Source organism: Planktothrix pseudagardhii, from assembly GCF_904830925.1.
GTDB classification, from domain to species: domain Bacteria; phylum Cyanobacteriota; class Cyanobacteriia; order Cyanobacteriales; family Microcoleaceae; genus Planktothrix; species Planktothrix tepida.
Genome location: NZ_LR882967.1, coordinates 4,094,672 through 4,152,342, shown reverse-complemented (window position 1 = coordinate 4,152,342; position 57,671 = coordinate 4,094,672). Strand labels below are relative to the sequence as shown.

General features: G+C 37.3%; 53 protein-coding genes (2 of these 53 running past the window's edge). 30 read left to right on the top strand and 23 right to left on the bottom strand.

The features are described from left to right. Positions 1–582: the 5' portion of a tyrosine-type recombinase/integrase gene (locus tag NMK36_RS17660; protein ID WP_186440368.1), read on the bottom strand. The gene continues 459 nt to the left of window position 1, outside the view; 582 of the gene's 1,041 nt are visible here — the first part of the coding sequence; the start codon lies at positions 580–582; its stop codon lies beyond the left edge, outside the window. Positions 583–846: 264 nt separating this feature from the next. Here NMK36_RS17660 and NMK36_RS17655 point away from each other — a divergent pair, with 264 nt between their 5' ends. Further along, on the top strand, positions 847–1,572 hold the full coding sequence (locus NMK36_RS17655; RefSeq protein WP_072719582.1) for a Bax inhibitor-1/YccA family protein: 726 nt from the start codon (positions 847–849) through the stop codon (positions 1,570–1,572). Between the two features lie 82 nt (positions 1,573–1,654). Here the strand turns inward: NMK36_RS17655 and NMK36_RS17650 are convergent, their stop codons facing one another. Beyond that, complete coding sequence (locus tag NMK36_RS17650) at positions 1,655–2,767, bottom strand: IS630 family transposase (RefSeq protein WP_254172743.1); 1,113 nt, start codon at positions 2,765–2,767, stop codon at positions 1,655–1,657. A gap of 493 nt (positions 2,768–3,260) precedes the next feature. On the opposite strand from NMK36_RS17650, the gene NMK36_RS17645 reads away from it, so the two are divergent. Beyond that, complete coding sequence (locus tag NMK36_RS17645) at positions 3,261–6,173, top strand: calcium-binding protein (protein ID WP_254174299.1); 2,913 nt, start codon at positions 3,261–3,263, stop codon at positions 6,171–6,173. Between the two features lie 100 nt (positions 6,174–6,273). Here NMK36_RS17645 and NMK36_RS17640 read toward each other — a convergent pair whose 3' ends face one another. Further along, positions 6,274–6,756, bottom strand: a complete 483-nt coding sequence (locus NMK36_RS17640; RefSeq protein ID WP_254174298.1) for an orange carotenoid protein N-terminal domain-containing protein — start codon at positions 6,754–6,756, stop codon at positions 6,274–6,276. A 578-nt stretch (positions 6,757–7,334) separates the two neighbouring features. Here NMK36_RS17640 and NMK36_RS17635 point away from each other — a divergent pair. Next, complete coding sequence (locus NMK36_RS17635) at positions 7,335–8,003, top strand: GAF domain-containing protein (protein ID WP_254174297.1); 669 nt, start codon at positions 7,335–7,337, stop codon at positions 8,001–8,003. Between the two features lie 12 nt (positions 8,004–8,015). Here the strand turns inward: NMK36_RS17635 and NMK36_RS17630 are convergent, their stop codons facing one another. Then, entirely contained in the window at positions 8,016–9,128 is a 1,113-nt protein-coding gene (locus NMK36_RS17630; RefSeq protein WP_254172743.1) for an IS630 family transposase, read from the bottom strand. 22 nt (positions 9,129–9,150) lie between these two features. On the opposite strand from NMK36_RS17630, the gene NMK36_RS17625 reads away from it, so the two are divergent. Next, the gene (locus tag NMK36_RS17625; protein ID WP_254174296.1) at positions 9,151–10,506 is read left to right on the top strand and encodes a diguanylate cyclase domain-containing protein; all 1,356 of its coding nucleotides are present in this window, start codon (positions 9,151–9,153) and stop codon (positions 10,504–10,506) included. 112 nt (positions 10,507–10,618) lie between these two features. On the opposite strand, the gene NMK36_RS17620 is transcribed toward NMK36_RS17625, so the two are convergent. After that, a complete protein-coding gene (locus NMK36_RS17620; protein ID WP_072719578.1) occupies positions 10,619–10,972 on the bottom strand; it encodes an STAS domain-containing protein in 354 nt (117 codons plus the stop codon). Between the two features lie 493 nt (positions 10,973–11,465). Here NMK36_RS17620 and NMK36_RS17615 point away from each other — a divergent pair, with 493 nt between their 5' ends. Beyond that, positions 11,466–12,086, top strand: coding sequence for a DedA family protein (locus NMK36_RS17615; RefSeq protein ID WP_072719577.1), 621 nt, complete (start codon positions 11,466–11,468; stop codon positions 12,084–12,086). A gap of 81 nt (positions 12,087–12,167) precedes the next feature. Here the strand turns inward: NMK36_RS17615 and NMK36_RS17610 are convergent, their stop codons facing one another. After that, the gene (locus NMK36_RS17610; RefSeq protein WP_254174295.1) at positions 12,168–13,769 is read right to left on the bottom strand and encodes a diguanylate cyclase domain-containing protein; all 1,602 of its coding nucleotides are present in this window, start codon (positions 13,767–13,769) and stop codon (positions 12,168–12,170) included. 368 nt (positions 13,770–14,137) lie between these two features. Here NMK36_RS17610 and NMK36_RS17605 point away from each other — a divergent pair, with 368 nt between their 5' ends. Then, on the top strand, positions 14,138–16,135 hold the full coding sequence (locus NMK36_RS17605; protein WP_254174294.1) for a CHASE2 domain-containing protein: 1,998 nt from the start codon (positions 14,138–14,140) through the stop codon (positions 16,133–16,135). Between the two features lie 84 nt (positions 16,136–16,219). Here the strand turns inward: NMK36_RS17605 and lysS are convergent, their stop codons facing one another. Next, positions 16,220–17,782 carry a lysine--tRNA ligase gene (gene lysS, locus NMK36_RS17600; RefSeq protein ID WP_254174293.1) on the bottom strand — a complete coding sequence of 521 codons (1,563 nt, stop codon included), beginning with the start codon at positions 17,780–17,782 and terminating at the stop codon, positions 16,220–16,222. Between the two features lie 259 nt (positions 17,783–18,041). On the opposite strand from lysS, the gene NMK36_RS17595 reads away from it, so the two are divergent. Continuing rightward, positions 18,042–19,175 carry a Rid family detoxifying hydrolase gene (locus NMK36_RS17595; RefSeq protein ID WP_254174292.1) on the top strand — a complete coding sequence of 378 codons (1,134 nt, stop codon included), beginning with the start codon at positions 18,042–18,044 and terminating at the stop codon, positions 19,173–19,175. A gap of 63 nt (positions 19,176–19,238) precedes the next feature. Here NMK36_RS17595 and NMK36_RS17590 read toward each other — a convergent pair whose 3' ends face one another. Together NMK36_RS17590 and NMK36_RS17585 are read right to left on the bottom strand one after the other, a co-directional pair. Next, positions 19,239–19,691, bottom strand: coding sequence for a COG3650 family protein (locus NMK36_RS17590; protein ID WP_254174291.1), 453 nt, complete (start codon positions 19,689–19,691; stop codon positions 19,239–19,241). Between the two features lie 101 nt (positions 19,692–19,792). Continuing rightward, the gene (locus NMK36_RS17585) at positions 19,793–21,178 is read right to left on the bottom strand and encodes an MFS transporter (protein ID WP_254174290.1); all 1,386 of its coding nucleotides are present in this window, start codon (positions 21,176–21,178) and stop codon (positions 19,793–19,795) included. Positions 21,179–21,395: 217 nt separating this feature from the next. On the opposite strand from NMK36_RS17585, the gene NMK36_RS17580 reads away from it, so the two are divergent. From NMK36_RS17580 to NMK36_RS17570, 4 genes are all read left to right on the top strand, one after another. After that, entirely contained in the window at positions 21,396–22,727 is a 1,332-nt protein-coding gene (locus tag NMK36_RS17580; RefSeq protein ID WP_254174289.1) for a S8 family serine peptidase, read from the top strand. Between the two features lie 231 nt (positions 22,728–22,958). Next, positions 22,959–23,177, top strand: a complete 219-nt coding sequence (locus tag NMK36_RS17575) for a hypothetical protein (protein ID WP_254174288.1) — start codon at positions 22,959–22,961, stop codon at positions 23,175–23,177. Further along, the gene (locus NMK36_RS29020; protein ID WP_367997192.1) at positions 23,170–23,391 is read left to right on the top strand and encodes a putative toxin-antitoxin system toxin component, PIN family; all 222 of its coding nucleotides are present in this window, start codon (positions 23,170–23,172) and stop codon (positions 23,389–23,391) included. Before NMK36_RS17575 ends, NMK36_RS29020 begins: the two co-directional genes overlap by 8 nt. A 37-nt stretch (positions 23,392–23,428) precedes the next feature. Next, positions 23,429–24,184, top strand: a complete 756-nt coding sequence (locus NMK36_RS17570; protein ID WP_254174287.1) for a WecB/TagA/CpsF family glycosyltransferase — start codon at positions 23,429–23,431, stop codon at positions 24,182–24,184. A gap of 66 nt (positions 24,185–24,250) precedes the next feature. Here the strand turns inward: NMK36_RS17570 and NMK36_RS17565 are convergent, their stop codons facing one another. After that, positions 24,251–24,904, bottom strand: a complete 654-nt coding sequence (locus NMK36_RS17565; RefSeq protein WP_254174286.1) for a pentapeptide repeat-containing protein — start codon at positions 24,902–24,904, stop codon at positions 24,251–24,253. Between the two features lie 243 nt (positions 24,905–25,147). Here NMK36_RS17565 and NMK36_RS17560 point away from each other — a divergent pair, with 243 nt between their 5' ends. The 7 genes from NMK36_RS17560 to NMK36_RS17530 all read left to right on the top strand — a co-directional run bounded on the left by NMK36_RS17560 (position 25,148) and on the right by NMK36_RS17530 (position 30,480). Next, complete coding sequence (locus tag NMK36_RS17560; protein ID WP_254174285.1) at positions 25,148–25,294, top strand: hypothetical protein; 147 nt, start codon at positions 25,148–25,150, stop codon at positions 25,292–25,294. Between the two features lie 187 nt (positions 25,295–25,481). Further along, positions 25,482–26,675: a restriction endonuclease gene (locus NMK36_RS17555; RefSeq protein WP_254174284.1), complete on the top strand. Its 1,194-nt coding sequence runs from the start codon at positions 25,482–25,484 to the stop codon at positions 26,673–26,675. After that, positions 26,668–28,272 (top strand): hypothetical protein, encoded by a 1,605-nt coding sequence (locus NMK36_RS17550; protein WP_254174283.1) that lies wholly within the window; start codon positions 26,668–26,670, stop codon positions 28,270–28,272. The genes NMK36_RS17555 and NMK36_RS17550 overlap by 8 nt, the downstream gene beginning before the upstream one ends. Continuing rightward, positions 28,269–28,721: a hypothetical protein gene (locus tag NMK36_RS17545; protein WP_254174282.1), complete on the top strand. Its 453-nt coding sequence runs from the start codon at positions 28,269–28,271 to the stop codon at positions 28,719–28,721. The genes NMK36_RS17550 and NMK36_RS17545 overlap by 4 nt, the downstream gene beginning before the upstream one ends. A gap of 144 nt (positions 28,722–28,865) precedes the next feature. After that, positions 28,866–29,438, top strand: coding sequence for a hypothetical protein (locus tag NMK36_RS17540; protein WP_254174281.1), 573 nt, complete (start codon positions 28,866–28,868; stop codon positions 29,436–29,438). 209 nt (positions 29,439–29,647) lie between these two features. After that, the gene (locus tag NMK36_RS17535) at positions 29,648–30,085 is read left to right on the top strand and encodes a hypothetical protein (RefSeq protein WP_254174280.1); all 438 of its coding nucleotides are present in this window, start codon (positions 29,648–29,650) and stop codon (positions 30,083–30,085) included. 11 nt (positions 30,086–30,096) lie between these two features. Beyond that, positions 30,097–30,480, top strand: a complete 384-nt coding sequence (locus NMK36_RS17530) for a hypothetical protein (RefSeq protein ID WP_254174279.1) — start codon at positions 30,097–30,099, stop codon at positions 30,478–30,480. Between the two features lie 125 nt (positions 30,481–30,605). Here NMK36_RS17530 and NMK36_RS17525 read toward each other — a convergent pair whose 3' ends face one another. Then, positions 30,606–31,247 carry a hypothetical protein gene (locus tag NMK36_RS17525; protein WP_254174278.1) on the bottom strand — a complete coding sequence of 214 codons (642 nt, stop codon included), beginning with the start codon at positions 31,245–31,247 and terminating at the stop codon, positions 30,606–30,608. Positions 31,248–31,369: 122 nt separating this feature from the next. Between NMK36_RS17525 and NMK36_RS17520 the strand changes: the two genes are divergently transcribed. From NMK36_RS17520 to NMK36_RS17505, 4 genes are all read left to right on the top strand, one after another. Further along, complete coding sequence (locus tag NMK36_RS17520) at positions 31,370–32,266, top strand: ABC transporter permease (RefSeq protein WP_254174277.1); 897 nt, start codon at positions 31,370–31,372, stop codon at positions 32,264–32,266. A 480-nt stretch (positions 32,267–32,746) separates the two neighbouring features. After that, complete coding sequence (locus NMK36_RS17515; RefSeq protein ID WP_072720053.1) at positions 32,747–33,790, top strand: DUF3086 domain-containing protein; 1,044 nt, start codon at positions 32,747–32,749, stop codon at positions 33,788–33,790. Positions 33,791–33,911: 121 nt separating this feature from the next. Next, positions 33,912–34,592 (top strand): glycerol-3-phosphate 1-O-acyltransferase PlsY, encoded by a 681-nt coding sequence (gene plsY / locus NMK36_RS17510; RefSeq protein ID WP_072719564.1) that lies wholly within the window; start codon positions 33,912–33,914, stop codon positions 34,590–34,592. 140 nt (positions 34,593–34,732) lie between these two features. Continuing rightward, on the top strand, positions 34,733–36,727 hold the full coding sequence (locus tag NMK36_RS17505; RefSeq protein WP_254174276.1) for an adenylate/guanylate cyclase domain-containing protein: 1,995 nt from the start codon (positions 34,733–34,735) through the stop codon (positions 36,725–36,727). A gap of 116 nt (positions 36,728–36,843) precedes the next feature. Here the strand turns inward: NMK36_RS17505 and urtD are convergent, their stop codons facing one another. From urtD to urtA, 4 genes are all read right to left on the bottom strand, one after another. Next, positions 36,844–37,593: an urea ABC transporter ATP-binding protein UrtD gene (gene urtD, locus NMK36_RS17500; RefSeq protein ID WP_254174275.1), complete on the bottom strand. Its 750-nt coding sequence runs from the start codon at positions 37,591–37,593 to the stop codon at positions 36,844–36,846. Between the two features lie 4 nt (positions 37,594–37,597). Further along, positions 37,598–38,779 carry an urea ABC transporter permease subunit UrtC gene (urtC, locus tag NMK36_RS17495; RefSeq protein WP_254174274.1) on the bottom strand — a complete coding sequence of 394 codons (1,182 nt, stop codon included), beginning with the start codon at positions 38,777–38,779 and terminating at the stop codon, positions 37,598–37,600. Continuing rightward, a complete protein-coding gene (locus tag NMK36_RS17490) occupies positions 38,776–39,939 on the bottom strand; it encodes an ABC transporter permease subunit (RefSeq protein WP_072719560.1) in 1,164 nt (387 codons plus the stop codon). Before NMK36_RS17490 ends, urtC begins: the two co-directional genes overlap by 4 nt. A gap of 102 nt (positions 39,940–40,041) precedes the next feature. Then, entirely contained in the window at positions 40,042–41,382 is a 1,341-nt protein-coding gene (gene urtA, locus NMK36_RS17485; RefSeq protein WP_186440366.1) for an urea ABC transporter substrate-binding protein, read from the bottom strand. Positions 41,383–41,891: 509 nt separating this feature from the next. Between urtA and NMK36_RS17480 the strand changes: the two genes are divergently transcribed. Next, positions 41,892–42,928, top strand: a protein-coding gene (locus tag NMK36_RS17480; RefSeq protein ID WP_139294985.1) for an IS630 family transposase whose coding sequence is annotated in 2 segments (ribosomal slippage) — positions 41,892–42,024 and positions 42,024–42,928 — 1,038 coding nt in all. Because the reading frame shifts where the segments join, the coding sequence is not laid out codon by codon here. Positions 42,929–42,985: 57 nt separating this feature from the next. On the opposite strand, the gene NMK36_RS17475 is transcribed toward NMK36_RS17480, so the two are convergent. The 4 genes from NMK36_RS17475 to NMK36_RS17460 all read right to left on the bottom strand — a co-directional run bounded on the left by NMK36_RS17475 (position 42,986) and on the right by NMK36_RS17460 (position 48,810). Continuing rightward, on the bottom strand, positions 42,986–44,320 hold the full coding sequence (locus NMK36_RS17475; RefSeq protein ID WP_072718077.1) for an IS701 family transposase: 1,335 nt from the start codon (positions 44,318–44,320) through the stop codon (positions 42,986–42,988). 123 nt (positions 44,321–44,443) lie between these two features. Continuing rightward, the gene (locus NMK36_RS17470; RefSeq protein WP_072718077.1) at positions 44,444–45,778 is read right to left on the bottom strand and encodes an IS701 family transposase; all 1,335 of its coding nucleotides are present in this window, start codon (positions 45,776–45,778) and stop codon (positions 44,444–44,446) included. 92 nt (positions 45,779–45,870) lie between these two features. Further along, positions 45,871–48,432 (bottom strand): glycoside hydrolase family 31 protein, encoded by a 2,562-nt coding sequence (locus NMK36_RS17465; protein WP_254174273.1) that lies wholly within the window; start codon positions 48,430–48,432, stop codon positions 45,871–45,873. Positions 48,433–48,561: 129 nt separating this feature from the next. Next, the gene (locus NMK36_RS17460) at positions 48,562–48,810 is read right to left on the bottom strand and encodes a hypothetical protein (protein ID WP_072719557.1); all 249 of its coding nucleotides are present in this window, start codon (positions 48,808–48,810) and stop codon (positions 48,562–48,564) included. 320 nt (positions 48,811–49,130) lie between these two features. Here NMK36_RS17460 and NMK36_RS17455 point away from each other — a divergent pair, with 320 nt between their 5' ends. Then, positions 49,131–49,322 (top strand): hypothetical protein, encoded by a 192-nt coding sequence (locus NMK36_RS17455; RefSeq protein WP_190516709.1) that lies wholly within the window; start codon positions 49,131–49,133, stop codon positions 49,320–49,322. Positions 49,323–49,400: 78 nt separating this feature from the next. Here NMK36_RS17455 and NMK36_RS17450 read toward each other — a convergent pair whose 3' ends face one another. The 3 genes from NMK36_RS17450 to NMK36_RS17440 are packed head-to-tail and all read right to left on the bottom strand — an operon-like array spanning position 49,401 to position 53,370. After that, positions 49,401–50,492 (bottom strand): Druantia anti-phage system protein DruA, encoded by a 1,092-nt coding sequence (locus NMK36_RS17450; RefSeq protein ID WP_254174272.1) that lies wholly within the window; start codon positions 50,490–50,492, stop codon positions 49,401–49,403. Next, positions 50,492–52,126, bottom strand: coding sequence for an ATP-binding protein (locus NMK36_RS17445; RefSeq protein ID WP_254174271.1), 1,635 nt, complete (start codon positions 52,124–52,126; stop codon positions 50,492–50,494). The genes NMK36_RS17450 and NMK36_RS17445 overlap by 1 nt, the downstream gene beginning before the upstream one ends. A gap of 11 nt (positions 52,127–52,137) precedes the next feature. Further along, positions 52,138–53,370 carry a DNA double-strand break repair nuclease NurA gene (locus NMK36_RS17440; RefSeq protein WP_254174270.1) on the bottom strand — a complete coding sequence of 411 codons (1,233 nt, stop codon included), beginning with the start codon at positions 53,368–53,370 and terminating at the stop codon, positions 52,138–52,140. A gap of 329 nt (positions 53,371–53,699) precedes the next feature. Between NMK36_RS17440 and NMK36_RS17435 the strand changes: the two genes are divergently transcribed. From NMK36_RS17435 to rpsD, 3 genes are all read left to right on the top strand, one after another. Beyond that, positions 53,700–53,933 (top strand): hypothetical protein, encoded by a 234-nt coding sequence (locus NMK36_RS17435; protein WP_072719554.1) that lies wholly within the window; start codon positions 53,700–53,702, stop codon positions 53,931–53,933. After that, a complete protein-coding gene (locus tag NMK36_RS17430) occupies positions 53,926–54,339 on the top strand; it encodes a type II toxin-antitoxin system VapC family toxin (RefSeq protein ID WP_254174269.1) in 414 nt (137 codons plus the stop codon). The genes NMK36_RS17435 and NMK36_RS17430 overlap by 8 nt, the downstream gene beginning before the upstream one ends. 69 nt (positions 54,340–54,408) lie before the next feature. Further along, positions 54,409–55,017: a 30S ribosomal protein S4 gene (gene rpsD, locus NMK36_RS17425; protein WP_072719552.1), complete on the top strand. Its 609-nt coding sequence runs from the start codon at positions 54,409–54,411 to the stop codon at positions 55,015–55,017. A gap of 100 nt (positions 55,018–55,117) precedes the next feature. Here rpsD and moaA read toward each other — a convergent pair whose 3' ends face one another. Beyond that, positions 55,118–56,104 carry a GTP 3',8-cyclase MoaA gene (moaA, locus tag NMK36_RS17420; protein WP_072719551.1) on the bottom strand — a complete coding sequence of 329 codons (987 nt, stop codon included), beginning with the start codon at positions 56,102–56,104 and terminating at the stop codon, positions 55,118–55,120. A 122-nt stretch (positions 56,105–56,226) separates the two neighbouring features. On the opposite strand from moaA, the gene NMK36_RS17415 reads away from it, so the two are divergent. The 3 genes in view from NMK36_RS17415 to NMK36_RS17405 are tightly spaced (at most 20 nt apart) and all read left to right on the top strand, a layout consistent with a single transcriptional unit that may run on beyond the window. Beyond that, entirely contained in the window at positions 56,227–56,661 is a 435-nt protein-coding gene (locus tag NMK36_RS17415) for a hypothetical protein (protein ID WP_072719550.1), read from the top strand. Positions 56,662–56,681: 20 nt separating this feature from the next. Continuing rightward, complete coding sequence (locus NMK36_RS17410) at positions 56,682–57,260, top strand: SitI3 family protein (RefSeq protein ID WP_072719549.1); 579 nt, start codon at positions 56,682–56,684, stop codon at positions 57,258–57,260. 13 nt (positions 57,261–57,273) lie between these two features. Beyond that, positions 57,274–57,671, top strand: partial view of an NAD-dependent epimerase/dehydratase family protein gene (locus NMK36_RS17405; RefSeq protein ID WP_072719548.1) — the 5' portion only. It continues 592 nt past the right edge of the window; only the first 398 of its 990 coding nucleotides appear in the window; it begins with the start codon at positions 57,274–57,276; its stop codon lies beyond the right edge, outside the window.

The following is a 57,671-nucleotide window of genomic DNA, read 5'->3' as shown; positions in this document are numbered from 1 at the left end:
ATTACCAGGAATTGAATGATTTTTAAACGCCTCTAAAATGGCTTGCTTTTCCTGTTGGCTAAAAGCATTAGGCTCCGGTTCGTTTTTCTCGTAATTGTCCTTAAATTCTTTTGCCATGCCGTCAAAAGGGTTATCTCCCCTCAAAATCTTGACAGATAATGCCCACTTAAACGCGGCGTTAACCTGTTGTAGAACTTTCTTGGTATATCCCTCTGAGGTGTTCTTAAGCAGCCATTCACGCAACTCTAGGGACTGGTAGGGAGAGGTAACACCAGATTTTTTAATCAGTGGCAAAATACATCGGGTTCTGTGGTGTAAAGTTGCCAACTTCCAGGTCGGTTTTTTATAGTCAATAAATTTTTCATAAAGTTCTACCAGGTCAATGTCTGGATATAGTTCCGAGACTTTGTTTTTATAAGAGTGGCTTTTATGACGTGGTTTATATCGTTCTAGGGTGACATCAAGTTGATCAAATCGGATATCAGCATTGATTGCATCACAAATCTCCTCAGCCTTTTTTACGTCAGTTGGACTATCCGCCTTTAGCCCTAAAGCAAAAGTTTTAACTTTGCCATTGAACAAGCTCCGGGGGAACACAATCCGCAGGTTTTCCGCATTCTTCTCTATCCGTGCCAAACCCCTCGGACTATATGTGGATGTTTTCATTTGTCTACTCAGGTCATAACTCTATCTAGCCTCAATTGTCTACGCAATGTCTACGAATGTCAAAAGACCTGGATTTAGGGGTAGATTAGGATGAGATCCTTTTTAGATTACCAAACTTGACTGAATCAGTCACAATAAAATAATAAATAGTGTTCTGATTGTGAATTGCATAAGGACGATATGACCAGTACCAGTAACTTCCGTCAAGCTTTACGAGAAGCTAAAAATGAAGCCATCCTCGGCCCCAATGTGATTGCTAACGCTTTACCCTATGTGGGTGGTGGGTTAATTCTGACTGCGGTTGGCACCTTTGGGGGTTTAAACGTTTTAGCGACAAACCGCGGATTGTTCATGCCGACCTTCTGGGTAGCCGTGATTGCACAACTCGTTCTATTTTTTGTTGCCTCTGGTGTTGCCAATAAAGGGAATAACAAAGCTGCCTTACCCCTATTAGCGACCTACAGCCTACTCACAGGCTATACCCTCACCGGTTTGGTTGCTGTTGCTTTAGGGACTAATGGTGTTGGGATTGCCGGAATTGGTGTGGCTGCATTAGGGTGTGGAGTCACGTTTATTGGGGCGCGTTCCATTGGGTCTAACCTCTCCGAGTCCGATGGGATGGCCTTAAGCAAAACCATCAACCTCGGAATTATTGCCCTATTCGTTGTCATTCTGGCACAGTTTGTCCTGAGTTTCTTTGGGATAATTGCCCCCTCTTGGTTAGAAATAGGAATTTCGGGTCTAGGAGTCTTATTGTTTGTTGGGGCGGCGGTGGTTGATTTCTATTTGTTACCTCGCGCCTACAACGACCAACAGTATTTATCCGCAGCTTTATCGATGTATTTAACGTACATCAATTTATTTATCTTTATCCTGCGCTTACTGATTGCCTTTAATCGGGATTAATTCTGGGTTGGAGAGCTTATCCCTCAGTGTAACAAGGGGCGGGGTATTCCTCGCCCTTTTTGATGAATAAGCTGTTGTGTATTTAAACTGTGATTATAGCATTACCTTTGTTTTTAAGTTTACGTCCCCATTTAATAGATAACTGTCCTTCATTTAAAAGCTGATGTAATAAACACTCTAGCTCATCAACTGATTTAAAGAGTCGATGAGCTATATATTCTTTAGCTGAATGCCAGACTAATTCAATTAAATTATAATCTGGACTATATGCTGGAAGAAATTCTAAATAGACATTCGGCATTTCTGCTTTAATTTTTTCTAGGTACTCTTCTTTTTTGTGAAAACTTGCATTGTCAAGAATAATCAGGATCTTAGCTCCTTTTTCTACAAATTCTTCTGCTTGATTTCCCGCTAATACCCATTCATAAATTAGCTCTTGATAAAAACTTTTTAACACTTGATAAAAATTATCTGCATTTCCTTTATCCAGAAATTCTACAAATCTTTTTTTATCCGAGTACCTCAATCCTCCCATCACATTAACTCTTCCTTTCCTCCTGTCTCCTCTAATCTGTTTCCTCTTCCCTTTTTTACACCAATTCTTTCTTTTTATCACTCTTAAATTAAATCCACTTTCATCCCAAAACCATACCTGTAATTGTTCTGGACTTTCTTTTGCTATTTTCAAATATTCTTCTATTTTATCTTTAAATAATTTTCTTTTTTCTGGATCTCTTTTCTCTTCTAAGCTATACTTTGCCCACAAATAAACATACTTTTTTTCCTTTAATATCTTTCTCACTTGTGAACTACTTAATTTGATTCCTGTGATTTGTTCTAAATAAGTTGCCAATCTTTCTCCTGTCCATCTCCCAAATTCATATCCTAATTCTTCCGGTTCTTTTTCTACTGTTTCTAATAATATCTCTATATATTTGTCTGTGGCTTTTCTATAATTTCCTTTCATTCTTTCATCTTTTAGGCTTTCTAATTTGTCAGGGTCTCCATGTACACACCAATAACATACTTTGTTTAATGAGCAGCCCAAAAACTTGGCAATTTCACTTTGCTTTTTACCATCATTTAGCAATAATAAAATCAAGATTCTTTCTCGGATTTGTCCATTTTCTTCCTCTTTCAATCTTTTCTGTAGTTTCTCTACTTGCTTTTCATTTAAATGATTTTTAGCAGGCATCTTTTGATTGATTTTTCTAAACTTGGTTTTTCATTATACCCTATTTAGATGCTTAACAGCTTATTAATAAATTAAAGCTTAAATTAACATCATTTGGGCTTTAATAATATGCTCTTGTGGCTTCTTGGCAGTGTGCCACAATTAGATTGGTGCTTTCCCGTGGTGGCTGGGTGAAAGGGCCAATCTATTTATTAAAATCAGGCTTAATCTTATTAGAAATTTATAAACCGCTAGACCCAAATCATCAACGATTTAAAATCTGGTCTCAAATTTGATGAAAATTCGCGATCGCTCATTTTATTGATTTTCGTCAACAGTCACAAGGGCTAAAAATTACCCCAATACAGAGTCTTGATTATAAAAATATATTGCTCTGTTTGATTATTAATTCTGTTAACAATTAATAAAAATGAGATCAGATCCTGGATATTAATCAACTTTGCTGGAAAGGATAATTATCTAAGAATAACCCTCGAAATTAGGATCTATCAACATGGCTAATTTAATTGTTACGAACTTAAATGACAATGGTATTGGTTCTTTACGAGAGGCGATCGCTCAAGCTCAATCTGGAGATATTATTCAATTTGATTCTAGTTTAGCTAATCAGCAAAATTCTATCATAAAACTGACGACAGGTCAATTAAATATTGATAAAAGTATTACCATTGATGGACTAATTTCGGGTACAATCCCAACGCCAGTTACGATTAGCGGGGAAAACCAATTTCGGGTATTAGAACTGCAAGTTGATCAGCAATTTCAACCTACAAATATAACCCTTAAAAATCTGATCATTATTAATGGGAATGCAACAGGAATTGATGAAGCAGGTGCAGGAGGAGGAATTCGCATGGGAGGTTCAACAAACCTCACCTTAGAAAATAGTGAACTCAATGATAATGTTGCCCAATTTGGAGGCGGAATTTATACCGGATTTAAAAGTAATACGGTTGTGATTAATAGCAAATTTAATCATAATGATGGCACTTTAGGGGGAAGTGAACGAGGGGGAGGTGCGATCGCTACAAAAAGCGCAGGTTCTTTGACGGTTAAAGATAGTGAATTTACCAATAATAAGGGAATTAATGGAGGTGCCATCAATCATTTACTCGGTAATTTAACAATTGATAATTCTAAATTTATTAATAATACCTCTGTTCCAGGGGGTACAGTTCCGAATGGTTCTAATAATTATCATGGTGCTGGGGGAGCCATTTATACTGATGGTGCAAATGCTTCGGGTGCGAATTTTGAGCCGGGATTAACAGGGGGAATCATTCAGATTAGTAATTCTTTATTTGATGGTAATACTGGTGCTGGACAAGGAGGCGGATTATTTTTATTTGCTTATCCTCCTGATCAAATCATTGTTGAAAATAGTACGATTATTAATAATATCATTCAAACTAATCTGAAAGGCGATTCTTTAGGGGGAGGATTGCGTTCAGGAAATGCTGAATTAACGATTAATCATACAACTTTTGCCAATAACCGAGCCTATAGTCAAGGAGGAGGTTTATGGATTGGTGAAACTTCTCCGACTACGATAACCAATAGCACATTTTCAGGAAATCGTGCCGAATCTTCCGACGGTAATCAGGGTTTAGGGGGTGCAATAACTCTTGCTAATGGGACAAATTCAACCCAGATTATTAATACAACAATTGCTAATAATTATGCAGGGTTTCAAGGGGGAGGATTTTGGGGAGGAGGGACAAATGTTACTTTACATAATACGATTTTAGCGAAAAATTTTGCTAATAATGGGGGAAATTCTTGGAACGTTAAACATCATACGGGAACTGAATATAATGAAGGCGGCGGTAATATTCAAACTAATGAGTTAAACCCTAATGATACTAAAGCAACGGCTAATATTCAATTAGTGGCTGATGCTTTATTAGGGGATTTACAAACAATTGATGGAAAATTAATTCATCCTTTATTAACCGGAAGTCCCGCGATTGATACAGGTAATAATAATAATTCACCCATAACGGATCAACTCGGTCAAACTCGTCCCATTGATGGTGATCAAAATGGTACAGCCATTATTGATAGTGGTGCTTATGAGTTTCCCGTCCTAACACCCACACCAACTCCGACAGTAACTCCAACTCCAACTCCAACTCCCAGTCCAACTCTGACAGTAACTCCAACTCCAACTCCAACTCCGACAATAACTCCAACTCCAACTCCAACTCCCAGTCTAACTCCGACAGTAACTCCGAGTCCAACTCCAACTTCAAGTCCGACAGTAACTCCGAGTCCAACACCAACACCAACACCAACGCCAATTCCACAACCAACACCAACACCAACTCCGAGTCCAACACCAACGCCAACACCACAACCTACACAGAGTCCTATTGTTGGTGAAAATGACTGTTTGTGTGATCAATTCCCTAAACCAAACTTAAACCCAGAAAAAACACAAAATGTAATCGAAAAAACCTTAAATGGGACAATAGAAAATGATGACTTAAGGGGAAGTAATTTTAATGATCAAATCAATGGTTTTGAAGGAAATGATACTTTAATCGGAATGGAAAGTGGAGATAACCTTAATGGTGGAAATGGAAATGATTTGTTATTGGGAAATCAAGGTGCAGATGTTTTTATGGGAGGGTTAGGAGATGATACCCAATATGGAGGACAAGATGATGATATTTTGCAAGGAGATGAAAATAACGATTTGCTATTTGGCGATCGCAATCATGATTTTATCCAGGGAAATCTAGGAGAAGATACCCTCTATGGAGGGAAAGAAAATGATCAGTTACAGGGAGATGAAGACAATGATATTTTATACGGTGATTTAGGAAATGATACCTTAATTGGAGGAAGCGAAAACGATATTTTATTGGGAAATTTAGACGACGATTTGCTTGATGGAGGTTCAGGAGACGATAGTTTATTAGGAGGGGAAAATCAAGATAGTTTAGAAGGAGGAATTGGGAATGATAGTTTATGGGGAGATCTCGGAAATGATAGCCTTTGTGGAGGAGACAATAACGATTTGCTGTCGGGAAATTCAGGAGTAGATATTATAGACGGTTGTTTAGGAAATGATAGCCTGTATGGGGGAAGTGAAAATGATTCTTTAATCGGAGGAATTGGCAATGATAGTTTATGGGGAGACCTGGGGGATGATACCCTCAATGGGGGATTAGGTCAAGATATTTTTATGTTGCAAATTAACGCCGGAAATGACTTAATTCTTGACTTTGATATTACCTTAGATCAGTTAGGACTCAGTAACGGATTAACCTTTGAGCAACTCACCTTAATTCAAGAAGAAAATGCAGTTATTATTCGTTTAACTTCTACAGAAGAAGATTTAGCTAAATTAAACGGGATTGATTTAGATTTAATAACTGCTAATCAGTTTCAGGTCATTTAATCCTCTGATCAATAAGAATTAGAAAAAAAATCCCCCTGATTCAGGGGGATGAATAATAGAGGGTCTAAACACAATCTAAGCAATTGAAAGAAATGTTGAATTACAGTCCAGAACCAGATTGAGGCGCGGCTCCAGTAGGTTCAACACTTTGACGGAGGAAGGTAATTTGTTGTTCAAAATCCATATTTTCTAATTGACCTAATAAAGCTTTGCCTTCTTGAGAAAATTCATAATTTTCCGGCATGGGAATAATGGTTTTAGCATCCATTCCTTGCGCTAAACGATACCAAAACAAGAGTTTGGTATTGTCACTTAAAGAGCCATATTCACGACACAATTGGGTATCATTACTTTGTAAAAAGTCGCGTTGAGCTTGCAATTGTTCTTCAAAAGAAAGGGCTTGAACTTGATTATATAACCCTTCGGCAATCTCCGTTTGGGCAGCACCAGGAGCCGCAGGAGTAATAGATTGACCCATTTTTGTATAAACAAACCACAAAAAAGCTAATTGGGTATCTACATCTAATCCTCGGAATTTAGATAAAGCTTGTTCTAAATCCTGTTGAGTGGGTGTAAAGGTCATGAAAAATGCTCCAATTTATTAATGCAAAACGATGTAATTTATCCTGATTCAAATTGAATCAAGGAAGACATTGTTATAAATCTTAATAAATATAAGGGTAATCTTCCTCTTTCTCAAGAATGAAAAAAAAGCGAAATGATTACCCACCCAATTAATTAGAAACTTGTAGATTTTTTACAACAGCCTTGCGGTAGATCAAAAAAATATTGATCCTATTTATTGTTGAGTCCATTCGTAAGTTTAGTTTTCCTAATAGAAGGGTTAAATTAATTTAACTTTGTACTTGTCCCCGATGAGCAATAAAATCAATCCCTTACACTCTTAATACCTGCTTCTTTCTTCTCTAGGAATGAAAATCAATAGAAGAGAACGCTACAATAATAAACACAGACACCCGATTCTGCCCTTTGTGCTTTTCTACAGTATCATATTTTACTCAGTTTAACCCATAAGATGTGTTATAAATTTGAGTATAATTCAGTAAGAATAAAGTTTCTGGCTTTTCAGGCTTCTATCTTACTTGTATCAATTGAGTTTAATTAAACCTGATCTTCTTTGCTGGATCTCAACCCAATATTATGGCTAGTTTTTTTAAAGTGCTTCAATGTATGTTTTTATCTTCTAATTTTGAGGAAAATGAACGATTAGAAACGCTTTATCGTTACCAAATCTTAGATACGCCTTCTGAAGCAGCATTTGACCGGATTACACTTTTAGCATCTCGATTGCTCAAGGTGCCTATCTCCTTGGTGAGTTTAGTTGATCAGAATCGAATTTGGTTTAAATCCCGTCTAGGACTGGAGTATCCTCAGGTTGATCGTGAAGGCAGCTTTTGCGGTTTTGCGATGTATAATCCAGGGGTTTATTGTATTAATGACACCCTCACAGATTCCCGATGGTGCAATCATCCTTTGGTAACGGGGGAGTTTAATCTCCGGTTTTATGCAGCGGCTCCTTTGTGTACGTCTGATGGACAACGCTTAGGAACCCTATGTGTAATGGATCATCATCCCCGCCAGTTGAGTGAGTTGGAAGTCCAAACCCTACAATCTCTTGGGGAATTAGTCATTGAACAGTTAGATTTACGATTAGCATCCCAACGGTTACAGCAAACAGAAATAGCTTTGTTGCAAAGTCAAGATCGGTTTCGGTCATTAGTCGAACAGGCGGCGGATGGGTTTTTGTTACATGATTTGAACGGCCAGATTTTAGATGTTAATCAATTTGCGTGTCAAAGTTTGGGGTAAGCTGTTGTGTATTTAAACTGTGATTATAGCATTACCTTTGTTTTTAAGTTTACGTCCCCATTTAATAGATAACTGTCCTTCATTTAAAAGCTGATGTAATAAACACTCTAGCTCATCAACTGATTTAAAGAGTCGATGAGCTATATATTCTTTAGCTGAATGCCAGACTAATTCAATTAAATTATAATCTGGACTATATGCTGGAAGAAATTCTAAATAGACATTCGGCATTTCTGCTTTAATTTTTTCTAGGTACTCTTCTTTTTTGTGAAAACTTGCATTGTCAAGAATAATCAGGATCTTAGCTCCTTTTTCTACAAATTCTTCTGCTTGATTTCCCGCTAATACCCATTCATAAATTAGCTCTTGATAAAAACTTTTTAACACTTGATAAAAATTATCTGCATTTCCTTTATCCAGAAATTCTACAAATCTTTTTTTATCCGAGTACCTCAATCCTCCCATCACATTAACTCTTCCTTTCCTCCTGTCTCCTCTAATCTGTTTCCTCTTCCCTTTTTTACACCAATTCTTTCTTTTTATCACTCTTAAATTAAATCCACTTTCATCCCAAAACCATACCTGTAATTGTTCTGGACTTTCTTTTGCTATTTTCAAATATTCTTCTATTTTATCTTTAAATAATTTTCTTTTTTCTGGATCTCTTTTCTCTTCTAAGCTATACTTTGCCCACAAATAAACATACTTTTTTTCCTTTAATATCTTTCTCACTTGTGAACTACTTAATTTGATTCCTGTGATTTGTTCTAAATAAGTTGCCAATCTTTCTCCTGTCCATCTCCCAAATTCATATCCTAATTCTTCCGGTTCTTTTTCTACTGTTTCTAATAATATCTCTATATATTTGTCTGTGGCTTTTCTATAATTTCCTTTCATTCTTTCATCTTTTAGGCTTTCTAATTTGTCAGGGTCTCCATGTACACACCAATAACATACTTTGTTTAATGAGCAGCCCAAAAACTTGGCAATTTCACTTTGCTTTTTACCATCATTTAGCAATAATAAAATCAAGATTCTTTCTCGGATTTGTCCATTTTCTTCCTCTTTCAATCTTTTCTGTAGTTTCTCTACTTGCTTTTCATTTAAATGATTTTTAGCAGGCATCTTTTGATTGATTTTTCTAAACTTGGTTTTTCATTATACCCTATTTAGATGCTTAACAGCTTATACGCGACAAGAACTTTTAAAGTTATCGATTCAACAAATAGAAACTGAGGAAATTCCCGCGCTCTTTTTGCAAAGTTTAGTTCCGAATGAACCCATAACCCTACGCCGAATTTACCGTCGTAAAGATCAAACCACCTTTCCCGTAGAAGTCCGGGTTGGGTTAATTCAAGTGGGAGAACAACAATTAATTCATGCTTTAGCCCGCGATATTAGCGATCGCTTACAAATTGAACAACAACTCAAACAACAAGCAGAACGGGAACGATTTACTTCCCGGCTGACTCAACGCATTCATGAATCTTTAGAGTTAAGTGAAATTCTCAATACCACCGTTACCGAAATTCGTCAGGTGCTACAAACTGAACGGGTGATTATTTTCCGGTTTGATGACCATTATGGCGGAGAAGTTTTAACCGAATCTCAAACGAAAGGATGCTTTTCTCTGCTAGGGAATCGATATACTGATAGTTGTATTCAACAAACATTAGGGTTAGAAAATCCTCAGAAAATTAAATCCGTTGCTGATATTGACACCTCTAATTTAAGCTGTTGTCATTACGAACTGTTGCACAAACTTCAGGTTCGAGCTTATTTAGTCACACCAATTTGGCATGGACAAAAAATGTGGGGCTTATTACTCGCCCATCAATGTTCGAGTCCCCGACAATGGCAAACTTGGGAGCAGGAATTATTAGTATCTTTATCCGCCCAATTGGCGATCGCCATTCAACAATCGGAACTTTATCATCAGTTACAACTTGTCAATCATGAATTAAAAGATTTAGCAACCTCTGATAGTTTAACCGGAGTTGCTAACCGTCGTTGTTTTGATGATTATCTGCATCATCAATGGGCTCAATTATCTCAAGACCAACTGCCCTTATCAGTCATTTTGTGTGATTTAGACTTTTTTAAACGGTATAACGATACCTACGGACATTTAGCCGGGGATCTCGCCTTACGAGAAGTCGCTCAAGGAATTAACCGAGTCATGAGATATCCGGGGGATTTATTGGCTCGATATGGTGGGGAAGAATTTGCCGTTATTTTACCTAAAACAGACGTATCAGAAGCGATTTTAATTGCCCAAAATATTCAAAACCAGATCGAACAATTAAAGATTGTTCATGAGGGTTCATTAGTGGATACTTATATGACTTGTAGTTTGGGAATTAGTAGTGTTATTCCTTCAGAAAAAATACCTCCAAAACAATTAGTCGCAATGGCTGATCAAGCACTCTATCAAGCCAAAGCTCAAGGACGAAATCAATATGTTGTCTCTTCCTTATCTTCTTCCTTCAGCCAGAAAAAATGAACCGCTAAGGGTTCATCATCAATTGCCATCAAGAAAAGATCATTGATATTTAGCATGGGTTCAAAATAATATCCTTCATCGGATAACCTTGGTCGGGAGTGAAAATATACAACTAAGCAGACAATAATTCTTCAGAAATAGAAGAATTAGAGAAAATCTCCTCGATATTTTCGATAATTTCAAAGACTCGATCGAGTTGTGTAATTTCAAAAACCAGTCGGGCGGTTGCAGATGGCCTACACATCACCAAACGACACCCTTTACTGCGCGCAAATTTAACAGCCGTCACAACGGCTCCTAAACCTGAACTATCCATAAAATCTACAGTTGCCAGATTCATCACCCAGATTTTGTGGGGTTCTATGGGAATATTAACTAATTGTTCTTTGAGAAAAAGACCTCCTTGGGAGTCAAGACGAGTTTGAGGCTGAAGCCAAACATACCCATTTAATTCTTGCCATTCCATTGTTATCACTCCTAGCTTGTTAAAGGCAGCAGATACTCACCCTTTCACCCAACAATAGAATTGTTCAGACCAACGTTAAAACAGTTGAGACTCATCATCCTCAAAAAACAAGATGAAGCACCTATAATAATTGAACTGTTGAGAGTTTTTGGTCTGTCCAAAGAGGGATTTATAGCCATTTAGGATGAATTAAACTTTATTTCATCTTAACTTAGCTACAATTGAAAGAGAGAAACGAGAGGGACTCACATCCAGGTATACTGGGAATTACAGCAATTCTGGATTTTTTACAGAAGTCTTGACATTGACTCAGATCCAGTTCCTAGGATTTTGCCAACGATCCCCTTTCGCGGGACATCTAACTGAGGTTTGATCGACTGAACCTAATTTGTTGTGTTCCTCAACCCAATTGAGATTGACACAATTCGGAAAAACACGTCAAGATATATAGAGAAGTATAAAGCTTTGCAAAAAAATATAAAGGCAGCATTGAATGTCTTTTGAGTTTGTATCCTTAGAAACAATTCGAGAAATTGCTCATCAATACGGCTACTGGGCTGTGTTTGTCGGAATAGCCTTAGAAAATGCGGGCATTCCGCTCCCTGGAGAAACGATTACCCTCGTGGGTGGGTTTCTGGCTGGGAGTGGTGAATTGAATTATTGGTTTGTCCTCGGTAGTGCCATTGCTGGGGCAATTTTAGGCGATAATTTTGGCTACTGGCTGGGCAAATGGGGTGGGTGGCCATTGCTATTGCGTCTGGGTAAGTTATTCCGTATCCGCGAAGAACAACTCCATGAGGTTAAAGAACAATTTCGCCAAAATGCAGCCCGGGCTGTTTTTCTCGGTCGATTTGTCGCCTTGTTACGGATTTTTGCTGGCCCTTTAGCCGGAATTGCCCAAATGCCCTACTGGAAATTTTTTCTTTGTAATGCTGCTGGAGCGACCGTTTGGGCATCGGTGATGGTCAGTTTATCCTATTTCGTCGGTAATCTTATCTCCTTGGAAAAATTAGTCGCTTGGGTTGCCCAATTTGCAATTCTGGCTCTAATTTTAGTGGTGGCTTGGTTCGTTATTCCCATGTGGTTAGAAACCCGTAAAGCTAACCATCTTTAATCAGTTATCAGTTATCAGTTATCAGTGGAGGAGGAATGACTGTTGGTTACTCTTTCCCCCTCCCTCCGTCCCCGTCATTCCCTAGTCCCCTAGTCCCCTAGTCCCCTTCTCCCCCTCTCCCTGAGTCTCAAGATCCGAAAGGGGGATAAAATGATTGATGCAGACGGTTACGCTTTCCTCGGTTGAGGCAAATTCATAGCGGTTTTTTCCTTGATGTTTGCCCCTATACATGGCTGCATCAGCTTTATTAACTAAGGTTTCTAAATCTGTTCCATCATCAGGATAAAAACTAATGCCAATACTGGCTCCAATTTGACATTCATGACCGTTGACTACACAACGTTGAGAGAGTGCTAAAAGAATCGTCTGAGCAATTTTAATCACATCATTTCGATGATAAATATTCGTTAAAATCAAGGTGAATTCATCCCCTCCCATGCGGGCAACAGTATCGGATTTTCGGACAGATAAAGATAATCGTTTCGCAACTTCTTGCAATACGAAATCACCACTTTGATGTCCTAAACAATCATTCACTAATTTAAACCCATCCAGATCAATAAAAAGAACAGCAAACCGCGTTTTTTGTCGTTGGGCTTGGGTGATCGCTCGTTCTAAACGGTCAAAAAATAAAACACGATTAGGTAATCCTGTTAATTTATCAAAATGAGCTAACCAAGCTAATTGAGCTTCTAATTGTTTGCGATCGCTAATATCCCGTTTAACAGCAACAAAGCGAATAATTTCATTAAGAGAATTTTTAACAGGTGCAATCGTCATTTCTTCATAATAAGTCGTCCCATCTTTTTTGGAGTTAACTAATTCTCCTTTCCAGCCTTTTCCTGATAAAATAGTTTTCCACAAGCGTTGATAAAATTCTTTGTTTTGACGACCACTTTTTAACAGAGAAGGTTTCTTTCCAATCACTTCGTTTGCCTGATAGCCTGTAATCTTTGTAAAGGCAGGGTTGACATATTCAATTGTTCCATCTTTGCTAGTAATTACAATCATATCATCTGCCGATTCCATTGCTACAAAACGGGTCATTAATTCTTGAGTTTGCTGTAAATAATTGTTTTCTCTCTTAATTAAAGTCATCAATAAAATTATCAATAATAAAAATAAAAATCCATATATCATTACTTTAATATACCAAGTCAAAAACACATCAAATAAAGGCAACTCTATTAAAATAATTAAGGGATAACCTTCAATTCTTTGAATTCCATAAATGCTTTTTTTTCCATCCCTAGGAGATATTAATATCTCAATTTTTTGGCTTTGATTCTCTTTAATAAATTTTTGTAAAGCCACAAGTTGTAATAATCGATTTTTATCAGAAGATAGGTGGGGTTCTCTAGTGATTAGTCTTAATTTTAAATCTATAATTTCAATTACACCCCGATTATCTAGGTTGATCCCTTGAATTTCACGGTTTAAAACTGAAGAATCAAAATTTTTTTGGAAAAAACTTAAACCCTGTTTAGAGTTTAATTTATAGGAAATATTCTGAGCTACAAGTTGAGCGATATTCCGAATATTTTGCTCTGTATTTCGAGCCTTAAATTGATAAGAATAGAAAAGTTCAATCCCCAAAACGGTAGCCACTATTATTACTAATCCGACTGCACAAATAATTCGCAGAGATTTCTGCCCATCTTTTTCCTGATCGTCTATTTTCATATTTTCAAGTAGATGATAGATAAAACCCATTGAACAGCGTTGTGAAGGTTTACCTGAGAAAATGATAATGATAAGATTGCTTAAGGAGTGATAAAGCCTAATGATAAACTACATCCTAAAATTTTATCACTAATTCGGGTAACACCCAGCCGAATTGAATCGCAAACAATCATCAAAGTTATCTAAAATTGACCTAGAATTAGATTATAAGCTCCTTTACATTTGGCTGATCGAAAAATCAGGGTGTACAGCGTCAGAATCAGGGTTTAGAGGATTGGCTTTAGGGAAGATGGGTTAACAGTTAACCCCAACTCCCGGATCTAATCTTTATAAAAAAAGTAATATAAAATTTTAAATAGGCGAATGCAATGAGCGATCGCAAATCTTTTGTCTGGAAACAGTGGCTTTCTCAACATGATGAAACATCCTTACAATTCGGGGAATTTTTAAAGTTAATTTTGACCCTATTGATGATTACAATGGGAGTGGGTGGACTCAAGCAATGGGGTTTGTTTCAAGGGTTAGAACTGCGGGTTTATGATCGGATGGTACAACTGCGTCCTTACCATCAACCCGATCCTAGACTCTTAGTGGTAGAAATTACAGAAACTGATATTAACCGCCTTAAACAATGGCCGTTGTCCGATGAAATTATTGCTCAAGTTTTAGCTAAATTACAACAGGAACAAGCCGCCGTTATCGGGTTAGATATAGCTCGAAACGTACCCCAAGAACCCGGTCATCAAGCTTTAATTGAGCAAATGAAACAACCCAATTTTATCGCAGTCATGAGCGTTGGAAATAGCGAAGCGGATCGTATTTTACCCCCCCCTAGAGTTCCTCCTCAACAGGTGGGAACGGTAGATGTCCCCCTGGATCCAGATGGGGTATCCCGTCGCCATTTAATGTTTAATTGGGATGGGAAAATTAACCGTTTATCTTTACCTCTGCGTTTAGTTTTAACCTATTTAAACGCTGACTGTCCCGGCTACACTCCTTTACATTCAAGTATTCCTTGTAAAAACATTAAACCCAAACTTAATCAGAATTTAGATTATCAACTAGGATCAATTGCTTTTCCCAAACTCAAACCGAATGATGGGAGTTATCAATCTGTCATTGGGGGTTCTCAAATTTTGGTTAATTATCGTCACGCTCCTGATGCAATTCGTCAAGTTTCGTTAATGGATGTATTAGAAGGAAAGGTTAATTCTGCCTGGATTAAAGATAAAATTGTGCTAATTGGAGTGAGTGCGCCGAGTTTACGAGATTCGGTCTTAACCCCTCTCAATACTGGGAATAATCGGATGCCAAAATTGCCCGGTGTGGTTAATTTAGCTCAAATGACCAGTCAGTTATTGAGTGTGGTTTTAGAGGAAGAATCTCTGTTTTGGTTTCTGTCAGAACGTCAAGAATTATTATGGATTTTAATTTGGGCGATCGCAGGTCTAATTTTATCTGAATTTTCTTCTCGATATTCCTACCTTTTATTAGGAACAGGACTACTATTAACAGCATTAGGCGGAATCAGCTTTTTAGTTTTTTTAAATCAAGGGTGGATTCCCCTTATTTCTCCGAGTGTAGCTTTAATTTTAACGGTTATTTTAGGGGTTATTAATCGAGAATATCAATCTCAAAAACAACAAAAAACGGTAATGCGTTTATTAGGACAACAAACCTCCCCAGAAATTGCTGATGCGTTATGGAAAGGACGGTCAAATTTATTAGAATCCGGTCGTTTACCTTGGCAAAAATTAACTGCAACGGTGTTTTTTTCGGATATTAAAAATTTTAGTACCCTTTCAGAAGCGGAATCTCCCGAATTTATTATGGGATGGTTAAATGAATATCTAAATATTATTATCGAAGAAGTTCAAACCCATCATGGCATTGTGAATAAATTTATGGGGGATGGTGTCATGGCTGTATTTGGAGTTCCGGTTGCGAGTAAAACAGAAGCTGAAATTGCGACCAAAGCTCAACAGGCTGTCAATTGTGCGTTATCTATTCGTCAGCGCTTAGAAACGGTCAATCAAGATTGGCAAAAACGAGGTTTACCTGTGGTTGAAATGCGGGTAGGAATCTTTACCGGGCCAGTAGTTGTTGGTAGTTTAGGCGGAAAAAATCGGTTAGAATATGGGGTAATAGGAGATAGTGTAAATACCGCTTCTCGTTTAGAAAGCTGTTTAAAAGAGCGTCAAGTTGATACCTGTCGAATTTTAATTGCTTATGAAACATTAATTTATTTGAATGAACAATATAACGTAGAATTTTGGGGAGAATTACCTTTAAAAGGAAAATTACAAAAAATCAAAGTTTATCGAGTTATTAATCATCTTCATGAAAACAGTAATTCAACCTCCTAATTTTCAATGTAGAGACGCGCCATGGCGCGTCTCTTGGATTTTAAGGGATCATCTGTAGCACAGATTTAAGGATGGAATCTAACGTTAAATAGAGGTTCGCATCGTGGGGAACATAATCACATCTCGAATACTAGCGGTATTCGTAAATAACATGATTAATCGATCAATTCCAATTCCCATTCCCCCACAATTTGGCATTCCTAAAGAAAGTGCTTGAATAAAGTCTTCATCCATTGGATGTGCTTCTTCATCCCCTGCATTTCGCTGCGCTAATTGTTCTTCAAATCGTTTCCGTTGGTCTTTAGGATCATTTAATTCCGAAAAACCATTAGAATATTCTGTTCCGTGAATAAATAACTCAAACCGTTCTACAAATCCCGGTTTAGAACGATGACGTTTTGCTAAAGGACTGACTTCTACCGGAAATTCCGTAATAAAAGTCGGTTGCATTAATTGAGGAGAAACTAATTTATCAAAAACAGCATAGAGAACATAGCCTAAACTTTGAGTATCTAATTTTGATAAATGTAACCCTAAATTTTCAGCCGATTTTAGAGCTTCATCTAATTCTAAGGTATCAAAATCTAAGCCTGTTTTTTCTCGCACCGCTTCCACCATAGTTTGAACTTTCCAATGGTTTCCCGTAAAGGTCGGATATTGTTCAGAATAGTTATATTTCCGTTCCAAACTAATCACTTGACCTTGATATTCGAGTTCAGTTTGTTCTCCTAACACATCCGCAGCAACGGCACAAATTACATCTTCTACTAAAGTCATGACATCAAAATAATCTGCATAAGCTTGATAAACTTCAATAGAAGTGAATTCTGGATTATGGGTGCTATCAATGCCTTCATTTCTAAAAACTCTTCCCATTTCAAAGACTCGTTCAAAACCTCCACAAATTGCTCGTTTTAAATGCAGTTCGGTAGCAATTCGTAGATATAAATTAATATCTAAAGCATTATGATGGGTAACAAAAGGACGCGCCGCCGCACCGCCATAAATCGCTTGTAATACGGGGGTTTCTAATTCCTCAAATCCATTATCCCATAAATACATCCGAATCCTTTTGAGAATCCGATTTCTAACTTTAAAGGTTTCTAAAGATTTAGGATTACTCACTAAATCAATTTCTCGATGGCGACGACACAATTCCGGGTCATTAATTCCATAATAGGAATCAGGAAAAGGCATCGTTGCTTTAGAAATCACAAAAATCCGTTCTACTTGTACGGATAATTCCCCTCGGTTTGTGCGACATCCTATTCCTTCGGCGGCAATAAAATCTCCTAAATCCAGATATTTTTTAACTTGATTAAAGGATAATCCGGTTTCGCCAGTGACTAATTTTTTCTCTAGTTTGAGTTGAATGGTTCCCGCAATATCGGTTAACCCAATAAACCCAATACTTCCACTATCCCGTTTAAAGGTAATACGTCCACAAACAGTTAAAGGAACAGCGTCGGGGTCGCTTTCTCCATCATTTAATTCTTTCCCCGGTTGTGCGAATAAATCTTTAATCTCTTGGGTCGTATGTGACCGTTGAAGGGAGTGACTGGGATAGGGTTCTATTCCCAATGCTCTCAAGTCATCGACTTTCTGAGAACGAACTTCTACTTCATTGCGGGTTTCATTTGGAGCCATGTTTAGGATTTCCTATATTAATTTAAGCGCAATCTTTTATCATAACAGTTAGTGGCTATTATCTGTAATTCTTCCTAACTCTCGTTTCTAGGTTCTACCTAGAAATGCTATTAAGGTGGCTCTGCCACCAGAAGACTATCATAATATTATAACAGAGGCAGAGCCTCTATTTAGCATTCCAAGGCAGAGCCTTGGAACAAGGATATTTAGGAGTTGATATTAATGATAAACTAATACAAGGATAATCAAGAGGTAAATTATGGACGCTAAAGAATTGTTAGAGAAATATGCAGAAGGTGAACGTAATTTTGAGGGGGTAGAACTTTGCGGAGTAAATTTACAAAATGCAAACTTAACGGAAATCAACCTTAAAGAAGCAGATTTAACCAAAGCTAATTTAACAAAAGTAACTTTGATTTCAGCTAATTTGAGTAATGCTTGTTTAGAATCAGCCAACTTAACAGAAACAAATTTTAATCAAGCCATACTAACTGAAGCTGATTTCAGAAAAGCAACTCTAAATTATACTAATTTTGAAGGTGCTGATTTACAAGGGGCAGATTTAAGGAATGTTACTGCTTCTAATTTTAAGTTAACTGGAGCAAATTGTGCAGGAGCTATTCTGAGAGCTTTAAATTTTCAACGTTATAAATTTGTAGATGTAAATTTTCAGGAAACAGATTTTGTTAATACTAATTTTCAAGAAGCTGACTTATCCTATTTAGATTTAACTGGAGCAGACTTTAGGTTTACCAATCTTGAATCAGCAAATCTACGTTCTGCTTGTTTAAAAAAAGCCAACCTAAAGTTAGCCAATCTTCAAAAAGCTAATTTGATCAGAGCCAATGTTGAAAAAGCCAGCTTCATTGGTGCTAGACTAAATTTAGCTAATATTTATCTAGCTAATTTTGAAGTAGCTGAAACTTTAGCCACCGTAATGCCAGATTCCATTATTAATGACCCAGACAATTATACAATTCTTATCGGAGAAGAACAACAACCTGTTATGACTCGTAAAATCATTAAAACCGAAAACGCTCCTAATCCTGTTGGCCCTTATAATCAAGCGGTAATGGTCAATAACATGATCTTTTTATCGGGACAAATTGCCATTGACCCCCGCATTAATCAAATTGTTTATCCCGATGATGTTATCAAACAAACCGAAAGAGTAATGTCAAATTTAGAAGCCGTATTAACCGAAGCGGGTGCGACTTGGGAAAACGTCGTTAAAACCACAATCTTCTTAAAGGATATGAACGATTTTACTCAAGTTAATGAAGTTTATTCTAAATATTTTAAACCCGAAACAGCCCCCGCTAGGGCGACGGTTGAAGTGTCTCGTCTTCCCAAGGATGTATTAGTAGAAATCGAGTGTATTGCTGTTCTCTAAACTGGTAGGGTGCGGAAGACAAAGCTACACGCACCCTAAAATGGTTTTCTAATTAGAATAAGGTTATTTTTTCTCGGCGCAACCGTCAAAAACTTTATTTCCTAAAATGAGAGTCGCACTATAAGGATAAACTTTATCAGACATTGAATCGCTACAACTATTAACTTTTTTGATAATTAATGTTCCACTCGGTTGACCATTAAGGCGATAAACGCGCACTAAATCTCTCGGACGACCTTCGGCGGTCAAAGGTGGAGTAAAGGGGTATTTTTTCTCTTTAATATCGGGAGTAGAATAGATAATATTATTGCGATTAATCGTAATACTCCAAAAAGGTTCTGCACCTCGAACAATAAATTGTTCAACCGCCATAGAATTTTGAGCGATAGTAGAATTATGTTGTTGATTAATGGAGGAATTCGCTAACAAAGTATTAGGATTAGCAGAACTAGAAGAATAGCTAAAACCGCTAATCGATAAACCCATTAATGCAGCCACAATTGATAAGGTTTTCATGGTTGATTTTACTCCAAAATTGTTGTATAGTAGGGAACAGGGAATAGAGCTAAAAAGATCAGTCTTTTTTAGGTTAAGCTCGTTTATACTAGAGTCTTTTATCAACTTTCGCTGTCTTCATCCTCTAATCCGGGTCGGGGGATAGATTTTAAATTGTGTTGATCTTTAATCGGAATAAAGAAGATTGTTAATAAACCTGGAATTACCGCCATTGCACTTAATAAAAAGTAGTTTTGATAGCCTAAATCTGCTTGAATATACCCACTAAATACCCCTGGAATTAATACTCCCGCCGCCATAAATGCCGTTGTAATCGCATAATGGGAGGCTTTATATTCAGGACGAACAGTTTGCATTAAAAACACCGTATAGGCGGCTACCCCTAAACCATAGGTAAACTGTTCAAGAGAATTAACCACATAAGCCCAAAAAATTTCCGGTTGAGTTTTAGCTAATAACCAATAAAAGATATTGGTAAAATTTTGTAAAATTGCCATCGGCCATATCCAGGTTTTTAACCCTTGTTTTGCAATTAAAAATCCTCCTAATAGTCCCCCAAATAATAGGAAAATAACCCCAACTGTTCCCGATAAAATCCCAATTTCGGCGGTTGAAATGCCTAACCCTCCTTTTGCAGGTATATCCATTAAAAAAGGAGTTGCCATTTTGAAGGTTAAGGCATCTCCTAAACGGAATAATAAAATAAAGGCGATAATCCAACCAATTTTATATTGAGTAAAATAGGTTTTGAAGGAGTTTAGGAAGTTAGCAGAATTTGATAGATTTTCCGTTTCTGAAAACGTTACTTTTTCTGGCTTAGGTAAATATATTTTCTGAAATCCGTAGATGATTAAAAAGATTAAACTCGCTAGAGAAAAAGCAATCGTCCATCCCCATCCTAATGCAGGAAGTGAAAAATCAGACCCCAAAAACTTTAACGGAACTAGATTATATGTAATTTCCCCCGTTGGACTTTTCTCATCAATATATTGTTCAGCAATATGTCCGGCTAAAAATACTAACCCGCCACCTCCAGCTAAAACCGCCATCCGATAAGCGGTGTTTCTAACTCCTACATAAAACGCCTGTTGGTCTAAATTTAACACCGTTAAATAAAAGCCATCAATGGCGATATCATGGGTAGCACTAACAAAGGCAATGAGGGAAAAAATTACAATCGAAAATGGAATGGCTGAGGGAAATGGTGCGCCTAATGCTAAAATTAAGAAGAGGATTGCACATATAATTTCCATTCTTAAAATCCATCGCCGTTTGGTTGAATAAATATCAACAATTGGCCCCCATAATCCTTTCATCACCCAAGGGAGAGATAGCAAACTGGTTAATCCAATTAATTCATTACTCGCCCCTAACCCTTTAAAAAAAACTACTGACATTGTATTGACAACGGTATAGGGAAATCCTTGGGCAAAATATAAAATTGAAATCCACCAACCCGGATGCAGTTTTTTATCTTTATTGTTCATTCTTAATTTCAATCAAAAAGACGGTTAATTGTTGTGATCATTATCTAATCCTACAGGAATACTGGATCTCTGCCAAGTGATCAAATTACCCTGAATCTCAAGATTTAAGGTAGAACAAGAAGATTAATATCCTGAACGGAATTTTCCCTCTATCCCTTGGGTCACAAAATCAGTACACTGGGTTCGAGGATTATTATTAAAACGGAGTCAACCCTAAATGACAACTCAATCTAAAATTTCTCCCGCTTTTGAACCCTTTTTAGCCCATAGTCAACCCAATGCGAGAAAAGATGCCATCGTTATTTATAGAGGTTTAGTGTCTCCAGGGTCAATGCCTCAACCGGGAACAGCCGCCTATTTTGAAACCTTAAAACAACAAGAACAAACCAATCAATCCATTGCCAATAAAATTATTAATGATTATCAAAATGCTACTCGTCAATCCTTTTATGCGGAGCCCGTTGGTCGCGGAAGTTTACCCATTGCCCAAATCGAAGTTACTCGTCAAAGCTTACCGATTTTAGCACAACATCCTGATGTTGTTGCCATCCTTCCTAACCAAAAAATTCATTTAATTGAACCTAAAGAAGTGGATTATTCAGGATTGCAAAAACAAGAATTAGAAGATAAACTAACTTGGGGATTAAAACGGTTAGAAATTCCCAAATTTTGGGAAACAACCCAAGGACAAAATGTTACCGTTGCGGTGTTAGATTCAGGGGTACATGGAGACCATCCGGCTTTAAAAGGACGGGTAAAAGATTTTATTGTTATTGACCCGTTAGGACGTCGAATTACCGCCACCCCCAGCTTTGATAGTGGACAACATGGAACCCACGTTTGCGGCACAATTGCAGGGGGAAAAACAGAGGAAGGTTTGTCCATTGGTGTCGCACCTCAAGCCAATTTAATTGTTGCTGGGGTATTAGTCGGAGACGCAACTTTATTAACCTTAATTGAAGGGATTTCTTGGGCGGTGGAAAAAGGGGCAAAAATTATTAATATGTCCTTGGGATTGAGTTATTATGAACCTTTATTTCCCCAAGTTTTTGATATTTTAGTCAATCAATACGGAATTTTACCCATTGTCGCTATTGGAAACGAAAATCACGGAAATACGAGTTCTCCAGGTAATGCTTATAATGCCTTTTCTGTGGGTGCTGTGGAACAAATTGAGACAGATAATCTGGGAATTACATTTTTTAGTAGTGGCGCCAGTTTAGTGTTTCCGGCGGACTCTCCCAACGCCTGGGTGACAAAACCCGATGTTTCTGCTCCCGGTGCTCAAATTTATTCCTGTATTCCTCCGGTGAAAATGGATAACGGCGTTTTTCAATATACCTACATGGACGGGACATCAATGGCCACGCCCCACATCGCCGGAATTGCAGCGTTATTGATGTCAGCTTGTCCCGAAGCTCCGTTAAGTAAGATTATTGATGTTTTGAAGAAAACCGCCTATCATCCGGGGGGTGAAGAACAACGTCCCGATAACCGTTGGGGTTGGGGAATGGTGCGACCTTTAGAAGCGTTAAAAGCGTTGAAATAGATGGGTTGACGGTTGACTGATTAATGGGTTTGTAGGGGCGGGTTTAGTAGGATTACTGTTAATTAGGAATGATATTTCACTCCCGTTGCCCCTACACCTGAAATTAATTTATAATAGAGTTAATAACGGTGTAGAAAGATTTTTAAAATTGCTATTCTTACCGTAGTTTCTCGTCAGCTTAAGACATTCCAAGGGAAACATTAATATTAGGTAATCAATCAGGAGTACCCAATGGAAACAATTACGATTAAAGTTGAGAATGAAGTCGCAAAACTTTACCAAGAAGCTGATATTAATCAGCAAGAAAAAGCGATTTGGGTTTGTAACTTGGTTCTGAAAGGCTTATTAAAGCCATCTAGTTTTGATGAGATGGTTAAACAAGTGAGAGAAGAAGCTAAAGTTAATGGTTTAACTCCCGAAATTTTAGCCCAGTTATTAGAAGATGAATAAGCTGAGAATTGTTATAGATACCAACATTTTTATTAGTGGTCTGTTGTTATCAAAATCGAACGCTCAACAGGTTTTCGATCTCGTGACTGAAAGCCAAATTCTTTTAATTTCTGATAGCACTTTTGCCGAAATTTGTCAAACCTTGATACGTCCTAAATTTGATAAATATGTATCTTTAGAAAAAAGGTTAAATTTTGGTGACATAATCCGCTAATCTTATAATAATGTGTGTGAGGTTACTAAAGTCGATAATGAGTCAAACGATTTTACCTTATGATTCTAGTCTAAACCGTTTTCCAGTTTTGGGTTTACCCGTTCATCTAATTGATAATTATAGTAACTGGTTATTAAAACGTTGGCAACAAGGGTTAGGAACTCATGTGATTACCCTGAATGCAGAAATGGCGATACAGGCGGAAAAAAATACGCAATTAGCAGAAATTATTCATTCAGCCGAGTTAGTCATTCCCGATGGTGCGGGGGTGGTACTTTATTTACAATATAAAGGTAAAAAAATTCAACGCTGTCCGGGGATTGAATTAGCAGAAACCTTGATCAAAAATATTGGTAAATTAGACAATTCTGAATTAGTCTTTTTCTATGGCGGAAAACCGGGAATTGCTCAACAGGCGGCTGATAATATTCAACAAAAATTTCCGAGTCTGGGTATTTCGAGTTATCATGGCTATCTGTCTGCTTCAGAAGAAGAAGATTTAAAAATAACGTTAAAAGATTTACAACCTCGATTAATATTAGTGGGTTTAGGGGTTCCTCGTCAGGAATATTGGATTAGTCAAAATCGTCATCTTTGTCCGAATTCGATTTGGATAGGTGTGGGGGGAAGTTTTGATATTTGGTCAGGAATTAAACAACGGGCACCGGAATTTTTTTGTAAATATCATTTAGAATGGTTATATCGATTATATCAGGAACCTTGGCGTTGGCGTCGGATGTTAGCGTTACCGGAGTTTGCGATTAAAGTGTTATTAAAGGGAACAGGGAATTAGGAATTACGAATTACGAATTACGAATTCAAAGAAAGAGGGTTTGGAAACCAAACCCCTACGAGAGAATTAGGAAAGAATAGCACCGTTTAAATTAGCAAATTGTAAATTAACCCCGGTTAAATTTGCTCCTCGTAAATTGGCTTTACTCAGGTTTGTTCCTCTTAAATTTGCATAGGATAAATTAGCATTTTGTAAATTCGCTTGAATTAACGTTGTCCCTCTTAAATTTGCCCCGGTTAAATCCGCTTGATAAAGATTCGCTTTGTTTAAATTAGCAAATCTTAAATCCCCTTGAGTTAAATCAGCTTCACTTAAATTTGCTCCATATAAATAAGCTCCATTAAAATGAACATTAATGAGTTTGGCATTATTTAAGTCGGTGCGATAGAGATAGGTTTCAATTAATTCTGCGTTATTTAATATAGCTGTATTTAGATTGGCTTGGCTTAAATTCGCTTGAAATAATATCGCTTCACTGAGGTTTGCGCGTCGCAGTTGAGCTAAACTTAAATCCGCTTTTATTAGGTTTGCCGAGCTTAAATCCGTTGCAATTAAATTAGCTTTACTTAAATCAGCATCTGCTAAATTAATTCCGTTTAAATCAGCCCCCATTAAATTAGCTTCGCATAAGTCCGGCTGAATATCAGGATGATTTAAGCGCCAAATTTGCCAGCGTTGAGTTCCCCACTGTAATAATGTTAAATGTTCTGGATTTGCCATATTTGAGGTTTAAGGCGATCGCCCTGGAGTCGCTGCGAAAGGTTTATGAACAAGAGAAATCTCTGCTGAAACATTTCTCAATTATGTCATTGCAAGGGTAACGAAGCAATCTCAAAGCCTTATTAAACCGTTACCATCCGTAAATCCCGTGAATCTCTGTCGCAAATAGTCAAAAAATTGGCTCAAGCTCAACTTTAAGAGTTATAATTTATAAATCCCCTCATGTCTACCTCAGTTAAGCCCATGAGTAACCTTACAAACCCCCCATGCGATCGCACTCCCTTAGCCCAATTCTTAGCCCAAGTCAGAAACGCAGGCAATGAGGGGGCGAAGGTTCGGCTATTCTTTAAATGGGCGGAGAAATTTTGCGATCGCGTTGGTAAAGGATAGCAAGAAGGCGGTTCTAAGACTTATCACAGAAGTCAGAAGGCCAATTCAATAAGTGCATTTTACTTATGACTCCAAAACCCATATAATCTCTTAAGAATATGTTTTTTCACTAGGTAAGATGGTTGTGTTTTGACTGTCTTGCGATCGCCAATATAATTATCAATTTCCCAAAAAACGATTAGACCTTATGCCCAATAGACCCATTCAAAAAATTCTTTTCGGAAGCCCCGGAACCGGAAAAAGTCATAGAGTTGAAAAAAAAATAATTCCTGATGAGTTGAATATAACTGATCAATCAAATGTTATTCCAACTGTGTTTCACCCAGAATACACCTATGGTGATTTTATGGGTAAACTGATGCCATTAACTGACGATAGTGGCAAGGTTGAGTATAAATACTACTCAGGACATTTTTTAAAAGCACTAGCTAAAGCATATAAAAATATAATAATAAGCTGTATTAAGTATGAAAAGGATAAAAAAGACGCAACAGAAGGATACAAGAAAGAAATCAATAAAACTCGTCTAGAAGATTTCTCTGACGAACAAAAAGATATTCTGAAAGAAAAACACAGTAAGATCATAAAACAACCTAAAAATGTTGTTTTGGTCATTGATGAAATTAATAGAGGTAATTCAGCAGCAATTTTTGGTACTGTATTTCAACTTCTTGATAGAAACAAAAACGGTTGGTCACAATATCCAATAACAATTTCAGATTTAGAAAAAACTGGATTGTTGCAAGCAATAAGCTTTAAACAATATTTTCTTTCTAAAAAGGCACACTTTGAGTATGATGGAAATATTTGTAAAGAAGATGAATACAATAAATATCTTGACTATATTTTCAGCGATTTAAGCGAAGAAGAAAGGGTTAGACTTCAAGAGTGCAAAATTAAATTGCCCCCAAATCTATCATTCTTGGCTACCATGAATACGTCTGACAACTCAATTTACTTCATGGATAGTGCCTTTAAACGCCGTTGGGATTGGGAGTTTGTGAATATTGATGATGGTGAATCAAAAGACTTCGTATCGAGCAGAAGAGTAATACTTTACGAAACTGATATTTGTGCATGGAATGAGTTTGTTGATCAGTTAAATAAATTCATCTGCAATCAGAAGACAGTCAGGAAGATCGAGGACAAACAGATTGGTTACTTTTTTATTGATGAAGAAACTATAACGGAAGAACACATCAAAAATAAATTGATGTTCTTTATCTGGGATAGTGTTTTTAGTAACAATCGTAAGCCTTTGACTAAACTTTTGGAAATGACTGAAAGAGAAAGAGATTTAGTTACATTTGGACAATTTACCCAAAAAGAGGTTGTTCAAAAATTTGTTGAGAAAATAATGGAATTTGAAAAAAATGTTTGACCTCAGTAAGATAAATATCATTAAAACCGATCAACAACGTAACAGTAGTTATGCGTTTGTTGGTCTTCAGAGAAATAAGGAAACTGATCGCTTAGAGTTTTGGCTTCCGTTAGGATTCGATGATTTTGATCATACAGATTTTAACTTAGTCAAAGGTTTCTTCTTCAAGATGTACCGAACGTTCAAAACGTATCTGCAAAGAAAACAGAATTATATGCAGAGAAAAAACATAACAATTAATAGAGACGGAATTATTGAAAATGAAAACGGATTTAGTTTTATTAATGAAAATAATGAACAGGTAGTTTTTTATGGCAAACTCAATTCCTTAGACAAAATACTTGAGGGTTACGATGAATTACGAATTTCATCTTTAGAAAAAAAACAAATGAGAAGCCAAGAAATTGACTACTCAAAGATTCATCGCTATATGCACCAAGCTATCTATCTTGATCATGATGTGATTTATATTGACGAAATGAATATTGCTAAAAATATCTTAGTCAAAGAAAGTCCCCCAATTTTACAACTTTTTTGTTTTATTTACACCGAAATCAAAAGAGAGTTGGAAGAATTAGAAAATATTTCCGATAGGGCTGCCGAGCTTGCCGAGGAGTTTAAAGAAAACTATTTGCAACCTAATAGTAGTTTATTTGGCGAAGATACATTTGCCGAAACCGTAGATATTTTGAAGGAAACACTAGAAGATATTGACACTAAAACAGCCTATAAAGATGATGATTATTGGCATTTTTTTGAAGCAGTAGAGGCGTTTTTATACGGAGAGCGACAAGAAGATAATGAAGGTATTTACTGGGGTTTTAAAACTTTCTATGATATATGGGAGGATATGTGCCAAACTTATGTACTGAATACACCTGAATATAAAGAAAGAGCAATCTTTGCAGATGTTAAAGGAAGGCTTGAAAATTATTTAAGAGACAATAATTACCGAGTCAATCCATTTGAATTTAAATTAAATAATTTGGAAAGATCAGGTTTACGTCCTGATTTAGTCTTAAAAGAGAAAGAAAAAAGAATTGAAGACTTTTACACAGACAATTCAATAGGTTATAAACAAGGCAGACGTGCATATGGCGTAAGGTTTAATAATTACGAGTATTTGAGAAATAATTATCCTGAAATTCTTGATGAATTTGATAAAGTTTGCCAAAAAGAACCCAATCATAAAACAGGTGGGACTTTTCAATATATGTTTTCTGAAGATTTAAAATGTTTTGAACAATTTGTTTTAGATAAGATAGGGTATATATCACTTTTTTACATCACAATTATTGACTACAAATATATGCGTATTAGCGATTATGAAAGTTACTCACCTTATGAAAATGGCGAAAACAAAGTAAAAGATGATATACAAAAGCAATTAATTTATGAATGGACAGTACAGCAAAATTGGAAAGCAAAAACTGAAAGTGAGTTTTGGATACCTTATTTCTCTAATGACCCGTTAGAGTTTGAAAAGATCCCTCCACTAAAAGTAAATAATACTCACTTTAACAAAAGCCAGATTAAACTGGTGAAAATTAATTTCAAAATACTTCAAGATTTTTATATTAAGCAAGGATTACTATGATTAAACATAATTCTGCGAGTAGTGTTATCAGTATTTTCAATCCTGTTGTTTCACTAAGTTCGCAAGTTCGGCAGAGAGTGAATGAAGAGTTTATTTATCCAATTTTAGAGGATTTTTTTAAAGATAAAGGAGGGATTGATTCTTATGAAGAGTTAGATCCTGATAAGATTAAAACTGAAATTGAGTTTTCAAAAAAGGATACCATAGAAAGCTATGTACAATCCTATATCTACAAAGAAGTGATGAAGACAATCAGTAAAAATGATGATGGCACGATCAATTTTAAGCCCAGATATGTTGTTTCTTTTGACCAAGACTTAACAGACTTTCAAGAAGAAAGGGGTATCAAATACGGTGAATTGAGACTAGGAGACGCGGCTATTTTATATTTTATTTATATTGATTTACAGAAACTTATACGATTTATCAAGCAAGAATATTCCAATTGATGTAAGATAATGTGACATAAACCAAGGAAAATATAGCGAGTGAAATAGTATCAATAGAGAGTTTAGAACTAGGAATAACAGCCTTTAGGCAGCAAGGAGTTGACACAAGTAATGCTGATATCGAATATGTGGAGTAGATAAATTATGACTCAATCTCCTACGACAATATCAATTGATAGCATTCTCGAAAAAGATGCCGAATCTGTACTGATTTGGGTAAAAAAGATATTTTCAGATCAAGCCACCCAATCACAAGAGTTTAACTGGTTATTATTAGCTGATGTTTCCTCTGCTAAGGCTCGAAAAGGTCAAAATGGTTCAGATTTATTTGATAGCCAATGGGCAGAAGTAGCTACCACAATTTACGATCGCCTAGCCGATGATGCCGAACACAAAAAAACAGGAAGTGGCGAGTCTTTTAGGATTTCCTCAATGATGCTGCGGGCTGGCGCGATCGCAAAACTTGGAGTAATTTCCGATCATCCTGTTCTCGATGTTAACTTAATTTTACAATGGTTTTGGGATAATATCAAAGATTCCCTCGAAGATGTGGAAAAAAAAGCCTCGAATTGGAAAATGCTACCCATTGCAGAAATTCGTGAGTTAAGACAACTGAAAAATCGATTGAAAGTTATCGCAGCCCTTGCTGGCAGCGATCAATATGTTTTAGATGAAAAACTAAATAATTGGCTTGACCTGCGGGAGAAACTACCATAAAAGTGCAATCGCCATCAAGTCCAAAAGGAGATAGAATCATGTTTGACTATAAAGTTGTAGAAAGTAAACTCCATCAAGTCATTAATATCGTAAAACCACAACTGTCAGAGACTCAAATATATCGGTAATAAAAATATTAATTTAGGCGATTTGGAACGTTCGGGGCGGGATCAAATTATAACACCAGCCCAAATTTTAAGGAACAAAAAATGGTGAATAACGGGACTAACCAAACCCCTGAGCAAAATTCGGCTAATTGTGGCAGTATTGATGAATCAGAAAGAGCTTTTGGTGCAAGAGAAAAAGCGATCGCGGAATTTCTTGAAAGAGAGGGAAAAAATGTTAAAGCCTTGGCAGAAAAAAACGATGGAGGTAGAAATCCCGATGCTGAGGTAGATGGAAAACCTACTGAATTTAAAAGTCTGGATTTTGGTGCTACAAGCGCAACAGTAAAAAATCAGATCAACAACTCAATTAGACGAGGAGGACAAGCTAGGGATATAATTATAGATGCTAGGACATCTGGGTTGATAGAGTCTGAGGCTGAACGAGGTTTGGAGAGGGCGAAAAATATTACACGCGGAAAAATCGATTGTGTCCGAATTATTGGCGATCGCTATGACATCACTTTTACTGAGTTTCAATAAAGGAGGTTTTTATGTCTCGCACACTAGATATTTTTGTAGACTTTCCCCATAAAATCGAATATTTAATCAAAGAATTAGAGTTTATATTGGATTTAAAATTTGAGCTTTTTTCTGATGGTACTGACAACTGGTATGAGTTTCGTAACTCAACCATCGCTCTTACTATAGGAAAGCATGATTTTGAAAACGATCGCGATATTAAATTTGAAGAATACCCTTATAATCTATCAATCAGAGCACTGAATATCTCCAATGAATTTGAGAGAAAAAAGTGGTGTGATGATTTTGCTAGTTATATTTTCCAAAAGTTGAAAGCAACTGAAAAGTATCGTTTAATGCTCGTGGATAACTTACAAGTACAGTTAGAGGAGTTTGTTCCCGTGGTGAAGGTTTGATCAAACATCACGGTACAGACAAGTGCTGAAATCAAATCGAATATTAATTCAGGGGAAAACTCAAATGTCAAGGGCGTGATTTAATCAAAACACGAACCCTTGAATTAGCTTTGCTTAAATCAGCTTTATTCAGGATTAAAACTACCTCCATATTCTCGCCCCGATACATTTTCAATCGCTTCTAATGCGGCTCGTGATCCGGCGATAATATCCCGTTCTTCTCCTCCTAAATATAACCGTCCAAAACTACCAACAGCCGTTACTTGCAGAATATTAATTAACGCGGCTTTTTCCGCTTCATTGGCGGCTAAAGCGGCATAAGCGGCGGGTTGAACTTCCAAAATATATAAACTTTGACCCCCTAAAATTAATTGACCTCGACGGTTACGATTAATGAGTTGAGCTTGATGGGGGTCAAGATTACGAATAATTTGACTAGACATAATTTGAGGTTTGAGGCGATCGCTTTCCCGTAATCCTAAAAAGTCTAAAATTGCCCGTCCGGCTGTCACCGTATCCCCTTGACGGCTAGAATGTATTTCTAAAAGACCATAAAGCCGTTCAATAAACAACACCCCCGGACGTACAGACGTCGCTTTCAAAGCTACATCCGTTATCCGGTTAATTTCAATTCCAGGCGATACTTCAATCCACAGGGAAGAATCCCCCGGTAAGGGTAAAAACCCCAGTGACACCGTGCCAATATAGGCTGCGTGCTGCCTTTGAAGGTTATCTAAATAAACGTAGCTGCGTAATTCTATACCCATTATCAGTTATCAGTTATCAGTTATCAGTTATCAGTTATCAGTTATCAGTTAATAGGGAATGGGGAATGGGGAATGGGCAAATAGGCAATAGGCAACAGTCAACCGTCAACCATCAATAAACTATGAGTATTGTGGCATTATTTGGGGCAATTGAAACGGGATTACTCTATGCCTTAATTGGTTTAGGGGTGTATTTGTCCTTTCGAGTCTTGGAATTTCCTGATTTAACCGTTGATGGCAGTTTTCCCTTGGGGGGTGCGGTGGCGGCCACTTTAATCCTTCAGGGGGTAAATCCGGCGATCGCAACCTTCATCGCCTGTCTAGCAGGTGCGTTAGCCGGGTTAGTTACCGCTTGGTTAAATGTTCAGTTAAAAATTCTGCATTTATTAGCCAGTATTTTAACGATGATTTCCCTCTATTCAATTAACTTAAGAATTATGGGAAAACCAAATATTGCGTTATTAGGACAACCAACAATTTTAACCCCGTTACAACCTCTGTTTAACTCAATCCCTCAATGGCTTGTGATTCCGATAATTTTATTGGCAATTGTCATTATAATTAAAATCCTATTAGATCAATTTCTCAATTCAGAAATTGGGTTAGCTATGCGGGCAACGGGTGCTAATCCCTTGATGGCAAAAGCCCAAGGAATTACAACGGAAAGGATGATATTATTAGGAATGGCAATCAGTAATGGTTTAGTAGCATTAGGAGGGGCATTATTTGCTCAAATTTATGGATTTGCCGATGTCACAATGGGGGTAGGAACGATTGTTTTTGGATTAGCTGCGGTGATTATTGGAGAAACATTTATTGCGCCGACAACGGTTATGAAAGCCACATTAGGAGCAATATTAGGATCAGTCGTTTATCGAATAGCCGTTGCTTTAGCCTTAAATGCAGATTTTTTAGGATTTCAAGCCCAAGATTTGAATTTAGTTACCGCAATATTAGTGGCATTAGCTTTAGTTTTACCTCAATCTCGCAGTCGTTTAGGAACCTTTTTAAAACGGTAAGCTGATCCCATCTAACGGTCGGACAATATTCTGTCCATCACCCTTCTATCCGTCGTTTTTTATCAATTTAAAATGTACCCTTGATGAACGACAGATGACTTCAGGTGATTCAATGACTCACCTCAGAGGCTTCTGTAATGCTACAATCGCTCTAACAGGTGAGGGTAAAAAACCTGTCTAAACACCCGAATAACCGAACAGATTAACGCTATACTTTCACTCAGCACATCCCTTTGTGTTTAGACCGGGACTGTCAATTTCATGAATTCAGAAGAAAATCAAATCCGAGATCAAAACGACCCCCAAAAAGGCGATGCTTCTTCCTTCACAGAACCGTCTGTTCCCTCTAATTCAGAAACCGGAGGGAACCCTAGCAATATGAATCGTCTAGCCATTGCTGACCCTTGGGAGTCTAATGAACCGCAAACTCCCGAACCTGTATCAACACCCTCAACAATGCCCACCCTGTCTGAACGCCTAATGTCCGAACCCATAGAAGAAGTAACCACTCAGTTAGGTCAACGGGTAAGTACGTTACAGCGTCAAGAACAAGAACTTCAGCAAAAAATTGCTCAATTACAGGCGACTAACGCCAAAATGCAGCAAGAACAATTGGCCTTAACTCAGTCGATGGGGAAATTAATCTCCTCAGCGTTAGAGCAGTTAGAACAACGTAAACAAACCTTACAAATTGAAGTTGAAAAACTAGAACGTCGCCGCGATCGCATTCAAAAAGAAATGCGGACTTCCTTCGCCGGAGTTTCCCAAGAACTCGCCATCCGTGTGCAAGGATTTAAAGATTATTTAGTTGGAAGTTTACAAGATTTAGTCGCCACGACTGAACAATTAGAACTTTTACCTGAAACTCCTCCCCAACCGCCCCTGCGAGAAATTGCTCCCCCCCCTCAAGCACCTCAACCGTCCCGGATAGAGAATGGAGACAACTCCCAAAGTACCCTTATTCCCCAATTTTCTGAACAGGGATTTCAGGAACAAACCAAGAGAATTCGCCAACTCCTCGATCAATATCGCAATTCTCCCGATTATTACGGTGCTCCTTGGCAATTGCGGCGTACCTTTGAACCCATCCACGCCAAACGGGTCTCTAATTGGTTCTTTACCCAAGGAGGACGGGGTGCGTTACGGACGATGGGGAGTCGTTTACAAAATATTTTGATTGCTTCTGCGACGATTTCCGTTCTCAGAAATCTCTATGGAAACCGTTTAAGAACCTTGGTTTTAGCCAATACTCCTGAACGTTTAGGAGAATGGCGACGGGGATTACAAGATTGTTTAGGAATTGATCGCCGAGATTTTGGGCCAGAACAGGGAATTGTATTATTTGAAGAGCCAGAAGTCTTATCTCAAAAAGCCGAACGTCTAGTCAAAGAAGGACGATTACCCTTGATTATTATTGATGATATGGAAGACAAAATTAGTCTATCTTTACTTCAATTTCCCCTGTGGTTAGCCTTCGCTCCCGATCCCCAAACCCTACAACAACAACCCATTGAAAGATTTTAAATCCAATATGTGGAACAGGCATCTTGCCTGTTAATCAGTTATCAAGTATCCGCATCATCAGTTATTAGTTATCAGTTAACTGTTGTTTGTTCCCTGTTCTATAAAATAATGGAATTTAAACATGATTGAATGGTTATTAATTAATACAGGATTATTAGTAACAGCCTATTTCCTGGGTTCTATGCCAACGGGATATGCAATTGGACGTTGGTTTTATGGAGTTGATATTCTGGCTGAGGGTTCCGGTTCTACAGGGGCTACCAATATCCTCAGAACCTTGGGAAAACTCCCAGCATTGTTAGTGTTACTGATTGATATTTTAAAAGGAACATTAGCAGTTGTTCTGGTGTTTTGGGTTTATTCCCTTTCCTTAACCTCTGAACTCGCTCAAACGGCGGGAATTCAAAATCTGGATCAATTGCAATATTGGATAGCAATTTTGGCGGGATTAATTGTTATTATTGGTCATACAAAATCCATTTGGATTGGATGGAGAGGAGGAAAATCTGTTGCTTCTAGCTTGGGGATTTTATTCGCCTTAGATTGGAAATTAGCTTTAGCCACATTAGGAATTTTTGCCTTAGTTTTAGCGATTTCTCGAATTGTTTCCTTGAGTTCGATAGCAGGTGCAATTGGGATTGGAATTTTAATGATTGTTACAGGAGAACCTTTACCTTATCAAATATTTGCGATCGCTGGGGGAGTTTATGTCATCTGGCGACATCGCAGTAATATTGATCGGATTCTCAAAGGAACAGAACCCAAAGTTGGCGAAAAATTAACATCCCAAGTTCAATCATAAGCTCAACCTTAAAATTATTCGTTAAGATAAAGTCAACAACAGTTTGATTTCGATTAAATTCTATCTTTTGATAGAGAACTTATTCCTGTTCTGGCAGGGATTAGGTGCGAATCCAGATTATGGAACCAGGGAGTATCAAAATGGCATCTCTATCTCGTCTATTTGGATCAAATCAAAACGCACCTAAACTATCCCTGCGGATTGTTTTTGTCGTTCCTTTCCTGTTACAAATTTTTGCCTCGGTCGGATTAACCGGATGGTTATCCTTTCGCAATGGTTCCATCGCCGTTAATGATTTAGCAACTCAATTAAGAATTGAATTAAGTAATCGTATTCAACAGGAACTTCACACCTATTTAGAAACTCCCCATATTGTTAATCAAATTAATGTTGATACCTTAAAAATGGGATTAATTAACCTCAATAATACGTCCCAGATGGAACGGTATCTTTGGAATCAGTTACAACAATTTCAAACCGCAAGTTATATTGGTGTTGGATTGCAAAATGGCTATTATATTGGGGCAAATCGTAACGATGATGGCACAATCGAATTTGATATTGTTGATCAAAGAACATCAGGAAAATTTGAAAAATGGTTAACCAATAATCAAGGCGATCGCAGTCAATTATTAAGTGTTCGAGAGAATTACGATCCGAGAGTTCGTCCTTGGTATAAAGCGGGGGTGAAAGCTGGAAAACCCGTTTGGAGTGAAATTTATGCCTATTTTGGTTCCAGAGTTCTCGTGATTTCAGCTAACCAACCCATTTATAATCAAAAAAAACAGCTATTAGGGGTAGCGAGTACCGATTTAACATTAGAACGCATTAGTCAGTTTCTCAATAGTTTAAAAATTGGCAAAACCGGACAAACCTTTGTTATGGAAAAAAACGGCTATTTAGTCGCGACATCCACTTTAGAAGAAACCTTTATTGTTAATGCTAAAAAAGAGGAAACAGAACGGATCAAAGCCGTTAAAAGTAGTAATCCTTTAACCCAAGCCACCTCTCGTTATTTAGTAGAACATTTTGGTAATTTAGATCAGATTCAACAGTCAACTCAACTTACTTTTGAGATCAATGGTAAACAACAATATTTACAAGTCACTCCTTTATCTGATAAACGGGGAATTAATTGGTTAATTGTGGTTGTTGTTCCTGAATCGGATTTTATGGCAGAAATTCATGCGAATACTCAAACCACGATTTTATTATGTTTAGTGGCGTTATTTGTAGCCACCTTATGTGGAATTTATACCGCCCGTTGGATTAGTACCCCGATTTTACGCCTCAGTCAAGCCAGTCAAGCGATCGCTAGTGGAGAACTCGATCAAACCATTCCCGTAGAATCCATTCAAGAATTAGGAATTTTAGCCCATTCTTTTAATACAATGACGCAACAGTTAAAAGCGTCTTTTCATGAATTAGAAAAAACGAATGCAGAACTCGAACAACGAGTTGAAGAACGTACCGCAGATTTAAGGTTAGAAAAAGAACGTTCAGAACAATTATTATTAAATATTTTACCCGAAGCCATTGCTGAACAACTCAAACAAGATACAAAAGCGATCGCGTCTGCTATTGAAGAAGTGACGATATTATTTGCTGATATTGTCGGATTTACGCCGCTTTCTTCTAAAGTTCCTCCTATAGAATTAGTCGGTGTTCTCAATGAAATGTTCTCCATTTTTGATAATTTAGCTGAACAGAATGGATTAGAAAAAATTAAAACCATTGGGGATGCTTATATGGTGGTCGGAGGTTTACCCTTACCCAAACCCAATCATGCAGAAGCGATCGCCGATATGGCGTTAGGAATGCAAGCCGCCATGTCTCAATTTCAAGCTCCTTTAGAACGATTTAATATCGGCTCTCAATTTCAAATTAGAATAGGAATTAATACGGGTTCTGTCGTCGCAGGTGTAATTGGAATTAAAAAGTTTATTTATGATTTATGGGGAGATGCAGTTAATATTGCGTCTCGTATGGAATCTTCCGGTGAACCGGGTCGCATTCAAGTCACAGAAGCCACCTATGAACGAATTAAAGATCAATATCATTTTGAAAAACGGGGTAAAATTTCAATTAAAGGGAAAGGAGAAATGACCACCTATTGGTTAGTTGGTAAAAAATAAAGGTTGATTAGCGTTATAAACTATTTGAACCTGACGGGTTTGTCACCCCGCCAGCACTAATTCACTAAGGATAGCCCCTATGCCCAAACTGCGCGTTCGGGGTATGATTAAACTGTTTATTCTTCCTCTTGTTTTCCTAAATAAACTTCAATCACACGGGGGTCATTTTGGATTTCATCCATATCCCCTTGACACAATACCGAACCTTGATGCAAAACTGTTACTGTTCGAGCAATTTGTCGGACAAATTCCATATCATGTTCTATCACAATAATTGAATGACTTTCGGCTAACGCTAATAACAAATTGCCGACATTTTCCGTTTCTTCATCGGTCAGACCCGCTACCGGTTCATCCACTAATAATAAATCAGGAGATTGTGCCACTAACATTCCAATTTCTAACCGTTGTTTTTCCCCATGAGATAATAAGGCGGCGGGAAAATCAGCTTTAGCAATTAATCCAACGGTTTCTAACAGTCCCGCAACGGTTCTAATTTCTCCCCCAGTTGTGCGTTGAAATAAGGTAGGAAATACATTTTTATTGCGGTTACACGCTAAATCTAAATTATGTCTAACCGTTAAATTCAGATAAATTCTAGGGGTTTGGAATTTTCGCCCGATGCCAAAACAAGCAATTTGATATTCGGGCATTTTTCTAAGATTACGCCCTTTAAAAATTACCTGTCCTTCGGTGGGTTGAACTTTGCCCGTAATCACATCTAAAAACGTCGTTTTTCCGGCTCCATTGGGGCCAATAATTACTCGTAATTCCCCCACATCCATACTAAAAGTTAGATGATTGAGAGCTTTAAATCCATCAAAACTGACGGTGACATCGTTAATCTCTAAAATTTTAGCAGTCATGGTTTTAATCTTTGGTTATGTTATGTTCAAATTCTTCTCGTTCTAACTCGGTTTCCGGGTCTTCTTCTAAACTGGGATAGGTAATAACGACTTTGGGAAACCCGAATAAAGACCGAATTTTATCAAATCCAACGGTTCGCATCCATCCCACAATTCCATCGGGTAATACTGTCACCACAATTAGGAATAATGCTCCTTGGAAAAACAGCCAAACTTCGGGAAATTGTTCACTCAATACAGTTCTTCCTAACCGAACTAATAAGGTTCCTAAAATTGCCCCAACCAAGGTTCCTCGACCGCCCACGGCGACCCAAATCACCATTTCAATTGAAAAGGCAACATCCATGGCATTTGGGGTAATAATTCCGGTTTGGACAGTATATAATGCCCCTGCAATTCCAGCAAAAGCTCCTGAAATGGAAAAGACTAAAACCTTAAACCAAGTGGGATTATAACCGGAAAATCTCAGGCGAAATTCATCATCTCGAATGGCAATTAATAAATTACCAAACCGTCCACTGGTTAACCAACGACAAATTAAATAGATGGCAATTAAAAACAGAATGGTAATTTCATAAAACGCTAACTGAACCCCAGGAGAACCAACCACAAATCCGAAGATTTTATCGGTTTCCGTTTTTAACCCGTTGGTTCCGTTAATCAGTTGTTGTTGACCGTTAAAGAAGTTAAAGAAAACGATTAACGCGGCTTGGGTAATAATCGAAAAGTATACCCCTTTAATCCGGTTTCTAAAGACTAAATAGCCTAATAATCCAGCAACAATACCCGGAATGATAATGATGGCAAACAGGGTAAAGGGAAAGGAATAAAATGGTTTCCATAAACCGGGTAAATCATTCACGCCATAGAGGGTAAAAAATTCGGGAATTTCTCCAGGGGGAAGTTGCAATTTAATATACATGGCTAGGGCATAACCCCCTAAAGCAAAAAAGATGCCATGTCCTAAACTCAATAATCCCGTATATCCCCAAATTAAATCAATGCCTAATGCAGCAATTGATAATGCCAGAAATCGACCCAATAGTTGTAACCGAAAAATCGGTAAAATCAAGGGCATCAGAATCGCAAAAAATAAACTAAATCCAATAATTACTGCCCCTTCAATCAGCAGTTTTTGACGTTTCTGTTTTTTAGTTTTTGCTAGAATGCTAATCTCATCCTTCATAGTTCAGCCGTTCTCCCTTTCTGTGGAAAAATTCCTGATGGTTTGACTTGTAAAAAGGCAATAATTAACACGAACACCAAGACTTTTGCCATACTGGTTGTTGCAAAAAAATTAAAGAAATCAACGAAGAATGGCGCAGCATTGATGTTAGTTAATAATAAGGCTAAGGTTCCTGAACCAATTAAATAACTGCTGACACCAATAGCAAAGGCGGCAATTACGGCTCCTAAAAGATTTCCGACTCCTCCAACAACGACAACCATGAAGGTATCCACAATATAATTTTGTCCCGTATTAGGGCCAACTGATCCTAATAATGTAATCGCACATCCAGCAATTCCAGCAAGTCCTGAACCAATGGAAAAAGTCAGCGCATCAACGGTGCTTGTGGGAATGCCTAAACAAGCGCTCATGGTACGATTTTGAGTGACAGCGCGAATTCTTAACCCCCAATTAGATTGGTTGAAAAACCAATTAATTCCGATTAAACAAAGAATCGTTAAAACAATAATAAAAACACGGGAATAGGGGATTTGAAATGTTCCTAATTCTAAGCCTCCTCGCAGCCAAGGTGGAGCAGTTACATCGACGTTTCTGGCACTAAACCAAGGTTTCGCTAAAGCTTTTTGGCTTTGTCCAATAACTAATCCGACTGTTAAGGCTATTCCTGATGATAATAAAAACAAAACAGAAATCGCCCACTGTTGAATTTTCTGCCAATTAGTCTGACGACGCAGTACCCATAATCCTCCAAAAAATAGCAGACAAAAGATAATAATCCCCATCAGAAATGTGGTACTGATACTCCGAACCAATTGTTGCAAAATTAAACTCACACCCCAAGTGGCTAATAAAGTTTCTAAAGGTCTTCCATAAAGAAACCGAATCACACCTCGTTCTAAGGCTAATCCTGCTAAAGCCGTGACAATAAAGGCAATGGGAATCGCAAAAATAATATAGGTACTAAATAAAGGTTCGCCTAACGGTTTGAAGATATTTTGAACGACAAACGTTGTATAGGCACCTAACATAATCAGTTCCCCATGGGCGAGGTTAATCACACCCATAAGTCCAAAAACAATAGCGAGTCCTAATGCTGCCATTAACAACACCGAACCGATGCTAATTCCATTAAAGATGGCAATGAATAGGTCTTGCATTTTTTAGGAAAATCTGTAAATTGTAGCAGGGAATAGGGAAAAATTAGAAAGTCAAAGTCCCCCTTTTTCAGGGGGATTTCGGGGGATCTAATCTAGGATTAATTATGTCCCGTCAAGTTTATATTTTTCGCCTTTTTTGGGATCTGTCCAGTCACAACCAAAGCCTTTTGTTGCTGGCACAAATTGGTTCCAGGGAACGGGATCAACAGGGCCTTCTGTTGCCCAAACAATATTAAATAATCCATCATCTCTAACCTGTCCAATTCGCACAGTTTTAGAAATATGATGGTTCGGGAACATCGTGACTTGACCTTCTGGAGCATCCATACTTTGACCAACAGCCGCTAATCTAACTTTTTCTAAATCATCAGCCGTTCCCGCTTTTTCGACCGCTTGTTTCCACAAATACACCATAATATAAGCGGCTTCCATGGGGTCATTTGTGACTCGATCTTGTCCATATTCCGCTTTAAAAGCTTCTACCCATTTTTTATTAGCAGGAGTATCAACGGTTTGGAAATAATTCCAAGCTGCATAGTGACCTAAAAGGAATTCTTTACCAATTTGTCGCACTTCTTCTTCCGCAATACTCACCGACATTACAGGATACTGCTCAGGAGTCATCCCTGCACCCTGTAATTGTTTGAAGAACGCCACATTACTATCCCCATTGAGGCTATTAAAAATTACGCCTCCGTTGGGTAAAGCTTGTTTAATTTTGGTAATAATGGGGGTAACTTCCGTATTGCCTAACGGTAAGTAATCTTCGCCAACAGTTGTTCCACCAATGGCTGCTAATTGTTCTTTAATAATGGTGTTTGCAGTGCGAGGAAACACATAGTCTGATCCGACTAAGAAAAATTCTTTCCCTTTATTATCAAATAACCATTGAACAGCAGGTTCAATTTGTTGGTTTGGGGCGGCACCTGTATAAAAAATGTTTTTAGAACATTCTTGACCTTCGTATTGCACCGGATACCATAACATATGGTTTTTGGATTCAAAGACATCTTTTACCGCTTTACGACTAGCTGATGTCCAGCATCCAAACACCGTCACAACTTTATCTTGATCGATCAATTTTTGGGCTTTTTCGGCGAAGGTCGGCCAGTCAGAAGCCCCATCTTCAATTACGGCTTCAATTTGTTTACCGAGTACCCCACCATTGGCATTAATTTCTTTAATTGCTAATTTTTCGGCTTCAACAACGGTGGTTTCACTAATTGCCATTGTTCCACTCAAAGAGTGAAGAATTCCAACTTTAATGGTATCGCCACTTCCTGTGCTGGTACTTGCAGTTGTAGCGGTTGGATTGGGAGTATTTGCTGTTGTTGGGCTGGTGGTATTGACAGCAGAGTTAGCACAACCTTTGAGGAAAAAGGCACTTCCAAAGGCTGCCGAACCATACACTAAGAATTTGCGTCTACCTAATCTTTTTTTCACGATGACTATTTAGGTATTTAACTTAAAAAAATGGATGAAGAATAGGTCATTTTCTTTACCCTGTTAGCCAATAATATATCGGTTAACTTCCCCCATCGAACCGTAGATAAAAAAGCTTAAAAATGACCCATTAACTACGATTCGATCAAGATATGGTATGAACAATTTCCCATTCAGGCTTTGTATACTAAAGGAATTCTAAACTGTGAATTGTAATCTACAATACAAAATATCCAAAATTATTAAAAAGTTAATTATATTAACATGGATTTTTCCTGAAAACCTAAAATTTAACATCAAGAAAATAACGCGAGTATTGCTTTAACTTAACTCCCGAAAAAACCAGAGGCTTCTATTAAGAACCTCTTTTGTATTCAACAGTTGCATTGAAGATATGCAATTTAAGGATTATACAGCAGAACAGGCGTCTTGACCGTTGATATAGCACTTCCAAATGAGTTATAATAAATGTAAGGTTAGCAATAATCCTCCAAAGCTGGCAACGGAAAATGAATCTAATCAACGAAATAGACAATTTTATCAATCAGACAAAAGATCCTAGAGAAATTAAAAGAGCGATCGCTGTCAAACTCAAATTACAAGGGAAAGCCTACCGGGAAATTCAAGACTTATTACAAGTTATAAAGGATTTATTAGCCAGTGGAAAAATCGGGTTCTTGTGGAAGGAGTAGAGAGTTTAAAACTCCAATATAAAGGAAGAAAAGGCTATCTAAGTCCCGAAGATAAACAGAAAGTTATTGAAGAATTAAGGGAAAGAGATTGGTTAAGATTGTCTGATTTACAAGTTTTGTTAGAAAGGGAGTATGGAGTCGTGTTTCAATCCCATCAAAGTTATTATAGCTTGCTGGAAGAGGCTGGCATCAGTTGGAAAAAAAGCCAAAAGAAGAATCCGGCTAAGAATGAGCAGTTAGTCCAAGAGAAAAAGGAAGAAATTGAAAAAAAGTTAGCGAGTTGGAAAGAAGAAATAGAGGCGGGAAAGCTGACGGTGTTTATGATTGATGAATGTCATCTTCTCTGGGGAGATATTTTAGGGTATGTGTGGGGAAGAACAGATAGAAGAATAGAAATTCCGATCAAAAATCAAAAAGAAAGGCAAACTTATTATGGAGCTTTAGATTACCAAACGAAAGAATTTATTATCAAAGGTTATGCGGCGGGAAATACAGAAAATACCGTAGACTTTATCCAGTATTTACAGCAGCAAAATCCGGGGAAAAGGTTAGCTATAGTCTGGGATAATGCCACTTATCATTGTTCTCAAAAGTTTAGAGATTATTTAACTGAAGTTAATCAAAATTTATCGGAAGAAGAATGGCGGATTACTTGTCTAAATTTTGCCCCCAATGCACCTGAACAAAATCCTGTAGAAGATATTTGGTTACAAACCAAAAATTTCGTGAGAAAATTTTATCATTTATGCCCATCTTTTAAAGTAATTAAGTGGCTATTCGAGTTTTTCGCTCAGGGTCAAATTTTTGATTTCCCCAAAATTTTTATGTATGGGATTTTGCCACAACCTATTTAGGATTGCTATATCCCTCTTCTGTCACTCTCCGAAATCAACAAGTAATAAAAAGTAGAGTTATCCATTGGGAAAATAAGATTGAAATTGATTAATATTCTCAATTAATTTATGAAAACCCACTAATAAATGGCGGTCGGGAAAAATATCTAGCCACGGGACAATCAACCACAATATAATAGTAGGCTGAATTATTAAACGCAGATTATTTAAAACATTTTTCCATCCCTCTTTGTGATTCCATTGTTGATGAGTTGAGCAATCGGTGGTGTTTTTTTTGCTCTCAGATTCTCGGGGACTGCCTTGACTTAAAGACCGGAAAACTTCGGAGTTGAAACTAATCATTAAATACACACAGAAAATGATTTCCCACCATTTTTCTATATCGGGAAAATCCGTCAACCGATAATCAGTCCAACCCAGTTCTTGTTTACATTGTCGAAATCCATATTCCACCCATGTTCTTAACCCGTATAAATTACCTAATGTCTTTTTCATCTGGCTTCTCTTCTCTGTTAAATTTGTCATGACAAACGAAGTTGATGTTTCTGGCATCGTTTCTGGATCTGTGGTAATTTCCCAATAGGTTCTTGTACTTCTTTTCCCAAATATGATTTCTCTAATATATCTGGTTTCTGATTCTTGATTGCTAAAAATCCTCTCAAATTTACACCATTTGTTGGCTCTAACTTTCTGCTCGCTTGACATCCAGACTCCATGATTACTTCTTATTGCTAGTACCCAAGGAATTTGAAATTGATCTAATGTACTGATAAACGAACTACTTTCACCATAAAGGCTATCTGCTAATACCAATTCAATCTGAAATCCCCAATCAACCAATTCTGTTAGAATTTCTGATGCGATTTCAATCTTAGTTTTGTAGACATCTCCTTCTTTTAATGTTCCTTTGGGTTTAAATACTCTAAACACTAAAGGAAAGGTTATATTTTTATAAACACCGTAAGCATTAACTGATACTATTCCCCGATCTGTTTTGCCCACACTTCCCAAGTATTGTCTAGCTATATAGTCGGTTTTTTTTCCCTTTCTCCTATCTCCTGTCTCATCAATTATTACTATAATCTTCTCTCCTTTCAATGCTTTTAGAGTTCGGGCTAATCTTCTTTCCTTTAATTCCCTTGCTGACCAAGGCGAATTGGCTAAGAAATGATGCAGTGATTGTGGCGACCTAATTCCTACTATTTTAGCAATTTCCGGTAAAGATTTTCTCGGAATTGGTGAGATAATTCCTAGATGTAAGTATTTAAAACATTCGTAACTTCTCACTTCTGGGAATAGGTCTTTATAACCTTGACAATATTCATCAATCACTGAAACTGTTGGTTGTGCATCTCGGGCTAAATGTTTGATCATCTGTAATTCTACATCCATTACCCTATCCCCCTTCTAGCTACCCATCTGGTTTATTTTCTAATTTTACTCCTCGGAGACTGACAGAAGAGGGATATCCCTCTTCTGTCACTCTCCGAAATCAACAAGTAATAAAAAGTAGAGTTATCCATTGGGAAAATAAGATTGAAATTGATTAATATTCTCAATTAATTTATGAAAACCCACTAATAAATGGCGGTCGGGAAAAATATCTAGCCACGGGACAATCAACCACAATATAATAGTAGGCTGAATTATTAAACGCAGATTATTTAAAACATTTTTCCATCCCTCTTTGTGATTCCATTGTTGATGAGTTGAGCAATCGGTGGTGTTTTTTTTGCTCTCAGATTCTCGGGGACTGCCTTGACTTAAAGACCGGAAAACTTCGGAGTTGAAACTAATCATTAAATACACACAGAAAATGATTTCCCACCATTTTTCTATATCGGGAAAATCCGTCAACCGATAATCAGTCCAACCCAGTTCTTGTTTACATTGTCGAAATCCATATTCCACCCATGTTCTTAACCCGTATAAATTACCTAATGTCTTTTTCATCTGGCTTCTCTTCTCTGTTAAATTTGTCATGACAAACGAAGTTGATGTTTCTGGCATCGTTTCTGGATCTGTGGTAATTTCCCAATAGGTTCTTGTACTTCTTTTCCCAAATATGATTTCTCTAATATATCTGGTTTCTGATTCTTGATTGCTAAAAATCCTCTCAAATTTACACCATTTGTTGGCTCTAACTTTCTGCTCGCTTGACATCCAGACTCCATGATTACTTCTTATTGCTAGTACCCAAGGAATTTGAAATTGATCTAATGTACTGATAAACGAACTACTTTCACCATAAAGGCTATCTGCTAATACCAATTCAATCTGAAATCCCCAATCAACCAATTCTGTTAGAATTTCTGATGCGATTTCAATCTTAGTTTTGTAGACATCTCCTTCTTTTAATGTTCCTTTGGGTTTAAATACTCTAAACACTAAAGGAAAGGTTATATTTTTATAAACACCGTAAGCATTAACTGATACTATTCCCCGATCTGTTTTGCCCACACTTCCCAAGTATTGTCTAGCTATATAGTCGGTTTTTTTTCCCTTTCTCCTATCTCCTGTCTCATCAATTATTACTATAATCTTCTCTCCTTTCAATGCTTTTAGAGTTCGGGCTAATCTTCTTTCCTTTAATTCCCTTGCTGACCAAGGCGAATTGGCTAAGAAATGATGCAGTGATTGTGGCGACCTAATTCCTACTATTTTAGCAATTTCCGGTAAAGATTTTCTCGGAATTGGTGAGATAATTCCTAGATGTAAGTATTTAAAACATTCGTAACTTCTCACTTCTGGGAATAGGTCTTTATAACCTTGACAATATTCATCAATCACTGAAACTGTTGGTTGTGCATCTCGGGCTAAATGTTTGATCATCTGTAATTCTACATCCATTACCCTATCCCCCTTCTAGCTACCCATCTGGTTTATTTTCTAATTTTACTCCTCGGAGACTGACAGAAGAGGGATATTTAGGATTGCTATAGTTATGAAATAAGAGCAATAAAACGAGCTTGTTGAAAGCGGCGATCACAAATTATACTATTATTTTCACAACTAACTTCAACCTCATCAATCCAGGCTTTTTGTAAATTAAAGCCATGTAATTGTAACTGAATTTGCTGATATGAAAAAGCATAATCTCCTTGTTGTTCCCAGGTCAATGTCATTGAATTTCCGTTTTCCTTCATCCCATCTCCTGAAGAATCAATAGGATCTGACTCAGTTGCTGCTAGTAAGTTAGGAAGTAGTTGATTGGTTGTTGCTGAGGTGAAACTGGGTTGAAGTTGAAAGTGATCGATTCTTGACGCTTCATATCCATCTCCTGCATCACTATATAATAGTCCTTGAGCGTTTCTTTCACGGGTGGGATAGAGATGTAAGATTAAGGTTTTTTCCTCTTCCATTGGGATAATACTTCCGGCTTTTATTAATAAAGGAATTTGTTCTAAGGGAGCATCAAATTCAACAGTTTGGGAACCTGTTAATTTCTGATCATCCCAAAAATGATACCATTCTCCTTCGGGTAAATAGACATTGCGCGATCGCATTCCGGGTTCATAAATCGGACAGATCATTAAAGCATTTCCCAATAAAAACGCATCATCAATATCCCATAAATTACTATCCGTTGGATCAAGCCAAAATATGGGACGCACTGGGGGATATCCTTGTTGATGAGTTTCCCAAGTTAAGGTATAAATATAGGGAATTAATCGATAACGTAATTTCAAGAATTCGCGTAAAATACTTAACGTTGGTTCTCCATATATCCAAGGGGTTCGATGTTCGACGTTATTAGAAGAATGGGTGCGATAAAACATCATAAAAGTTGACATTTGAAACCAACGTAAATACAATTCTGCGCTAGGGTTTCCTTGAAAACCTCCGGTGTCTGAACCACTATAGGGAATACCCGATAATCCTAACCCAATAACTGTTGAAATGGTTTGACGTAAAGCCGCCCAACTCGACTCAATATCCCCCGTCCAAACCCACGCATAACGTTGTAAACCTGCCCACCCGGCACGAGATACAATAAAAGGGCGATGATGGGGTCGAGATTGACATAAACTTTCAAAAGCGGCGGAGGATTGTAACATTCCATAAACGTTATGAATTTCTCGATGATCTCCGCCTCGACCTTCAACAAAATGGCGAGTTACTTTAGGTAATGAACGATCTCCCCACGCAATAAAAGCCGCAGGTTCGTTCATATCATGCCAAAACCCTCCAACTCCAACTTCTAATAAATATAAATATTGTCGTGTCCACCAACGGCGTACCATTGGATGGGTAAAATCAGGAAAAACTGTCCATCCTGGCCATACCGGGGCGACGACTAATTCACCGTTGGGATATTTACAAAAAGCATGAAGAATTTGCCCTTGTAAAAACATTTGATTATGGCGAGTATATTTAATTCCAGGGTTGAGAATACTAATAAATTTAACGCCATGAACTTCGAGTTCTTGAATAAACCGTTTTAAGTCAGGAAATCGTTTGGGATCAATCGTAAAAGCTTGATAATCTACCATGACATCAATATCAAGATGAATGGCACTTAAAGGTAAATCATTTTTTTCAAAATTACGATAGGTTTCTCTGACTTGGGTTTCAGTTCCAAACCCCCAACGAGAATGATGATAGCCTAATGCCCAACGGGGAGGAAGGGGAGAATGTCCGGTTAATTCGGTGTAATTTTCTATTAATTTAGGGAGAGAACCTAGGGTGAAATAGTATCGCAATGCACCGCCACTAAAATTAGCTGTTGCTGTGTCTGAAAATTGAAAAATTGCTTCATGAGGATTTTCATAAAAAATTAAATAACTCCCTTGTTCATGTAATCCTAAATAGAGGGGAATACACAAATACATGGGGTCAGAACCCGGACTATATTGTCCGGCTGCATCAAAATTCCACATTCTAAATTTTTTCGGTTCTGCGGTGGGTTCCCCTTTTTCATTGATTTCTTTTGCTAATCGTAAATTTAAGGGAAATGAACGTTCTCCTAACCCATAAATATGTTCTTCAGGTCGTAAATTAGCTCGATGTATCCATTGTTCATTTAACTTTTCTGGAGGGTATTCTTCGCGGATTAATTGGTGTTGATGATCGAAAAATTTAAGATGACCTTCATCTTGAACCTGGATCGTTAATGTTGCGTTTGGAGAGGTAACAGTCCAAGTATTTTCGACTTGATTTAAAATTGGTTCTAGGATTTCCCAGTCGTGACGTTCAATACCATAAGGATAAGGTAGAATAGTCGGTTTCCAGGTAATTCTGACAAAATCATCGGTTAAAAAGGTTAGTTCTAATTCTGCTTTCTCAAAATAAAATATTGTGCCTGTTTCTGTGTTTGCTGCTCTTAATAATTTCCCTGGTGTATCTCCCGTTTCTGAGGAGTGAGGTTGTAGTGGGGAAATATTGCGGTCAGCGCGATCGCGTTTATAAGAATATAAGATAGCTTGAGGGGTGTAGGTTAAATAAATTAAATTGACCCAGAAAAATTTCCATTTTAAGTATAATTTTTTGAGAAATATTTTCATTTTATTAAAATAAAAAACTTTATGGATAAAAGAATCAAACGCTCACCTATTTTAACAATGGAAAAACTGGGGACACCCCTATAGCCCCCAGGCATAGCCTGTTGATAAATTTTTCAAGGTTTAACATCCTTAAGCTGCTTTTGGTATTTGTTGATCTTGAAATGCGGGCTGGGGAGTGGGTTCTAATTTCCAACCTGCTTTAAATAATTTTTGATAGGTAGCCCACCCTTTAGAACCACCTGGAATAGGATAATCAGGAACAGAATAATTAGCCATTAAATAATAAGGAACCCAAGGTTTATTGACATCAAGGCGCAAATGTAAAATTTTTTTGCCATCGCCTCCACACCGGGAGAGCCAACACATTTGTCCAGTCATAATTGACTCCTTTTTTAATTAGAATCTTGATTGAAATCAAGGTTAAACCATCACACGTTCTCTAAATCCTTACTTTTATTCTGTTTTAGGGAAAATCAATTGACCTCTACATAAGGTTTGATTTATCTAGGAAAATAAATCTATCTTGCTGGGTAATAGAGAATTAATATAAAGGTAATTCTTTTGCTCGTATGGATGTGAAGCAAAAATTCACTGGTATCAAGCCCACAGCAAAGGTGCGATCCTTTGGGGTTTGCAGTAAAATAAATTAATCAAGGAGTTTAGTCACAATGCTTTACTCATTACAGGAGTGAAAAACTATGACAGCCTTAGCTCAAGAGATTCTTAATACTTTTGATAGTTTGGCTGACGCAGAGCAACTTGAGATTGGGCTAGAAATCTTGAGGCGGCTCGTCCATTTTGACTTTCCACCATTGACAGATGAAGACTTTATCTTAAATGCTGAAGAGTTATTCTTAGCATTAGATCAACAAGAAATTGATTATGAATAGTCCTGAGCGTGGCGAAGTCTGGCTTGTCAATCTGGGCTATGTGGCAAAAGTTAGACCATGCTTAGTGGGAGATTAGGGTCATTCCTCATCTAGTTTAGCTTGTAGTACATCCATTCTGGGATTAACCCATCTTTGATGCCAATAAGTTACTAAGTCTTTTTGTGTAAATTTTTGCCACACGACAGAACTTGTCTCTCCTAATAAATATTCTTTCCAATTTTCTGCTAGTGGACAACGATAGTATGCTCTCTGCCAACCAATGCTTAACATATCTTCTGATAATCCAAGTTCTCTTAGTCCCCTTTTTAAGATACGCATTTTCCAATTAGGCCCCTTTCCATATTTGTATGTTTCAAAAACTTCCGGTGGTACAACTTGCTTAATTAGTTCCCAACTTCCATTTGCTGTTATATGAAGATGACTTTGACCTTTAGTGTAATCGACAAATTCCCAGTTAATCAAGCGATTATAAATTGCTGACTTTCCGAAAGCTCCTAGCGTATCAATATAAACAAGATCGGATTTTTTATTTTCTCCTGTAATAAGAGAAGATTTATTCTTATATTTTCTATAAAAGTCTTGACGCACTGTTGGAAACATTACAGCAAGAGCAACTAATTTTGAGGCAAGCACTCGATTGTAGGGAGGGATTGCTCCTAAAATATAGGCTGTCATACAGTTATACAGCCGTTTCAATTTCTGATTTTTTGTCCAATTAATAGAATTTTCATCTCGTACTCCCAGACCAATTACAGGGTCACAAAGTCCAATAATCCCGATCAATTTATGATTTTGGCTATCAAAAACAAAATATCGAATCCGTCTACCATAACCATTTGTAACGGGTATCGACCAGTGAGATATAGCATAGGCCCATAATTTTTGATGTTCTGCTATGGGTTCAACAACAACAAGATATGGATCTATTTTAGATATATTAATATCTGAAGGTTCTGCCAAATACTTCTGAACTTTTTCTTTATATTGTTGACCCTTTAAGTTGGTTTGTTCAGAGAGTTTTCTTTGGACTTCTCTAAAATCATTGGGGTCATCTACAATAATTTTTTGATTATCTCGATCCCAAAAGACTCCATAATCTTCTAGGTGTTGGATAATCTGTTCTTTAATCAGGAGTTTCTGATCAATTGTACAAAAATCATTATTTTCCATTAATTAAATTTAGATTCTCTATAAACTTTGGATTCTACAAGCTTTTCAAATTCAGTTACTCGTACAGGAAGGGCAAAAGCTTGATCAGATGAAACCATGTAGAGATTACCCGCAATAGTCTCACGCTGAATAAAGTTTGATATCACCCCATCATAATTGATATTAGACTTGACCAGTGCCTTAATATCGTCAGAATTTCCCATATGAAAAGCAAAGAAATTTTCTGCTTGGGTTCTAATTTCATCAGAGATAGCAGATGGGCGTTGTGTTACAGCAACTAATCCCAGTCCGAATTTACGTCCTTCTTTGGCAACTCTAACAAATGGATTGGCATTACTCTTAACGAATTCCTGAGATAAAACATTTTGGGCTTCTTCTACAAAGACGACGGCTTTGATCACTTCATCCGGTTGATCTGAAGTAAATTTCTCTTTATTACTTTCAAAAAGTTTACGAACCAGAATCGTAGAAATAATACTAGCTTCCATATTATCTTTCAAGGACAGATCGATAATAACAGTCTTTCCTTGCTTCAAATACTTGAATACATCTTCTACGAGGTTTGACGACCTAGAATGTAAATGTCCCTCATCAATGAGATAACGAATTCTTTTTCTGATTGCTGCAATTGTGGTTCTAGCAGAAGCTTCTTTCTTAGCATCAAAGAAATCAGGAAAATCTTTATGAAGTTTTTGTGGCTCACTAACATAGCTGTCAATATTTTCGATAAAGTTAGATACACCATCTTCATCAAGGTAGAGAAGAAAGGCTTTCATTACTTCAGAAAAACCACCACCAAAATTCAATATATCCCCTACTGCTAAGTGCCTGTGCATATTGAGCGTAACTTTGCCACCGTCAGTAAATCGATTCTGTTTTTGATAAGTGTCTGGTAACTTTTTGTCGGTATACACAACAACATTATTGCGGATTGAATTTTCATCTATATCTCCCAATCCGTATGTAGCTGTGCCACGCAAAAAATATTCGCCGTTCAAATCAAAAATCAACTTTCCATAGGAATTATCACGAGTCATATGGTAAAGCAATACCTTAACAAGATTAGTTTTGCCAAAGCCTGATTGAGCAAATACCATTGTGCGTTTGTTTCGCAATTTATTAATTTGGAAAAGGATAGGCCCCTTGTCCTTAAAAATAGTTTCTCCTACACAAAGATATCCAATGTCAACGCCATTTTCATTAGTTTTATTGAGAATTGACTCTATTTCTCGTTTGTTTAGATGTCTTGCAATATAAGAAACTGTAGGCAATTTCCTAACGGCCGTTGTGAAAGCAATGGTAGAGCCACTATCTGTAAATGTTCCTAGAATCCGAACTTTATAGGTGTAACTGAACATTTTCTGTTTGTCTCGCTCAGAAAGCTCTCTTTCTGCAATTCGAGCATAATGTACTGCTACTAATGTTTTTTCCTGCGACTTAAAGATAGGATCTTCATCATAAATTTCTGCTTCGACCCTAGCAAGATATTTTGTATTTCCTTCATCTTTGGGTGTCAGAACAATAAAGTCGCCAGTTTGTGGACTAGCTTTAGCATCCTCATAAGATGAGTATATCAATAGGGCATCTTCAGTTGTCTTCTGCCCATATAAAACACCAAAATCTACTTTTCCCATTGCGTTCGCTCCTAAAATCTGTCGTGTGTGTCTAAAAATAGATTTTCAATATCAACGTTATCCATTCTCTGATCCTTATAAAGAGAGTATTTAAGGCGAGCAATTATCTCATCTTTAAAATTTCTTTTCAAGGATATGAAATTATGTACTTCACATAATGGGTAGGGATAGCCAAGAATATAGTGTTCTTGTGTAAGCCGAGTTAGCTCCTTAAATATTAACTCAAGTTCTTCCCTACATCTTTCAGGCGAACCTGCTCGGATTTGTGGAATGGCATCAAAAATATTCACATCAGCGATAAGCCAGTCATAGTTTTGGAGCTTTTCTACATAATCTAATCTAGCTGCCATAAATAGCCCAAATCCTCTTCCTCCAATAATTGATTTTTTAATAAACATATCTCCCTGATATGCTGCTTTAAGAACCGCATCTGGAATTTCAAACCAGCAGCAGAGCTTTTGGCGTTTGGAGTCTGTTTGTACAAAAGGATACTCATACTTAAGCTGATCTTGCAGATAATTATCAATTTGTCTGAATGTATAAGCCAGTTCCATTTTAACTGGAGATTGCTTAGTCACAGAAACTATCTTTATCTGTTTTTTATGAGCATACTCTCCCAAATTTACTAAGTATTCCTGCTTTATTTGGACAGGACGTAATGTACCATCTCTTAAAATAAAATCGCCCGCTTTTGTTTCGGGGCGATCAATCACTTCCAAAATCAGTGCAATTTCTAGGACTTCCTGGCAGAATCCGAGCAGCTTTGATAAATTTGTACAAATTGCTTCTTTTTTAAATGAAAAAATCTTTTCTGGTGAGTCGTTGAGAAAGTTTAATAAATATTTGACTGGCTCTAAATTTAGAAATTCATCATAAATAGCATTTAAGTGATTTTCATTTGTGATTAAAATATTTTGGGGATAATATGCCTGTCCCAATACAACGGGATCGTCTGATGAATTCATCCTAATTTGCTTACCTCGATGAAAGCAAATGTAACCAGCAGCATAAATTGCTATGGCTAAACCATTATAAAACTGCTCACTGTTGTAGCTACCATCTATCGCATAGAACCTCCTATCGCTATCATCAATTTGGTCAAACTGGATAATTTCAAAGATTTGAGGCGTTTTTATATTCCCTTCATGTCCAATCACAGGAATACCATGATCTTTATTACTTCTGGTATTAATGTGTTTAGCAACTAGCTCGATAGCACTATCGGGGATCTGTTTTCCAGCCATATCTTACTTGTAATAGTTTTATACCAAAGAAAATCTATTGTAACAGTCGCTGCCCTGACATTCACATGATCGCTCTACACATTCAGCCCTGCAATCTAACCACGAGATAGGTTGTCTGTCAACTCCTATGCTTTCAATCTTAAAAGATCAGGAGCTAAGAGTATCAGAGATGGCAGCCTTGCATATCCCAACCCTCCAAAATTATAGAAACCGGGTTTCGGTATTGGGTTGTTGTGTTACCCGAAACTCACGATCTGCCTCTCTAAAAAATGCTATTATGGAATTAATCTAAATCATTAAAAAACGGGCTTGAGAGCATTTTAATTATTATGATTCAAGAAATTAATGCCATATTTGATGGTAAATCCCTGCAACTGGAATCTCCCTTAAACCTGGATATAGGTACAAGGGTTAAAATTATTGTTGAAACTATATTACCTCAAGAAAAACCCCAAAAAACATTTTTTGAAACCGCTCAATCTTTACAGCTACAAGGGAATCCAGATTGGTCTGAGAAAATTGATCAGTATTTATATGGGGAAACTGTTTCTGATCATGAATGAAGTTTTTTTAGATACTTCCTTTGCGATTGCGCTTTCTTCAATTATGGATCAACATCATGCACGGGCTGTTCAATTGGCTGCTCAACTGCAAGCTAGTCAAGCCCGTTTAGTTACTACTCAAGCTATTTTACTAGAAATTGGTAATGCACTTTCTAAATTAAAATATAGAATGGCTGCAATCCAACTATTAGAATCTCTTGAAGCTGATCCCAGTGTGGAAATTGTCTTGTTGACTCATGATTTGTATATGGCTGCATTCAATTTGTTTAAACAGCGAAAAGATAAAGAATGGGGTTTAGTCGATTGTCTGTCATTTATCGTTATGGGAAATCGAGGAATTACGGATGCACTAACCGCCGATACTCATTTTCAGCAAGCTGGGTTTCGAGCATTACTCAAAAACTAGACCATTCTAGTTAGATACATACTATAATAAAAGATTGGTGCAAAAAATTTTATGCGGAGAAGAAGTTAGATGGCTCGATATAGAGGCCCCCGTCTGAGAATCGTTCGTCGTTTGGGCGATTTACCCGGATTAACCCGGAAGACCCCCAGAAAGGCCTATCCCCCTGGACAACACGGTCAAGCCCGTCGCAAACGTTCAGAATATGCGATTCGGTTAGAAGAGAAGCAAAAACTGCGCTATAACTATGGTGTGTCTGAGCGCCAACTATTACGCTATGTCCGTAAAGCTCGCCGCGCCTCTGGTTCTACGGGTCAAGTGTTGCTGCAACTGTTGGAAATGCGTTTGGATAATACCATTTTCCGTTTAGGAATGGCCCCTACAATTCCGGCGGCTCGTCAGTTAGTCAGTCATGGTCACGTTACCGTTAATGGTCATCGCGTGAACATTCCTAGCTATCAATGCAGACCGGGCGAATTAATTGGGATCAGAAATACTGAAAAATCCCGTGAACTGGTAAAAGCCAATTTACAATATCCCGGTTTAGCCAACGTTCCTAGCCATTTAGAGTTAGATAAAGAAAAATTAACTGCGAAGGTGAATAGCGTCATTGAACGGGAATGGGTGGCTTTACAAATTAACGAACTGTTAGTGGTTGAATATTATTCACGTCAAGCCTAAGAGTTCCTCACCGTTCTATTTTATGTGGGGCGTTATCGGCTAAAAATAACGTACCCCACCCGGTTATTATTAAACCCTAAATCCAAAATCAATCAGGCTGCTATCCCCCAATTTGGGACATGGTTCGAGAGTAATTTCCTGTTGTACCAGAGTCCCGTTGTTTAAAATTAATATCGGGTTTAATTGTTAATAGGTTATTCACCTGTTCTCGTAACTCCTCAAACGTCACATTTTGACGCAGAGGAGTTTTTAAGTCAATTTGTCCGGTTTCATTGAGTAAACAAGGCCGTAACCAGCCATCAGCCGATAATCTCATGCGGTTACAGCGATCGCAAAAACATTCTGACATCTGACTAATAAATCCTAATGTTCCTTTCGCCCCCGGAATTTGAAAGACATCCGCAGGGCCGTTTCCCCTCACCTGTGCAGTTTCTAATCCCCATTTTTCTCGAATTTGTTGTCTTAATTCTTCTGAAGAAATCCAACCGCGATCAGCAAATAAATCGTTATTTCCAATGGGCATAAATTCAATAAATCTAACGTGCCATTGTCGTTCAATTGTTAATTTTGCTAACTCCAAAACCTCATGATCATTCACCCCAGGAATTACCACAACGTTTAATTTTAAAGGATTAAAACCCACCTCATAAGCAGCTTGTATTCCCTCCCAAACCTGTTGCCATCGGCTGCGTCCTCGGTTGCCGATAATTTGATCAAAAATATCAGGATCAAGGGAATCTAAACTAATATTAATCCGTCGCAGTCCAGCTTTATATAGATCCTCTGCCATTCCTGCTAATAAAAAGCCATTAGTTGTCATCGCCACATCTTTTGTTTCAGGAAAGGCGTTAATTTGTTTGACCAACTCTACCACCCCCGGACGTAATAAAGGTTCACCTCCGGTTAACCGAAATCGAGTAAACCCAACGGGGATAAATACCTCTCGCAACAGCGTTAATAGTTCATCCAGAGTCAACAAATTCTGTTGCAGGATATAATCAATTTCTGCTCCTTCGGGCATACAATATTGACACTGGAAGTTACAACGGTCAATCAAACTAATGCGAAGATAATCAACAAGGTTCATGGAATTTTAGGAGAATAACAGAATATTGTTCTTTCTGTATTATGTCGAATTTTTCTATTGAGGAAACACGAATTAATGATATAAGTATCTATTGAAGGCTGAGAGCGAGTTTTTAAATTCCAATGACACCAACTCAACCATCAGGACAAACCGGAGGAAGACCAACAGGTTCTCCAGCTAAAATTCGAGTTCATGATGATGTCGATACCATTCGCGGTAAATGCCGAGAAAATGAGTCAGCTATAATTTTAGCAAATGCCGGGTATAATGTAGAACAAAACCCTGCTATATCTGGTGATAAAGAGCCTGATTATAAAATAGAAGGTAGGATTTTTGATTGTTATGCTCCATCAACTGCCAATTTCTACAATATTATTGAAACAATTCGGAGTAAGGTAGAAAGAAAACAAGCTAGTCGGATTATTCTAAATCTAGCAGATAGTAAAGTTTCTGTTAAGAATCTCAAACAGCAGCTTATTGAAAGTTCTATTGAAGGTTTAGAAGAGATTATAATTATAACAAAGGATGCTCAGATTATTCCATTCTTTCCTTTTTAAAATTCAGGAGGAATTAGTTAATGTCATTAGATTATGAACTCAGACTAGAAACAAATTTTAATTCTAATAATATCTACGATATTTTATCTAATCAATTCGATTTGCAACCTGGGGAAGACCAACGATTATTTAATTCTGGAATTATTATTGGCGTTTCCCCGGAAAAACCAGCAACACAATATCTAATGCTAGAAAATTACGGATTTAAGCCAACAATTGATGTATGGTTTCGTCTCAAACATCAAGATGAAAAAATCTTAGGTAAACAAACTCTCTTGAATGTTTCAATATTATTATTAAGTCAAATTTCAGGAGATGCGGTACTATTATTTAATAGCGAAAAAACAGTTTTACAACGAATTAGCGGAGTTTTGATTTTTAATCAAAAACCTGAAACATGGCAGGATTCAGAATTATCTCAAGTTGAACTTAATTATCATGTTAAACCCTTAAAATCCCCCTTACTGGGTGATCCTTCCCCTAAAATTGCGATTCAACCTGCTATTTACTCTCGTTTACAAGCATTGGCAATTTCGCAAGGAAAATCTTTAAAACAGTTAACAAATGATGTATTAAAGGCAGGTTTAATAAATGAATAAAAAAAATTAAGTTATGAAAAAAGTTTTAGTCACGGGTGGAACTGGATTTTTAGGTCAGAAATTAGCGTTGAGATTGCATTCTTTAGGTCAGGATGTGACAATTTTAGGACGTAACTTAATTATAGGCGATTGCTTACAACAATTAGGACTTAAATTCTTACCCGTTGATATTACAAATTCTGATGCTATATTATCAGCAATGTCTGGACAAGAAGATGTTTTTCATTGTGCGGCTTTATCTTCTCCCTGGGGACGAGAAGAAGAGTTTTATAAAACGAATGTTATCGGAACTCGGAATATTATTGAAAGTTGTTTCACTCATCATGTCAGACGTTTAATTTATGTTTCTACTTCGGCGGTTTATTTTAATTTAACCCATCGCTTTAATATTAAAGAAACCGATAATTTAGT

Excerpts from the sequence above, each read along its gene's own strand:
- NMK36_RS17655 (WP_072719582.1), top strand. The coding sequence starts at position 847 with ATGACCAGTACCAGTAACTTCCGTCAAGCTTTACGAGAAGCTAAAAAT.
- NMK36_RS17650 (WP_254172743.1), bottom strand. The coding sequence starts at position 2,767 with ATGCCTGCTAAAAATCATTTAAATGAAAAGCAAGTAGAGAAACTACAG.
- NMK36_RS17645 (WP_254174299.1), top strand. The coding sequence starts at position 3,261 with ATGGCTAATTTAATTGTTACGAACTTAAATGACAATGGTATTGGTTCT.
- NMK36_RS17640 (WP_254174298.1), bottom strand. The coding sequence starts at position 6,756 with ATGACCTTTACACCCACTCAACAGGATTTAGAACAAGCTTTATCTAAA.
- NMK36_RS17635 (WP_254174297.1), top strand. The coding sequence starts at position 7,335 with ATGGCTAGTTTTTTTAAAGTGCTTCAATGTATGTTTTTATCTTCTAAT.
- NMK36_RS17630 (WP_254172743.1), bottom strand. The coding sequence starts at position 9,128 with ATGCCTGCTAAAAATCATTTAAATGAAAAGCAAGTAGAGAAACTACAG.
- NMK36_RS17620 (WP_072719578.1), bottom strand. The coding sequence starts at position 10,972 with ATGGAATGGCAAGAATTAAATGGGTATGTTTGGCTTCAGCCTCAAACT.
- NMK36_RS17615 (WP_072719577.1), top strand. The coding sequence starts at position 11,466 with ATGTCTTTTGAGTTTGTATCCTTAGAAACAATTCGAGAAATTGCTCAT.
- NMK36_RS17610 (WP_254174295.1), bottom strand. The coding sequence starts at position 13,769 with ATGAAAATAGACGATCAGGAAAAAGATGGGCAGAAATCTCTGCGAATT.
- NMK36_RS17605 (WP_254174294.1), top strand. The coding sequence starts at position 14,138 with ATGAGCGATCGCAAATCTTTTGTCTGGAAACAGTGGCTTTCTCAACAT.
- lysS (WP_254174293.1), bottom strand. The coding sequence starts at position 17,782 with ATGGCTCCAAATGAAACCCGCAATGAAGTAGAAGTTCGTTCTCAGAAA.
- NMK36_RS17595 (WP_254174292.1), top strand. The coding sequence starts at position 18,042 with ATGGACGCTAAAGAATTGTTAGAGAAATATGCAGAAGGTGAACGTAAT.
- NMK36_RS17590 (WP_254174291.1), bottom strand. The coding sequence starts at position 19,691 with ATGAAAACCTTATCAATTGTGGCTGCATTAATGGGTTTATCGATTAGC.
- NMK36_RS17585 (WP_254174290.1), bottom strand. The coding sequence starts at position 21,178 with ATGAACAATAAAGATAAAAAACTGCATCCGGGTTGGTGGATTTCAATT.
- NMK36_RS17580 (WP_254174289.1), top strand. The coding sequence starts at position 21,396 with ATGACAACTCAATCTAAAATTTCTCCCGCTTTTGAACCCTTTTTAGCC.
- NMK36_RS17575 (WP_254174288.1), top strand. The coding sequence starts at position 22,959 with ATGGAAACAATTACGATTAAAGTTGAGAATGAAGTCGCAAAACTTTAC.
- NMK36_RS29020 (WP_367997192.1), top strand. The coding sequence starts at position 23,170 with ATGAATAAGCTGAGAATTGTTATAGATACCAACATTTTTATTAGTGGT.
- NMK36_RS17570 (WP_254174287.1), top strand. The coding sequence starts at position 23,429 with ATGAGTCAAACGATTTTACCTTATGATTCTAGTCTAAACCGTTTTCCA.
- NMK36_RS17565 (WP_254174286.1), bottom strand. The coding sequence starts at position 24,904 with ATGGCAAATCCAGAACATTTAACATTATTACAGTGGGGAACTCAACGC.
- NMK36_RS17560 (WP_254174285.1), top strand. The coding sequence starts at position 25,148 with ATGAGTAACCTTACAAACCCCCCATGCGATCGCACTCCCTTAGCCCAA.
- NMK36_RS17555 (WP_254174284.1), top strand. The coding sequence starts at position 25,482 with ATGCCCAATAGACCCATTCAAAAAATTCTTTTCGGAAGCCCCGGAACC.
- NMK36_RS17550 (WP_254174283.1), top strand. The coding sequence starts at position 26,668 with ATGTTTGACCTCAGTAAGATAAATATCATTAAAACCGATCAACAACGT.
- NMK36_RS17545 (WP_254174282.1), top strand. The coding sequence starts at position 28,269 with ATGATTAAACATAATTCTGCGAGTAGTGTTATCAGTATTTTCAATCCT.
- NMK36_RS17540 (WP_254174281.1), top strand. The coding sequence starts at position 28,866 with ATGACTCAATCTCCTACGACAATATCAATTGATAGCATTCTCGAAAAA.
- NMK36_RS17535 (WP_254174280.1), top strand. The coding sequence starts at position 29,648 with ATGGTGAATAACGGGACTAACCAAACCCCTGAGCAAAATTCGGCTAAT.
- NMK36_RS17530 (WP_254174279.1), top strand. The coding sequence starts at position 30,097 with ATGTCTCGCACACTAGATATTTTTGTAGACTTTCCCCATAAAATCGAA.
- NMK36_RS17525 (WP_254174278.1), bottom strand. The coding sequence starts at position 31,247 with ATGGGTATAGAATTACGCAGCTACGTTTATTTAGATAACCTTCAAAGG.
- NMK36_RS17520 (WP_254174277.1), top strand. The coding sequence starts at position 31,370 with ATGAGTATTGTGGCATTATTTGGGGCAATTGAAACGGGATTACTCTAT.
- NMK36_RS17515 (WP_072720053.1), top strand. The coding sequence starts at position 32,747 with ATGTCCGAACCCATAGAAGAAGTAACCACTCAGTTAGGTCAACGGGTA.
- plsY (WP_072719564.1), top strand. The coding sequence starts at position 33,912 with ATGATTGAATGGTTATTAATTAATACAGGATTATTAGTAACAGCCTAT.
- NMK36_RS17505 (WP_254174276.1), top strand. The coding sequence starts at position 34,733 with ATGGCATCTCTATCTCGTCTATTTGGATCAAATCAAAACGCACCTAAA.
- urtD (WP_254174275.1), bottom strand. The coding sequence starts at position 37,593 with ATGACTGCTAAAATTTTAGAGATTAACGATGTCACCGTCAGTTTTGAT.
- urtC (WP_254174274.1), bottom strand. The coding sequence starts at position 38,779 with ATGAAGGATGAGATTAGCATTCTAGCAAAAACTAAAAAACAGAAACGT.
- NMK36_RS17490 (WP_072719560.1), bottom strand. The coding sequence starts at position 39,939 with ATGCAAGACCTATTCATTGCCATCTTTAATGGAATTAGCATCGGTTCG.
- NMK36_RS17475 (WP_072718077.1), bottom strand. The coding sequence starts at position 44,320 with ATGGATGTAGAATTACAGATGATCAAACATTTAGCCCGAGATGCACAA.
- NMK36_RS17470 (WP_072718077.1), bottom strand. The coding sequence starts at position 45,778 with ATGGATGTAGAATTACAGATGATCAAACATTTAGCCCGAGATGCACAA.
- NMK36_RS17465 (WP_254174273.1), bottom strand. The coding sequence starts at position 48,432 with ATGAAAATATTTCTCAAAAAATTATACTTAAAATGGAAATTTTTCTGG.
- NMK36_RS17460 (WP_072719557.1), bottom strand. The coding sequence starts at position 48,810 with ATGACTGGACAAATGTGTTGGCTCTCCCGGTGTGGAGGCGATGGCAAA.
- NMK36_RS17455 (WP_190516709.1), top strand. The coding sequence starts at position 49,131 with ATGACAGCCTTAGCTCAAGAGATTCTTAATACTTTTGATAGTTTGGCT.
- NMK36_RS17450 (WP_254174272.1), bottom strand. The coding sequence starts at position 50,492 with ATGGAAAATAATGATTTTTGTACAATTGATCAGAAACTCCTGATTAAA.
- NMK36_RS17445 (WP_254174271.1), bottom strand. The coding sequence starts at position 52,126 with ATGGGAAAAGTAGATTTTGGTGTTTTATATGGGCAGAAGACAACTGAA.
- NMK36_RS17440 (WP_254174270.1), bottom strand. The coding sequence starts at position 53,370 with ATGGCTGGAAAACAGATCCCCGATAGTGCTATCGAGCTAGTTGCTAAA.
- NMK36_RS17435 (WP_072719554.1), top strand. The coding sequence starts at position 53,700 with ATGATTCAAGAAATTAATGCCATATTTGATGGTAAATCCCTGCAACTG.
- NMK36_RS17430 (WP_254174269.1), top strand. The coding sequence starts at position 53,926 with ATGAATGAAGTTTTTTTAGATACTTCCTTTGCGATTGCGCTTTCTTCA.
- rpsD (WP_072719552.1), top strand. The coding sequence starts at position 54,409 with ATGGCTCGATATAGAGGCCCCCGTCTGAGAATCGTTCGTCGTTTGGGC.
- moaA (WP_072719551.1), bottom strand. The coding sequence starts at position 56,104 with ATGAACCTTGTTGATTATCTTCGCATTAGTTTGATTGACCGTTGTAAC.
- NMK36_RS17415 (WP_072719550.1), top strand. The coding sequence starts at position 56,227 with ATGACACCAACTCAACCATCAGGACAAACCGGAGGAAGACCAACAGGT.
- NMK36_RS17410 (WP_072719549.1), top strand. The coding sequence starts at position 56,682 with ATGTCATTAGATTATGAACTCAGACTAGAAACAAATTTTAATTCTAAT.